Annotated in this window: 62 protein-coding genes (1 of these 62 cut by a window edge); 7 read left to right on the top strand and 55 right to left on the bottom strand. The window is 36.2% G+C overall.

Features of this window, described 5'->3' with window-relative positions; translation table 11 throughout:
- On the top strand, positions 1 to 321 hold the 3' portion of the coding sequence (locus ACQKNZ_RS09885) for a 4-hydroxy-3-methylbut-2-enyl diphosphate reductase (RefSeq protein WP_151109431.1). Its footprint begins 657 nt before the window's first position; 321 of the gene's 978 nt are visible here — the last part of the coding sequence; its start codon lies beyond the left edge, outside the window; it ends in the stop codon at positions 319 to 321.
- A gap of 52 nt (positions 322 to 373) precedes the next feature.
- Here the strand turns inward: ACQKNZ_RS09885 and ACQKNZ_RS09880 are convergent, their stop codons facing one another.
- The 9 genes from ACQKNZ_RS09880 to ACQKNZ_RS09840 all read right to left on the bottom strand — a co-directional run bounded on the left by ACQKNZ_RS09880 (position 374) and on the right by ACQKNZ_RS09840 (position 9,856).
- On the bottom strand, positions 374 to 1,492 hold the full coding sequence (locus ACQKNZ_RS09880) for a Nif3-like dinuclear metal center hexameric protein (RefSeq protein WP_151109429.1): 1,119 nt from the start codon (positions 1,490 to 1,492) through the stop codon (positions 374 to 376).
- A 2-nt stretch (positions 1,493 to 1,494) separates the two neighbouring features.
- Entirely contained in the window at positions 1,495 to 2,187 is a 693-nt protein-coding gene (locus ACQKNZ_RS09875) for a tRNA (adenine(22)-N(1))-methyltransferase (protein WP_427659424.1), read from the bottom strand.
- A 349-nt stretch (positions 2,188 to 2,536) separates the two neighbouring features.
- Complete coding sequence (gene cccA, locus ACQKNZ_RS09870; RefSeq protein WP_144535902.1) at positions 2,537 to 2,920, bottom strand: cytochrome c550; 384 nt, start codon at positions 2,918 to 2,920, stop codon at positions 2,537 to 2,539.
- Positions 2,921 to 3,061: 141 nt separating this feature from the next.
- Positions 3,062 to 4,201, bottom strand: coding sequence for an acyl-CoA dehydrogenase family protein (locus tag ACQKNZ_RS09865; protein ID WP_144535900.1), 1,140 nt, complete (start codon positions 4,199 to 4,201; stop codon positions 3,062 to 3,064).
- Between the two features lie 260 nt (positions 4,202 to 4,461).
- On the bottom strand, positions 4,462 to 5,028 hold the full coding sequence (locus tag ACQKNZ_RS09860) for a hypothetical protein (protein ID WP_144535898.1): 567 nt from the start codon (positions 5,026 to 5,028) through the stop codon (positions 4,462 to 4,464).
- Positions 5,029 to 5,188: 160 nt separating this feature from the next.
- A complete protein-coding gene (rpoD, locus tag ACQKNZ_RS09855) occupies positions 5,189 to 6,316 on the bottom strand; it encodes an RNA polymerase sigma factor RpoD (RefSeq protein ID WP_144535896.1) in 1,128 nt (375 codons plus the stop codon).
- A 32-nt stretch (positions 6,317 to 6,348) separates the two neighbouring features.
- Positions 6,349 to 8,181, bottom strand: coding sequence for a DNA primase (dnaG, locus tag ACQKNZ_RS09850; RefSeq protein WP_151109425.1), 1,833 nt, complete (start codon positions 8,179 to 8,181; stop codon positions 6,349 to 6,351).
- 215 nt (positions 8,182 to 8,396) lie between these two features.
- The gene (locus ACQKNZ_RS09845) at positions 8,397 to 9,206 is read right to left on the bottom strand and encodes a pyruvate, water dikinase regulatory protein (RefSeq protein WP_144535892.1); all 810 of its coding nucleotides are present in this window, start codon (positions 9,204 to 9,206) and stop codon (positions 8,397 to 8,399) included.
- An 11-nt stretch (positions 9,207 to 9,217) separates the two neighbouring features.
- A complete protein-coding gene (locus ACQKNZ_RS09840) occupies positions 9,218 to 9,856 on the bottom strand; it encodes a helix-turn-helix transcriptional regulator (protein WP_151109423.1) in 639 nt (212 codons plus the stop codon).
- A 328-nt stretch (positions 9,857 to 10,184) separates the two neighbouring features.
- Between ACQKNZ_RS09840 and ACQKNZ_RS09835 the strand changes: the two genes are divergently transcribed.
- Positions 10,185 to 11,567, top strand: a complete 1,383-nt coding sequence (locus tag ACQKNZ_RS09835; protein ID WP_144535888.1) for a glycine--tRNA ligase — start codon at positions 10,185 to 10,187, stop codon at positions 11,565 to 11,567.
- 80 nt (positions 11,568 to 11,647) lie between these two features.
- On the opposite strand, the gene recO is transcribed toward ACQKNZ_RS09835, so the two are convergent.
- The 22 genes from recO to hemW all read right to left on the bottom strand — a co-directional run bounded on the left by recO (position 11,648) and on the right by hemW (position 32,864).
- Entirely contained in the window at positions 11,648 to 12,433 is a 786-nt protein-coding gene (gene recO / locus ACQKNZ_RS09830; RefSeq protein ID WP_154310641.1) for a DNA repair protein RecO, read from the bottom strand.
- 42 nt (positions 12,434 to 12,475) lie between these two features.
- Positions 12,476 to 13,396, bottom strand: a complete 921-nt coding sequence (gene era / locus ACQKNZ_RS09825; protein WP_144535884.1) for a GTPase Era — start codon at positions 13,394 to 13,396, stop codon at positions 12,476 to 12,478.
- Complete coding sequence (locus ACQKNZ_RS09820) at positions 13,380 to 13,790, bottom strand: cytidine deaminase (protein ID WP_144535882.1); 411 nt, start codon at positions 13,788 to 13,790, stop codon at positions 13,380 to 13,382. Before ACQKNZ_RS09820 ends, era begins: the two co-directional genes overlap by 17 nt.
- Before the next feature lie 14 nt (positions 13,791 to 13,804).
- Positions 13,805 to 14,170, bottom strand: a complete 366-nt coding sequence (locus ACQKNZ_RS09815) for a diacylglycerol kinase family protein (RefSeq protein ID WP_144535880.1) — start codon at positions 14,168 to 14,170, stop codon at positions 13,805 to 13,807.
- A complete protein-coding gene (gene ybeY, locus ACQKNZ_RS09810) occupies positions 14,157 to 14,642 on the bottom strand; it encodes an rRNA maturation RNase YbeY (protein ID WP_144535878.1) in 486 nt (161 codons plus the stop codon). Before ybeY ends, ACQKNZ_RS09815 begins: the two co-directional genes overlap by 14 nt.
- A 20-nt stretch (positions 14,643 to 14,662) precedes the next feature.
- Entirely contained in the window at positions 14,663 to 16,771 is a 2,109-nt protein-coding gene (locus ACQKNZ_RS09805; RefSeq protein WP_342577112.1) for an HD family phosphohydrolase, read from the bottom strand.
- Positions 16,772 to 16,960: 189 nt separating this feature from the next.
- Complete coding sequence (locus ACQKNZ_RS09800) at positions 16,961 to 17,917, bottom strand: PhoH family protein (RefSeq protein WP_144535874.1); 957 nt, start codon at positions 17,915 to 17,917, stop codon at positions 16,961 to 16,963.
- Positions 17,914 to 19,023 carry a sporulation protein YqfD gene (locus tag ACQKNZ_RS09795; RefSeq protein ID WP_144535872.1) on the bottom strand — a complete coding sequence of 370 codons (1,110 nt, stop codon included), beginning with the start codon at positions 19,021 to 19,023 and terminating at the stop codon, positions 17,914 to 17,916. Before ACQKNZ_RS09795 ends, ACQKNZ_RS09800 begins: the two co-directional genes overlap by 4 nt.
- The gene (locus ACQKNZ_RS09790) at positions 19,023 to 19,229 is read right to left on the bottom strand and encodes a hypothetical protein (protein ID WP_144535871.1); all 207 of its coding nucleotides are present in this window, start codon (positions 19,227 to 19,229) and stop codon (positions 19,023 to 19,025) included. Before ACQKNZ_RS09790 ends, ACQKNZ_RS09795 begins: the two co-directional genes overlap by 1 nt.
- An 83-nt stretch (positions 19,230 to 19,312) precedes the next feature.
- Positions 19,313 to 19,765, bottom strand: a complete 453-nt coding sequence (locus tag ACQKNZ_RS09785) for a hypothetical protein (RefSeq protein ID WP_144535869.1) — start codon at positions 19,763 to 19,765, stop codon at positions 19,313 to 19,315.
- A gap of 27 nt (positions 19,766 to 19,792) precedes the next feature.
- The gene (floA, locus tag ACQKNZ_RS09780) at positions 19,793 to 20,779 is read right to left on the bottom strand and encodes a flotillin-like protein FloA (RefSeq protein ID WP_186318093.1); all 987 of its coding nucleotides are present in this window, start codon (positions 20,777 to 20,779) and stop codon (positions 19,793 to 19,795) included.
- 11 nt (positions 20,780 to 20,790) lie between these two features.
- Positions 20,791 to 22,119 (bottom strand): NfeD family protein, encoded by a 1,329-nt coding sequence (locus ACQKNZ_RS09775; protein ID WP_427659417.1) that lies wholly within the window; start codon positions 22,117 to 22,119, stop codon positions 20,791 to 20,793.
- A gap of 165 nt (positions 22,120 to 22,284) precedes the next feature.
- Positions 22,285 to 22,458 (bottom strand): 30S ribosomal protein S21, encoded by a 174-nt coding sequence (rpsU, locus tag ACQKNZ_RS09770; RefSeq protein ID WP_004227078.1) that lies wholly within the window; start codon positions 22,456 to 22,458, stop codon positions 22,285 to 22,287.
- A 102-nt stretch (positions 22,459 to 22,560) separates the two neighbouring features.
- Complete coding sequence (deoC, locus tag ACQKNZ_RS09765) at positions 22,561 to 23,232, bottom strand: deoxyribose-phosphate aldolase (protein WP_340863278.1); 672 nt, start codon at positions 23,230 to 23,232, stop codon at positions 22,561 to 22,563.
- A 516-nt stretch (positions 23,233 to 23,748) separates the two neighbouring features.
- Positions 23,749 to 25,089 (bottom strand): tRNA (N(6)-L-threonylcarbamoyladenosine(37)-C(2))-methylthiotransferase MtaB, encoded by a 1,341-nt coding sequence (gene mtaB, locus ACQKNZ_RS09760; RefSeq protein WP_144535863.1) that lies wholly within the window; start codon positions 25,087 to 25,089, stop codon positions 23,749 to 23,751.
- Between the two features lie 15 nt (positions 25,090 to 25,104).
- On the bottom strand, positions 25,105 to 25,845 hold the full coding sequence (locus ACQKNZ_RS09755) for a 16S rRNA (uracil(1498)-N(3))-methyltransferase (protein ID WP_154310638.1): 741 nt from the start codon (positions 25,843 to 25,845) through the stop codon (positions 25,105 to 25,107).
- Positions 25,846 to 25,858: 13 nt separating this feature from the next.
- Complete coding sequence (gene prmA, locus ACQKNZ_RS09750; RefSeq protein ID WP_144535859.1) at positions 25,859 to 26,803, bottom strand: 50S ribosomal protein L11 methyltransferase; 945 nt, start codon at positions 26,801 to 26,803, stop codon at positions 25,859 to 25,861.
- 13 nt (positions 26,804 to 26,816) lie between these two features.
- Positions 26,817 to 27,938: a molecular chaperone DnaJ gene (gene dnaJ, locus ACQKNZ_RS09745; RefSeq protein WP_144535857.1), complete on the bottom strand. Its 1,122-nt coding sequence runs from the start codon at positions 27,936 to 27,938 to the stop codon at positions 26,817 to 26,819.
- Positions 27,939 to 28,087: 149 nt separating this feature from the next.
- Positions 28,088 to 29,917: a molecular chaperone DnaK gene (gene dnaK / locus ACQKNZ_RS09740; protein WP_144535855.1), complete on the bottom strand. Its 1,830-nt coding sequence runs from the start codon at positions 29,915 to 29,917 to the stop codon at positions 28,088 to 28,090.
- A 90-nt stretch (positions 29,918 to 30,007) separates the two neighbouring features.
- Entirely contained in the window at positions 30,008 to 30,580 is a 573-nt protein-coding gene (gene grpE / locus ACQKNZ_RS09735; RefSeq protein ID WP_154310635.1) for a nucleotide exchange factor GrpE, read from the bottom strand.
- 17 nt (positions 30,581 to 30,597) lie between these two features.
- A complete protein-coding gene (gene hrcA / locus ACQKNZ_RS09730) occupies positions 30,598 to 31,635 on the bottom strand; it encodes a heat-inducible transcriptional repressor HrcA (RefSeq protein ID WP_144535851.1) in 1,038 nt (345 codons plus the stop codon).
- Between the two features lie 95 nt (positions 31,636 to 31,730).
- The gene (gene hemW, locus ACQKNZ_RS09725) at positions 31,731 to 32,864 is read right to left on the bottom strand and encodes a radical SAM family heme chaperone HemW (RefSeq protein WP_427659412.1); all 1,134 of its coding nucleotides are present in this window, start codon (positions 32,862 to 32,864) and stop codon (positions 31,731 to 31,733) included.
- A 278-nt stretch (positions 32,865 to 33,142) separates the two neighbouring features.
- On the opposite strand from hemW, the gene ACQKNZ_RS09720 reads away from it, so the two are divergent.
- Positions 33,143 to 33,475 carry a DUF3889 domain-containing protein gene (locus ACQKNZ_RS09720; protein ID WP_427659410.1) on the top strand — a complete coding sequence of 111 codons (333 nt, stop codon included), beginning with the start codon at positions 33,143 to 33,145 and terminating at the stop codon, positions 33,473 to 33,475.
- Between the two features lie 52 nt (positions 33,476 to 33,527).
- Here ACQKNZ_RS09720 and lepA read toward each other — a convergent pair whose 3' ends face one another.
- From lepA to gpr, 7 genes are all read right to left on the bottom strand, one after another.
- Positions 33,528 to 35,357: a translation elongation factor 4 gene (gene lepA / locus ACQKNZ_RS09715; RefSeq protein ID WP_144535845.1), complete on the bottom strand. Its 1,830-nt coding sequence runs from the start codon at positions 35,355 to 35,357 to the stop codon at positions 33,528 to 33,530.
- A gap of 562 nt (positions 35,358 to 35,919) precedes the next feature.
- Positions 35,920 to 36,954 (bottom strand): YheC/YheD family protein, encoded by a 1,035-nt coding sequence (locus ACQKNZ_RS09710; protein WP_427659408.1) that lies wholly within the window; start codon positions 36,952 to 36,954, stop codon positions 35,920 to 35,922.
- 66 nt (positions 36,955 to 37,020) lie between these two features.
- Positions 37,021 to 37,461 (bottom strand): hypothetical protein, encoded by a 441-nt coding sequence (locus tag ACQKNZ_RS09705; RefSeq protein ID WP_427659406.1) that lies wholly within the window; start codon positions 37,459 to 37,461, stop codon positions 37,021 to 37,023.
- An 18-nt stretch (positions 37,462 to 37,479) separates the two neighbouring features.
- A complete protein-coding gene (locus ACQKNZ_RS09700; RefSeq protein ID WP_427659404.1) occupies positions 37,480 to 38,697 on the bottom strand; it encodes an ATP-grasp domain-containing protein in 1,218 nt (405 codons plus the stop codon).
- Between the two features lie 723 nt (positions 38,698 to 39,420).
- Positions 39,421 to 40,212, bottom strand: a complete 792-nt coding sequence (locus ACQKNZ_RS09695; RefSeq protein WP_427659402.1) for a M15 family metallopeptidase — start codon at positions 40,210 to 40,212, stop codon at positions 39,421 to 39,423.
- A 365-nt stretch (positions 40,213 to 40,577) separates the two neighbouring features.
- Positions 40,578 to 41,399 (bottom strand): stage II sporulation protein P, encoded by an 822-nt coding sequence (gene spoIIP, locus ACQKNZ_RS09690; protein ID WP_144535841.1) that lies wholly within the window; start codon positions 41,397 to 41,399, stop codon positions 40,578 to 40,580.
- 54 nt (positions 41,400 to 41,453) lie between these two features.
- Complete coding sequence (gpr, locus tag ACQKNZ_RS09685) at positions 41,454 to 42,464, bottom strand: GPR endopeptidase (protein WP_144535839.1); 1,011 nt, start codon at positions 42,462 to 42,464, stop codon at positions 41,454 to 41,456.
- 160 nt (positions 42,465 to 42,624) lie between these two features.
- Here gpr and rpsT point away from each other — a divergent pair, with 160 nt between their 5' ends.
- A complete protein-coding gene (rpsT, locus tag ACQKNZ_RS09680; RefSeq protein WP_144535837.1) occupies positions 42,625 to 42,873 on the top strand; it encodes a 30S ribosomal protein S20 in 249 nt (82 codons plus the stop codon).
- Between the two features lie 187 nt (positions 42,874 to 43,060).
- On the opposite strand, the gene holA is transcribed toward rpsT, so the two are convergent.
- Positions 43,061 to 44,065 carry a DNA polymerase III subunit delta gene (holA, locus tag ACQKNZ_RS09675; protein ID WP_427659400.1) on the bottom strand — a complete coding sequence of 335 codons (1,005 nt, stop codon included), beginning with the start codon at positions 44,063 to 44,065 and terminating at the stop codon, positions 43,061 to 43,063.
- Positions 44,066 to 44,219: 154 nt separating this feature from the next.
- Here holA and ACQKNZ_RS09670 point away from each other — a divergent pair, with 154 nt between their 5' ends.
- Positions 44,220 to 44,354, top strand: a complete 135-nt coding sequence (locus ACQKNZ_RS09670) for a YqzM family protein (RefSeq protein WP_144535833.1) — start codon at positions 44,220 to 44,222, stop codon at positions 44,352 to 44,354.
- Between the two features lie 53 nt (positions 44,355 to 44,407).
- On the opposite strand, the gene ACQKNZ_RS09665 is transcribed toward ACQKNZ_RS09670, so the two are convergent.
- From ACQKNZ_RS09665 to ACQKNZ_RS09610, 12 genes are all read right to left on the bottom strand, one after another.
- A complete protein-coding gene (locus tag ACQKNZ_RS09665) occupies positions 44,408 to 46,660 on the bottom strand; it encodes a DNA internalization-related competence protein ComEC/Rec2 (RefSeq protein WP_427659398.1) in 2,253 nt (750 codons plus the stop codon).
- A gap of 11 nt (positions 46,661 to 46,671) precedes the next feature.
- Positions 46,672 to 47,253: a ComE operon protein 2 gene (locus tag ACQKNZ_RS09660; protein WP_340863360.1), complete on the bottom strand. Its 582-nt coding sequence runs from the start codon at positions 47,251 to 47,253 to the stop codon at positions 46,672 to 46,674.
- A gap of 68 nt (positions 47,254 to 47,321) precedes the next feature.
- Positions 47,322 to 47,939, bottom strand: coding sequence for a helix-hairpin-helix domain-containing protein (locus tag ACQKNZ_RS09655; protein ID WP_427659396.1), 618 nt, complete (start codon positions 47,937 to 47,939; stop codon positions 47,322 to 47,324).
- Between the two features lie 80 nt (positions 47,940 to 48,019).
- Positions 48,020 to 48,757, bottom strand: a complete 738-nt coding sequence (locus ACQKNZ_RS09650) for a class I SAM-dependent DNA methyltransferase (protein ID WP_427659394.1) — start codon at positions 48,755 to 48,757, stop codon at positions 48,020 to 48,022.
- Entirely contained in the window at positions 48,757 to 49,110 is a 354-nt protein-coding gene (gene rsfS / locus ACQKNZ_RS09645) for a ribosome silencing factor (RefSeq protein WP_144535823.1), read from the bottom strand. The genes ACQKNZ_RS09650 and rsfS overlap by 1 nt, the downstream gene beginning before the upstream one ends.
- Positions 49,107 to 49,682 carry a bis(5'-nucleosyl)-tetraphosphatase (symmetrical) YqeK gene (yqeK, locus tag ACQKNZ_RS09640; RefSeq protein ID WP_144535821.1) on the bottom strand — a complete coding sequence of 192 codons (576 nt, stop codon included), beginning with the start codon at positions 49,680 to 49,682 and terminating at the stop codon, positions 49,107 to 49,109. The genes rsfS and yqeK overlap by 4 nt, the downstream gene beginning before the upstream one ends.
- Positions 49,672 to 50,244 carry a nicotinate-nucleotide adenylyltransferase gene (locus ACQKNZ_RS09635; protein ID WP_144535819.1) on the bottom strand — a complete coding sequence of 191 codons (573 nt, stop codon included), beginning with the start codon at positions 50,242 to 50,244 and terminating at the stop codon, positions 49,672 to 49,674. Before ACQKNZ_RS09635 ends, yqeK begins: the two co-directional genes overlap by 11 nt.
- Positions 50,241 to 50,546, bottom strand: a complete 306-nt coding sequence (gene yhbY / locus ACQKNZ_RS09630) for a ribosome assembly RNA-binding protein YhbY (RefSeq protein ID WP_144535817.1) — start codon at positions 50,544 to 50,546, stop codon at positions 50,241 to 50,243. Before yhbY ends, ACQKNZ_RS09635 begins: the two co-directional genes overlap by 4 nt.
- 1 nt (position 50,547) lies before the next feature.
- Positions 50,548 to 51,363: a shikimate dehydrogenase gene (gene aroE, locus ACQKNZ_RS09625; RefSeq protein ID WP_427659391.1), complete on the bottom strand. Its 816-nt coding sequence runs from the start codon at positions 51,361 to 51,363 to the stop codon at positions 50,548 to 50,550.
- 11 nt (positions 51,364 to 51,374) lie between these two features.
- Positions 51,375 to 52,478: a ribosome biogenesis GTPase YqeH gene (yqeH, locus tag ACQKNZ_RS09620; protein ID WP_144535813.1), complete on the bottom strand. Its 1,104-nt coding sequence runs from the start codon at positions 52,476 to 52,478 to the stop codon at positions 51,375 to 51,377.
- Positions 52,475 to 52,996 (bottom strand): YqeG family HAD IIIA-type phosphatase, encoded by a 522-nt coding sequence (locus ACQKNZ_RS09615; RefSeq protein ID WP_144535811.1) that lies wholly within the window; start codon positions 52,994 to 52,996, stop codon positions 52,475 to 52,477. The genes yqeH and ACQKNZ_RS09615 overlap by 4 nt, the downstream gene beginning before the upstream one ends.
- A 37-nt stretch (positions 52,997 to 53,033) precedes the next feature.
- On the bottom strand, positions 53,034 to 53,816 hold the full coding sequence (locus ACQKNZ_RS09610) for a phosphatidylserine decarboxylase (RefSeq protein WP_427659388.1): 783 nt from the start codon (positions 53,814 to 53,816) through the stop codon (positions 53,034 to 53,036).
- An 88-nt stretch (positions 53,817 to 53,904) separates the two neighbouring features.
- Here ACQKNZ_RS09610 and pssA point away from each other — a divergent pair, with 88 nt between their 5' ends.
- Both pssA and sigK read left to right on the top strand, forming a co-directional pair.
- Positions 53,905 to 54,444, top strand: coding sequence for a CDP-diacylglycerol--serine O-phosphatidyltransferase (gene pssA, locus ACQKNZ_RS09605; protein WP_427659386.1), 540 nt, complete (start codon positions 53,905 to 53,907; stop codon positions 54,442 to 54,444).
- Positions 54,445 to 54,557: 113 nt separating this feature from the next.
- Entirely contained in the window at positions 54,558 to 55,286 is a 729-nt protein-coding gene (sigK, locus tag ACQKNZ_RS09600) for an RNA polymerase sporulation sigma factor SigK (protein WP_144537143.1), read from the top strand.
- Positions 55,287 to 55,292: 6 nt separating this feature from the next.
- Here the strand turns inward: sigK and ACQKNZ_RS09595 are convergent, their stop codons facing one another.
- From ACQKNZ_RS09595 to greA, 4 genes are all read right to left on the bottom strand, one after another.
- Positions 55,293 to 55,421 carry a hypothetical protein gene (locus ACQKNZ_RS09595; protein WP_260866568.1) on the bottom strand — a complete coding sequence of 43 codons (129 nt, stop codon included), beginning with the start codon at positions 55,419 to 55,421 and terminating at the stop codon, positions 55,293 to 55,295.
- 63 nt (positions 55,422 to 55,484) lie between these two features.
- Complete coding sequence (mtnN, locus tag ACQKNZ_RS09590) at positions 55,485 to 56,177, bottom strand: 5'-methylthioadenosine/S-adenosylhomocysteine nucleosidase (RefSeq protein ID WP_144535805.1); 693 nt, start codon at positions 56,175 to 56,177, stop codon at positions 55,485 to 55,487.
- 83 nt (positions 56,178 to 56,260) lie between these two features.
- The gene (locus tag ACQKNZ_RS09585) at positions 56,261 to 56,932 is read right to left on the bottom strand and encodes a DUF1510 family protein (RefSeq protein WP_427659384.1); all 672 of its coding nucleotides are present in this window, start codon (positions 56,930 to 56,932) and stop codon (positions 56,261 to 56,263) included.
- 168 nt (positions 56,933 to 57,100) lie between these two features.
- A complete protein-coding gene (gene greA, locus ACQKNZ_RS09580; protein ID WP_144535801.1) occupies positions 57,101 to 57,574 on the bottom strand; it encodes a transcription elongation factor GreA in 474 nt (157 codons plus the stop codon).
- Between the last annotated feature and the right edge of the window lie 97 nt (positions 57,575 to 57,671).

Here is a 57,671-nt window from a genome sequence, read left to right as displayed (position 1 = left end):
GTGGTTGGCGACCCAATGAGCAACAACTCTAACAGACTCACTCAAGTTTCAGAGGAGATTGCAGGAACACCATCGTACCGAATTGGTGATATTTCCGACCTAAAATTGGAATGGCTAGAAAATGTCAATCATGTTGCGGTTACTGCTGGTGCATCCACACCAACTCCGATTGTAAAGGAAGTTATTCAATTTCTAGAAAAGTTTGATCCGAATGATCCATCAACTCATGATACTTCAAAGAAAGTACTTCCTGAAAAAATTCTTCCAAAAATTAAGATTCCTAAACCAGTTATTCGAATTGAACCATATTCTATAAATTAACAAAGCTGCTTCCTTGAGAAGCAGCTTTTGTTTTAGTGTGGACACTTAACCCTTAAATTATTCGAAAGGGCTCAGTAGATAATTGTGATGCAATAAAAATACAGTCCAATTTTTTTTCCTCACATTTAGCATTCATGTAATCTGAGACGCCTTTTTTCATGATCTGCTCTATGTGATGTCCAGGATCAATAATAGCAAGGTCTATTGCCAGTGCATCCTGTGCAATATGGAAATATAAATCACCTGTGACCAATACATCTGCTCCTGCTCTTTTCGCTATTTGTATATATTTGTTGCCATCTCCGCCTAATATTGCAACCTTTTGAACAGGTTTTTCCATTGATCCCACTACCCTAACAAATGGAACATTTAATTGAGATTTAACGGTGTTTGCATAATCCCCCAATGAGACTGAATTTGGTAGTAAACCTATTCTTCCAAGTCCCTTTTCATTGACTTCTATATCAAGTTCCATCAAATTGTATGCTGGTTCTTCATATGGATGAGCATTTAGCAGGGCTTTTAGGACTCTATTTTTCTTTGTAGCCGGGAACACTACCTCGATTTTATCTTCCTCAACTACTGCTAGTTTATTTGCCTCTCCTATATAAGGTTTTGCTTCACTATTTGGCTTAAAACGGCCCTCTCCGGGAGTTGTGAAGCTACAACTATCATAGTCACCTAGTTTACCTGCTCCTGCCTCCCCAATCGCTTTTCTCACGGCTTCAGTCGCTTCTTTAGGCGTAAAGACCTCTAGCTTCATTAGCTTCTCAGAAGTAGTCGGCTCTAAAATGGATACGTTCTCTAACTTCAAGGCATCGGCCAATAAATCATTTACTCCCCCTGTTGCAATATCCAAATTAGTATGAGCTGCGTAGACTGCAATTTCATGCTTTATCAACTTTTCAAATAAACGTCCTTGAGGTAAATCAGTTCTAATATTTTTTAGTTTATTATAGATAGGCGGATGATGAGCAATAATCAGCTGACATCCTTTTTCAATTGCTTCATCCACCACTTCGTTATTGACATCTAATGTTACAAGGACCTTAGTAACTGGCTTATCTAACCTTCCAATTTGAAGACCTACAGAATCTCCTTCTACTGCTAAAGAGCGAGGAGCCCATTCTTCAAAAAAGGAAATAAGATGCTGTCCATTTGTTTGCTTCATACTCACAACAGCTCCTTAACGATTGACATCTTGTTCTCTAGTTCCATTATTTTATGTTCAACTTCAGTGGAATTAGAGATAGTCTTTAATTGTGTCCATATTCTTTCCCATTCCTTCACTTCAACTGACCATTTTTTCTTAAATATATTTGTTCTGACTTGCATTAATATTGGTCCAACTAAGAGCTCCTGCTCAGTAAGAGTCATGCTCCCTTTTTTTAATACGATTACTTCATATATTTTAGAATGCTCCTCTAGAATAGTTTCCTCTTCAATTTTCCAGCCTTCTTTGACTGCCCATTCACGGATTGCCTTTGCGTGGATATTAGGTTGGAGAATTAACGTGTGGACATTCGTAAGCTTATGCTTGCCAGCTTCTAAGATGGAAGCGATTAATGGACCACCCATCCCAGCAATAGTAATCGTGCCTACGTGATCTTCCTCATTAATAACTTGTAATCCGTCTCCAAAACGGACCTCTATTTGATTTTCTAAACCTTCATTTTTAACTTGCTTTAAGGCAGATTCATATGGTCCTTTTACAACTTCACCCGCTATCGCTTTTTTGATAGTGGATTGATGCACTAAATAACATGGTAAATAGGCATGGTCACTTCCAATGTCAGCTAAAATAGTATTTTTTTCTACGTAGGAAGCTACTGTTTTTAGTCTATCTGATAAATTTTTTGCATTCATTCTTTACACCTCTAAAGTTATTATAACAAAAATAAAAAATGCGTTCGAGTACTTGCAGTGATAGTTTTCATTTATATAAAAGTATAACACTGCCCTAGTTTGAGATTTAACATGTCGTTGATTGGATTCTTAATTACAAATGAAATTTTATCGAAGAGCTGTATTGATAGATTATCGCTTTTCCACACTTTTAACAAAAATCATGTCTTACGATTCTTGCTCAAATTTTAATCATTTAATAAAATTCACATGAATATGTAATTTTATATTCTTTCTTGTCATTCATAAAAAGCAATACTAAAAAAAGACCTCGATTCTTAAAAAGAATCCGAGGTCTTTTATCGAAATATTAGTTACCTAAAGATTTGATCCAAGTAGCCATTTCATCTAGGTTTGCTTCTGGTACTAAGCCAGCAGGCATAGCGCCTTTACCGTTTGCTAAAACGTCTTTGATTTCATCTTCAGATAGTGCAGTACCAACTAATGATGGTCCCATTCCACCTTCATATGAGTTACCGTGACAGCTAATACATTTTCCTTGAGCAAGTGCTTCAGGATCGAATTCTCCAGCAGCAGCATCTTCTCCGCCTTCAGCAGATTCTCCACCTTCAGCAGATTCATGTTCTGAAGTGATTTCTTCTTTGTTACCTACGCCATCGATAGATAGGAAGAAAATTAAACCGATACCAAATGCCATAATTAATATAAATGGAATAATTGGATTCTTTTGCATAGTTAACCCTCCTTCTTTGATACATTCTTTTCTAATATAGAATTAGTCAACACTCATATTGTACTCCATTGTGTCGAAAACGAAAAGTGTTATTGAAGAAGTTTTATAGCTTTGTGACAAAATCGACATATTTTTTTAAAATTAACAACCAATATGTCTAGCAATTACCATTCGTTGGACCTCAGATGTACCTTCTCCAATTTCAAGTAGTTTTGCATCTCTCATAAAGCGTTCCACCTCATACTCCTTCATATAACCATATCCTCCGTGCAGTTGAATTGCTTGATCTGCCACTTCCATTGCAATTTCGGACGCATATAATTTACACATAGATGCCTCTTTACCAAAAGCACGTCCTTGATCCTTCAACCAAGCTGCCTTATAAACCATAGTTCTTGCTAATTCTATTTTCATGGCCATATCGGCAAGCTTAAATTGCGTAATTTGAAATTCTGATAAAGTTTTTCCGAATTGCTTACGCTCTTTAGAATATTGTAGAGCTCGATCAAAAGCTGCCTGAGCAATACCAACTGCCATTGCTCCTATACCAATTCGTCCACCGTCTAAGGTAACTAAAAACTGTCTGAACCCATTTCCTCGCTTACCTAACAAATTCTCTTGAGGTACTCTTACATTATCTATTACCAATTCCGTTGTATTAGATGCATTCAAACCCATTTTTTCATAATTGTCGATAACAGTGAACCCTTTAGCATCTGTAGGAACTATAATTGCTGATATTTCCTTTTTACCATCCTTAATATCCGTTATTGCAGTCAAAGCAAGATGCTTTGCATAGCTAGCATTTGTTATAAATGCCTTACTACCATTTATGACAAAATCATCGCCTTCTTCTTTGGCGGTTGTTTGAGTTCCTCCTGCATCAGATCCAGCGTTAGGCTCCGTTAAACCAAACGCACCGAAGGATTCTCCTGTACAAATTGGAACTAAATACTTTTGCTTTTGCTCTTCTGTTCCAAACAAGCTAAGCGGAGCTCCTCCTAGTGAAATATGTGCCGAGTAGGTAATGCCTGTAGAGGCACATGCACGGCTCAATTCCTCTGTTACAATAGCAAAGCTCACTGTATCTGCCCCTGCTCCACCATACTCTTCTGAAAACGGTAAGCCCATCATCCCCATGTCGGCTAACTGTTTAAAGACTTCTTTCGGAAAATGCTTTGTTTTGTCACGCTCAATAGCTCCAGGAGCTACAACTTCGTTAGCAAACTCCTTAATAGTCTTGCGAATCATCTGTTGTTCCTGAGTTAAATCAAAATTCATTTTATTCCATCCCCTTTGTAAATAAAAACGCTTACTTTTTTATTATACAAAAGATTGCGGAAATTAGCATATTAAAAAGCGATTCTATGTAACTAGTAATAATTATTACACAATAAATTGAAAGATTTATTATACGAATTGGTCCAAAGAAATAGGAAGCCAAGCCTTTCCTGCTTATTTACAGGCAAGAAGGTTTGGCTTCCTATTAGAATTAAAATCAAACTCAAAATTACCAGATTTCCAATTAATACATAATTTATCTATACGATATATATATAAGCTATATACACTAGTATGAAGATTATTCCCACTATACCGGAGATAGTGAAGTAAATTAGCTTCAAAAAAACTCCAGAAAGAAGCCATAAAATACAATTAGCTATAATCATGAATAATAATATATTTGGTTCACTTATAAAGTAGGCTTCCCAAATTTTAAAAGTAACCCCTAGCAAAAGCAACGCAGAAAAAACAAATAAGAGTGGGGTTAAAAGAGAGTTATTTTTTGCTAGTTTAATAGCAATGTAGACAAATGATATCACAGCAACTCCAGCAAATACAATCGGTAATATGTTTGAAGTCATAGTTAATAATGCGGTTAAAATCGCTAAAGTAATTAGTCCTATGAGAAAAATAACTCCATTCATTTTTAATGATGTTTTTTTCTTTTCCTTTTGCAAAACTGCTTGATTGTTTACTTCTATTTCTTCTTTCTCCCCTTGTGCATAAAGAGCAGTAAGAAAATCACAGTAATGCTCCGGGAGAAGTTTATTTTGCTTCCAGAAAGCTATTTCATTCAGTATTATTTGCTTTTTTTGAACTGACATACTAATCCTCTTTTCCATTCTCTACCTTATGCCAATTGGATAATCTGTGTTTGAAGACTTTGAGTTTATATCTTTCTATGTATCAGGTTGATTGCAACTTTTGGAAATATTTCGTATTTTATTACTGTAAAAAAGGCATCCTTTTTAGGATGCCTCTTTATTATTCTAAGAAATCTTTTAAGCGTTTGCTTCTAGAAGGATGACGTAACTTTCTTAAAGCCTTCGCTTCAATTTGTCGAATACGTTCACGTGTTACGCCGAACACCTTGCCAACTTCCTCAAGAGTTCTCGTACGCCCATCATCTAATCCAAAGCGTAAACGTAATACATTTTCCTCACGGTCTGTTAAAGTGTCTAACACATCTTCTAATTGCTCTTTAAGAAGTTCGTATGCTGCATGATCAGAAGGTGATTGTGCATCAGCATCTTCAATGAAATCTCCTAAATGAGAATCGTCTTCTTCCCCAATAGGTGTTTCTAAGGAAACTGGTTCTTGTGCTATTTTTAAGATTTCACGTACTTTTTCTGCTGGAAGATCCATCTCTTCTCCGATTTCTTCCGGTGAAGGCTCACGTCCTAAATCTTGTAGTAACTGACGTTGAACTCGAATTAGCTTGTTAATTGTTTCAACCATGTGCACTGGAATACGAATTGTTCGAGCTTGGTCAGCAATTGCACGAGTTATCGCTTGTCGAATCCACCAAGTTGCATAAGTACTAAATTTGAACCCTTTACGGTGGTCAAACTTCTCTACTGCTTTAATAAGACCCATGTTACCTTCTTGAATTAGATCCAAGAATAACATTCCTCGTCCCACATAGCGTTTAGCAATACTAACAACTAAGCGTAGGTTTGCCTCTGCTAGACGTTTTCTAGCTTCTTCATCTCCTTGCTCGATTCTTTCAGCAAGTGCGATTTCTTCCGAAGCCTTCAACAGATCTACTCGGCCAATCTCTTTTAAATACATACGAACAGGGTCATTGATCTTAACGCCAGGTGGAACACTTAAATCATTGAGATCAAAGGTTTCTTCTTCTTTCCCTTTCATCAAACGATCTAAATCCTCTTCATCTCCGTCTTTACGACCAAGTTCAATTCCTTTGCCCTCTAAATGCTCAATGAACTCTTCGATTTGATCTGATTCCAAATCGAAAGAAGCAAGTTTGTCGGCTATATCATGGTAAGTTACCTCACCATTTTTTTTACCTAGTTCGATTAATTGTTTTTTTGCATCTTCTAATGATAATTCGATATCCGTTTCTTTTGTACGTTCAGACTTGTCCGCCATAAGAATTCCTCCTTTTACTACCGGATGATTATTTATTGAAAATCTACTAAAGATTTCTTTAACTGAATGGCCTCTTGTGCCAGCTGGAGAGCTTTAGTTATATCCGACATTTTTTCAGCCTCTTTAGCTTCATGTAGCTTACGTTCTATTTGCTGCTCAATCCGGTATTTTCTAATATGGCGCAAACAGTCCATGACTTCTTCCGTTTCATGCTCTGGATCACGTTCTGAGAGCGCTGCTTCCATAACTATTTTTCTTAGTTCACCATCATTTAAAACTTCTAAAAACCTTTGATAATCACCATCGGGATAATCTTCGTAATAACCCATTAAGCGAACATATGCAGCTTCATATGCATCTCTTATAAAACATGGGCCATCATTGATGTTACTTATTGCAATATCAATTACTTGAGGGTTGTGAAGCATATGTGCCAACAATATTCTTTCCGCTCTTTCATCCGCTGAAATGGTTCGTTTCTTTTTCGGCAGCTCTTGAGGAGACGCAATAGGAAGAGAATGATTGCTTTTAGTTTCTTTTGCTTTTTTCCCCTGTATTTTGCGCAAATGTTGATATATCGCTTCTTCTGATACGTTTGTCTCTTGAGACAGCTGGCGAATATAGAGATCTCGCTCTACAGTAGAGTTTCTATCACTCAGTATTTCCAATATCTCTTGAATATACTGAAGCGTATCATTTTCGTTATTAAAATTCTTGTCCCTCTTTGACACAATCATCATAAATGAAAGATAAGAATGAGGTTTGTCAATAATTTTTTCCCTAAAGGCTACTTCTCCATAATTTTTTATATAGTCATCAGGATCCATTGCATCAGGAATAATTGCAACCTCAGTTTGAATACTTTGGCCTTGAAGAGATGTTGCAGCTTTACGAGCAGCCTCCATTCCAGCTTTATCACCATCGAAGCAAAGAGTGACATTGGTAGTTAATCTCTTGAGCTTGGTTATATGTTGAGACGTTAAAGCGGTTCCCATTGTTGCAACACCGTTTGTTATACCCGCTTTTGATGCTGAAATAACATCTAAAAAGCCTTCAAAAATAATCACATTGCGTTGCTTACGTATATCAAGTCTTGCTTTATCTAAGTTATAGAGAATTTGGCTTTTCTGAAAAATAGGAGACTCTGGACTATTTAGATACTTTGCTTCGTTTTCTTTCTTGTGTAGTATCCTTCCAGAGAACGCCACTACGTGTCCGGTTTCATCGAAAACAGGGAACATAATTCTTCCGCGGAACCGGTCAAAATACTTCAGCTCATTTTCTTTTCTTATAATAAGTCCAGTTTTCTCAATTTCTTGTAAATCCATACCTTTTCTCTCTAATAAGGTAGTAAGAGCATCCCAGCTAGGTAGTGACCAGCCTATTTTATACTTTTCTATAAGCTCGGTAGAAAACCCTCTTTCTTGTAAGTAATGTAATGCATTTTCTCCCTCCTCCGTGTGAAGTAACAGATGATGAAAATATTCGCTAGCAAACTCATGCGCTTTTTTCATAAGAGATACTTCTTTAGAGACTGGTGCTTTTTCCTCTATACTATGAGCTGACTTATGTTCAATCTCCATACCGAGACGACTACCAAGCTTACTAACAGCTTCATGGAATGAGAGATTTTCAATATCCATTAAAAACGTAATTACATTTCCTCCGGCTCCACAGCCAAAACAATGAAAAATTTGCTTTTCGTGTGTGACTGAAAAAGATGGGGTTTGTTCACCATGAAAAGGACAAAGGCCGAAGAAGTTTCTACCTCTCTTCGTAAGTTGAACATACTCACTGATTACATCTACAATATCTGTGTTATTTCTAACTTGTTCGATTACTTCTTCTTCTATACGATTCGTCATTATTTCACCATCTTTACTTGCTACTTAGTATTAATTCGAGAGACTTAAGAAAAATCCTGCAAGAATCGACAAAATAATTACACAAAAATACGAAATAATTCTTTTTTCCACAAAGAATTATTATAAAACATTTCAATATATTAATCTATACTTTATTCGCTTTCGTACATAAAAAAACCTTTTCACATTCGTGAATCGGTCTTTAATATTTCAAATTATTTTTGTTGGATTTGATTTATGACTAGATTAGCAGTTTCTTCTACTGCCCTATTAGTCACATCTATTACCTGACATCCAATTCGATTGACGATACGTTCAAAGTGTTCAATCTCTTCATTTATACGTTCTATCTTCGCATAGCTCGCATCATCCTTCAAACCAATAGCGATAAGTCTTTCTCTTCGAATCGAATTAAGTTTATCCGGAGTAATAACTAATCCAAAGCACTTCAATGGATCTATTTGAAAAAGTTCCTCTGGTGGCTCTACCTCGGGAACAAGTGGTACGTTAGCCACTTTATATCTTTTATTAGCTAAATACTGAGATAATGGAGTTTTAGAAGTTCTTGAGACACCAATCAATACTATATCAGCTTGTAAAAGCCCTCTAGGATCTCTTCCATCATCATACTTGACAGCAAATTCCACTGCTTCTATTTTTTTAAAATAGTCTTCATCTAGTTTGCGAACAAGACCAGGCTCTTCAAATGGCTTTTCATCTAATTTTTTTTCGAGCAGACTGATAACAGGCCCAATTAAATCTACGCATTGCAAATCGTACTTCTTGCAATACGTCACAATTGCCTCTCTCATATCATGCTGAACTAATGTATATAAAATACAAGCGTTCTGTTCTTTAGCCAAAGCAGTTATCTCTTTAATGTGGTCCATGGAGTCAATATGGGTAAATCTTTTTAGCTTTGTATGTTGCAAGCCAGGTCTAAATTGGCTGATTGCAGCCTTTGCAACTAATTCACCCGTTTCTCCTATAGAATCTGAGACGATAAACAGGTTTAACATTTTCATTTTTTCACTCCTCATAAATCATGGTCATCTGCTAAAGATAAGAAAGCTCGTGTAATATTTGTCTTTGTTATTCTCCCGACAATCTCTAAACCATCTTTAGTTTCTTTAACAACTGGTAAAGAATCGATTTGTCGACTCATTAGTTTATTAGCTACTTCTATCAATGTATCTTCTTTTAAACAATACGTCACATTAGGCATTCTTGTCATAATCATATGTACCGGCATTTTGGTTAGATCTTGATTTCCAATACTTGTACGTAAAAAGTCTTTCCTTGAAAGAACTCCCGACAATACAGACTTTTTATCTACCACGAACAACGATCCAACATCCTCTAAAAACATTTGACATATTGCATCGTAAACTGACATACCTTCTTCAACAACAACGGGGATAGATTGAAAATCCTTTACTAGCATCTGTGCAATATTATCTGAAATAGCCTGACTGGTTTTTTTACCAGAATAAAAATATCCAACACGTGGACGAGCATCTAAAAAACCAGCCATCGTTAAAATCGCGAGATCCGGTCTAAGTGTAGACCTTGTTAAACTAAGTCGTTCTGCTATTTGTTCACCTGTAATAGGCCCATTCCCTTTTACAATGTCCAAAATTTCGACCTGCCGTTTGTTGAGTTCGATTGGACTCACCGCCTCAAAATTATACTTATTCTAAATAATTATATACCATTATGCATCACATTGCTAAATAAAGAAGCATATGTTACAATCATCAATAATATTAAAGCGTTGAAGAGCATTATAAGTACTGTTATTTTAGCGAGTGGTGATAGTGTAAGACCACACCTACAGGAAACGGCAGCTCGGAGCTTAAGCTTTTAAAGTGGATTGTACAAACAATCAATCGGGGTGGAACCGCGGGTTATAAACTCGTCCCCGGGCTATTGTAGCCCGGAGACGAGTTTTTTTGTACTCATTTTACTTTAAAAGAATATTTATCAAATAGGAGGTATGTCAAATGGAATTTTCAATGGAAAATGTAGTTAGTTTAGCAAAACAAAGAGGTTTTGTATTCCCAGGCTCTGAAATATATGGAGGTTTGGCAAACACATGGGATTACGGTCCTTTAGGAGTAGAACTAAAAAATAATGTAAAAAAAGCTTGGTGGAAAAAATTCGTTCAAGAATCACCATATAACGTTGGTTTGGATGCAGCAATTCTGATGAATCCAAAAACTTGGGTTGCTTCAGGACATATAGGCAACTTTAATGATCCTATGATTGACTGTAAAAAATGTAAATCACGCCACCGCGTAGACAAAATTATTGAAGATGCATTAGATAAAAAAGGAATAGAAATGGTTGTAGACGGTCTTTCCTTTGAAAAAATGGAAGAGATTATGAAAGAACATGAGATTGTCTGCCCTTCTTGTGGTGCTTATGATTATACAGAGATCCGTCAATTCAACTTAATGTTTAAAACTTTCCAAGGAGTAACAGAATCGTCTACTAATGAAATTTTCTTACGTCCAGAAACTGCGCAAGGTATTTTTGTAAACTACAAAAATGTGCAGCGTTCTATGCGTAAAAAAATGCCATTTGGTATTGCCCAAGTAGGTAAGAGTTTCCGTAATGAAATCACTCCTGGTAACTTCACTTTCCGTACTAGAGAATTTGAACAAATGGAATTAGAATTCTTCTGTAAGCCTGGCGAGGATATGGAATGGTTTGAGTTCTGGCGCAATTATTGCAAAGAATGGCTTTTAAATTTAGGTGTTTCTGAGAATAGCATACGTCTAAGAGACCATTCTGACGAGGAGTTATCACATTACTCCAATGCAACAACAGATATCGAATATAAATTCCCATTTGGATGGGGAGAGCTTTGGGGAATTGCTGACAGAACAGACTTCGACTTGAAGCAGCATATGGAACACTCTGGTGAGGACTTCAATTATATCGATCCAATAACAAATGAAAGATATGTCCCTTATTGTATCGAACCATCTTTAGGAGCTGATCGTGTAACTTTAGCATTCTTATGTGAAGCTTATGATGTAGAGCAACTAGAAGGCGACGATCAACGTACAGTTCTGCGCTTCCACCCTGCTCTTGCTCCTATTAAGGCAGCAATCTTACCTTTATCTAAAAAACTTTCTGAAGGCGCTACTGCTTTGTTCTCTGATCTTAGCAAGCATTTCATGGTGGACTATGATGAGTCACAATCAATTGGTAAACGTTACCGTCGCCAAGATGAAATTGGCACACCATTCTGTATCACATACGACTTCGATTCAGAAACAGATGGCCAAGTTACAGTTCGTCACCGCGATTCTATGGAACAAACTAGAATGCCAATAGCAGATGTAAAAGCTTATATTGAAGAGCAATTACAATTCTAGTTAATGCATAAAAGGAGAGAAAGTGAAAAATTCACTTTCTCTCCTTTTTCTTATTTTTACAAAAAAATGCTCCTTCGAAATTACTCTTCCGAAGAAGAATCCTTTTGAGGATTATTATAGAACTCTGGGGTCTTTTCCATTTGGTCCAAAAACCCTTGAGATTTTAAACGTACTCCTACTTGCTCATTATAAATTGTTCGCACAATTTTTTTTATAAAACCTTTTGTTTCTTTTTTTAAGGAAAGCTTACCAACCTGATCTATCGGGACCGTATAAAATGTTCTGATTAGCTTAACCTGAGCTGGGGTTAACCGAATTAAGTATGGATCAATCGAAAAGCAACGATGACATAAGAAACCTATCTGAGCGAAGGAAAATGCAAATTCTCCATCTGTAGATCCACAATTTGAACATTGATGAAGTACAGGATATATGCCCGCAACAGGTAACATCTTCCATTCTACAAACAAGCTAATTGCCTCTGGGTCATAGCCTTCAGTTATAGCCTCTAACGCTTGCTGTAAAATCGTAAATACATGCGGTTTTGGTGACTCATCATCTATTAACTTATCAACTAACTCCATGATAAAGCTTGCATAGGCGGTGGTAAAAATATCTTCCCGGATTACACGCATCGAGTCAATAATTTCTCCTTGCTGCAGAGATCCCATGCCTCTTCCTTGCTGAATTAAGAAATATGCATAAGTAAATGGCTGAGAAATAGAAGAGAGCCGGCTCGTCGGCTTTTTTGCACCACGAGCCATAGCTGCCCTTTTCCCTAATTCTCGTGAGAAAATAGTTACTATTTTATCTGTTTCTCCGTAAGATGAGGTTCGTAAGACAATCCCTTCTACCTTTTGAAGCAAAAGCCTTCCCTTCCTTCTAAGCTTGCTCTATAAGTCCCATTCTTAATATTCGTCTTCTCTAAAACCATAGTCTCTTAAGTGGGCGGATTTATTGCGCCAATCCTTTTGTACCTTCACCCATAGCTCTAGAAATACTTTGGTTCCTAATAGCATTTCTATGTCATGACGCGCTCTTGTTCCAACCTCTTTAAGAAGAGCACCTTTTTTACCAATTACAATACCTTTTTGGGAATCTCGCTCTACAATAATTGTAGCCATTACACGAATCATATCTTTATCTGTGTCTTCTTCTTTTTTAATTTTATCTATCACTACTGCAATTGAATGTGGAATCTCTTCCCTTGTTAAATGTAATACCTTTTCTCGTATTAACTCAGAAATAATAAATCTCTCTGGATGATCTGTTACTTGGTCAGCTGGATAGTATTGTGGGCCTTCCGGCAAATACGATTGAATCGTCTCTAGCAACCTTTCCACATTATTACCCTGAAGAGCGGAAATTGGAACGATCTCAGCAAAATCATATTTGTCTTTATAAGACTCAATGATTCCTATCAAATCATCTGGATGCACCTGGTCAATTTTGTTAATAACTAAAAATACAGGTGTTTCATTTTTTTCAAGCAAATCTATGATAAACTCATCACCTTTACCTCTTGGCTCTGTAGCATTTACCATAAATAATATTACATCAACCTCGCGTAATGTGTTTTTAGCAACCTTTAACATAAAATCTCCAAGTTTATGCTTTGGTTTATGGATACCGGGCGTATCGATAAAAATCATTTGACTTTCATCTAAAGTAAGAACCCCTTGTACCTTATTTCGAGTGGTTTGAGGCTTATCACTCATAATTGCTATTTTCTGACCGATAACACGGTTTAAAAAAGTAGATTTCCCTACATTTGGACGTCCAATAATTGATATGAAACCTGATTTAAAACCTTCATTGTTTTGCTGCATAATCTAAATCCTCCGTTGTAAAAGCTCCTGGTAATAACTCAGATACCGTTGTTTCTGTTACATTTCCTTTTAAATTTGTTAAAAATACTGGCATATCCGCATCGCAAAATTCAGCTAAAACTTGTCTGCAAGCTCCACAAGGAGAAATTGGCCCCTCGGTGTCACCGGAAACAGCAATAGCAGCAAAGTTCTTTTTGCCTTCAGAAACGGCTTTAAAAATTGCTGTTCTTTCTGCACAGTTTGTTAATCCAAACGACGCATTTTCAATATTGCAACCTAATATGATTTCACCGTCAACAGTTAGTAGAGCTGCACCTACTGGGAATTTTGAATAAGGAACATATGCTTCATTTCTCGCTGCTATAGATGATTCTAATAATTTCTCTTTATCCATGATGAACACACCTTTTAAAATAAGATTACCGACCATTTCGGTATAAATATGATTAAACCTATAATTACTGTGCAGATTGCATAGACTAGACAAGCTCCAGCAGCAATATCCTTTGCCTGCTGAGCTAATAGATGATAGTCAGGTGATACAAGGTCTACAACCCTTTCAATCGCCGTATTAACCAATTCTATCATGAACATCCCAAAAATGAGCATGACAATAATGATCCACTCCCATTTAGAGAGCCCGGTGAATATACCCGCTAACGAAACTATACCTGCTGCCAGTAAATGTAAGCGAAAGTTTTGTTCTGTTTTAACAGCCTGTAATACTCCTTGTGTAGCATAGACGAATGACTTACCAAATTTATGAAAGTTCATGGCCTTCACGCTTTAAACCAAAAGCTTGTAAAATATTTTCCTGTAAACCAAACATTTCCTTTTCCTCTTCTTCTGTTCCATGATCGTACCCTAGCAAATGTAAAAATCCATGAACAGCTAAGAAGGCAAGCTCTCTTTCAAAAGAATGTCCATACGACTCTGCTTGCTCCGTTGTACGTTCTACTGAAATAACTATATCTCCAAGCAATGTAGGAAGGTCTGCATCTTTTATTTCTATTTCTCCTTCACCCATTTCTTCCATTGCAAATGAGATTACATCTGTAGGCATGTCTTTGTTTCGATAGTTTTTATTGATTTCTTGAATTACATCATTAGTTACAAAAGTGACACTAACTTCACTTCCATCTTTTACATGTAATTGATCTGCTGCTGATTGAAGTACTTTCTCAACTAATGCAACTGCTTCTTCGGATAATGTATTTGTTTCGTCCATTAAATCCATTACTAGCATGTTTGTTTACTCCTTACTGATTATTTGGGGTATTCTATTCTGGAATGGAATGTACCATTCATCGTTGAACAGAAACTTTCCTCAATTTTCTTTATTTCCTTGAATGATAAATCGCATTCATCAAATTGTCCATCAATTACCTTATCTTTAATAATTGATTGGATTAGGCGGTGTATTTTTTCTGCATTCGGTTCCTTCATTGAGCGAACAGCAGCTTCTACGCTATCAGCTACAGAAATAATAGCTATTTCCTTTGTTTGTGGCTTTGGACCAGGATACCTAAAAGATCCTTCTGCAATATTCGGATTCATTTCTTTTGCTTTATGATAAAAGAATTTTAATAGGCTTGTGCCATGATGCTGCTCAGCAACATCAATAATTTCTTTAGGAAGCTTATTTTTTTTTAAAATGTCTGCTCCATCTACTGCATGAGAAATAATAATATCCTTGCTTGCCTCCGGCGATAGATTATCGTGCGGATTATAACCATTAACTTGGTTTTCTATAAAAAATCCTGGACGATTAGTTTTACCGATATCGTGGTAATAGCAACCAACTCTAGCAAGTAAGCCATTCGCCCCTATAGCCTCACAGGCCGCTTCTGCTAAGTTTGCCACCATTAGGCTATGATGATACGTACCAGGTGTTTCTGTCAGTATTTTCTTTAACAAGGGATGATTTGGACTGGAAAGTTCAATCAACCTCATAGTGGAAAGTATACCAAAAGCTGACTCAAAAAAAGGCAAAATACCAAGAGTAAGTGCACCTGATAACACTCCAGAAACTAATGCTGCCCCGATATAGAATGCAATATCTGTAAACTCATAAGTGGTTTTGGTCATCAACAAATAAAATAATATAAACGTTAAATTAACTGAGGCCACTATTAAGCTTGAACGCAGAATCTGTGAAGTGTTATACATATGCTGCATAGCAAAAATGCCCGCTATCCCACCAAAAAGTATGTATAACGCCACTTCCATTTGAAAAATATTCGTATATCCCTCTTGAAAAATAATACCAGCATAAGCAGCTACGACAAAATTAGAAATAAAGGCTGCTCGTTCATTGACTAATATATAAACTAACATGGATACCATAGCAGTCGGGAACAAAAATGCAATAATGATATCAAAATTGTACGCTACTGATTGTAGCACTTTCATCATCAACACGGATACAATAACACTAAAAGCCACAACAATCAGATTTTTTGCGTTGTGAAGGTTAGATTCTTTTACACGAATTGTTTGTCCAAAAAGAACCCACATCGTAAGTAAAACAAATAGCGATACACCTATGTATGGCTTATAGGATGATTTGTTTGTCAGCATACCTAATAACTCTAGTTGACGATATACCTCTTTACTAACGATTTCACCTTTTTGTACAAGTATTTGACCTTGTAAAATTCTTGTAGGCTCAACACTGGCCTTAGCTTGTTCGATACGTAGATCGGTTAATTCATCATTTTTTATTTCTGTCGCTATTATGGAGCCACGAGCAATTGATATGAGGACATTCGTTACGTCATCAGGAAAATTAAATGTAGTACGTACTTTTTGAACGACTTTATCTCTTTCTATGGCCAAGTTTTCCGTTCGGATTGGTTCATTTAAAGTCTCTTCTACTAAAACCGGCAGCTTTTCTTTCGCCTCGTTAAGCGTAGCGGGATTTTGCTTTAGTAATATGTTTAAAGCATCATCTGTCAAAGGCACAAAGCTATCATTTTCTGTTAGCACGTTCATCTCTTTTTTTAGTTTTTGTAAACTTTCAACTGCTGATTCAGGTTCATCCGGGGAAATCTCTCCTTTTACATCTAATACACTGTCAAAGATAGATTCGGCAATTGTGGATTGATTTTCTGCCGTTTCTTCTTGAAATTGGTATACAGGAGATACTTCAGCAGCCGCCCTTTCTTTTTCCTCCTCCGTCTTCACAGGATCTTCCATTGTTTTTACGGATCGAATAGTTTCAGGGGCTAAATTCATTAAAGATATATCGTATGTATTTTCTTGTACGCTTCCTTTTATTAATAGGAACATACTGATAGAAGTTAGAAGGATAATAATTATAGGGAGGTATTTATTTTCTCGCCATCTTTTCCATTTCATTATTAACGACTTCATCCATTCATCCCCTTGCTCTACTATTCTCTTTATTATACCTTATATACAAAACAATTGGACAATTAATCTATTAAGAGTGTTATAGCTTTAAAAAAGGTTAGCATGAATGTAAATATATATCTTTAGGAAAACGTATGTGAATCAGTAAACAAAAAACAGCCGTCTATTATTGACAGCTGTTTTAATATATTATTGATTTTCTTCATATGCAGAAATAATTTTAGCTACTAGAGGATGACGTACTACATCCCCTTGCTCTAAATATTGGAAATGGATTCCTGAAACTTTATGAAGAATTTTTTCAGCAACAATTAGGCCTGACTCGGCACCCTTCGGTAAATCGATTTGGGTTTTATCTCCAGTAATCACCATTTTAGATCCGAAGCCTAGGCGGGTTAAAAACATTTTCATTTGAGCTTTTGTTGTATTTTGAGCTTCGTCCAAAATCACAAATGCATCATCTAAGGTTCTCCCACGCATATAAGCAAGAGGAGCAATTTCTATAGTTCCTCGTTCCATTAGGCGATCTGTTTGTTCAGTACCTAACACATCATGCAAAGCATCATATAACGGGCGTAAATAAGGGTCTACCTTCTCTTTTAGATCTCCAGGTAGAAATCCTAGACTTTCACCTGCTTCGACTGCTGGACGTGTTAAAATGATTCTCTTAACGTGTGCATTTTTTAAGGCTTGGGTTGCCATTACTACAGCAAGATAGGTTTTCCCAGTTCCCGCTGGCCCGATTCCAAATGTCAAATCAGAATGTCTAATACCTTGAATATACTCTCTTTGACCAATTGTCTTCGCTCGAATTGCTTTCCCTTTTGTATTCCGAGCAATCTCTTCATCATAGAGGCTTGCGAAATACTCAATAGTTCCATTAATGCTCATTTCAATTGCAGTTGAAACATCACGAAGGTTAATATTAATACCTTTTCTAATTACAAGTAGTAGCTGTATGATTAACTGTCTTGCATCTTCCACATTTTGTTCTTCTCCAGCAATTTGTATCAACTCGCCTCTAGTAATCAACTGCACCTTTAGCTCTTCTTCAATAAGCTTAATATTTTTATCTGAAATACCTAGCAGCATAACTGCTTCGGTTGGGTCTTGCAGATTAATGTCTAGTTGTTTTTGTTGGCTCATGTGTCGTCTCCTTGGGGTATAACTTGTGGTGTTGCAATATTTTCATTTATTAGTAATAATATCTTCCCTTTCACTTTATCATTTTCAATAGACATCTGTAAAACTTTATCTTCTAATATTTGAGTGCCAATAGGTAATTCATTCATGATTTTTTGAAATAATAAAGGACGTACTAGATGTTTAACTGATTCCTCATTTAGATCATACGAAACCACCTCACTACCTTGTACATACCCTGCTTTAAAATAAGGCTGCAAAAACCGTGGCATAGCTATTTCCTTCCAAAAGTCATTCTTATCATCTGTCTTTTTTTGAATGAGCACTTCTCGGGTTGTAGGCTTTATGATAGTGACCTTTCTTGGAAGTTCAAAGTTAAGCTCTATCCAATAGCTTGCGTACACTTTACCCTCAGCACTTGTAATTATCCGTTTGTCACCTTGAGTAACAAATCCATTAACAAGAATATCACCTTTTTTAACTGAAGTATTTTTTTCTACCGCTCGTACCCCTTTTACTAATTCAAAGTCTGTAATTACTCCACTTCTTTTAGCGATAAGATGAGATGGCGGTGCATTTTTTACTTCTCGCTCATTTGTTACCGGGGCAAGCATAGGGGTGACTGTTAAAGTTGAACCAGATTGAGTAAAATGAATCCAAGAAAATTCCTTATGCTTCAGTAGAAGTTTCTGCCTAATTTCTTGTTCAGATGGTAATGAAGAAATAAGCATCCTTTCTTTAATTTTCATTTCCTTTAGCTGTTCCGTTATCATGATGTTACTCTCTGGCGTATATGAATCAATGTTGACCTTCCATATAAATTGTGCAAAGATCAGCGGTATTATGAAAAAAAAGATTACCCCAATAATGGAATAAGAATATATGGAAATGGTGCCGCTTGTTGTTTCGTCCTTTAGCTTTACAGGAAGTTTCATCGTTTTTCGTATTTTCCTAAATTGCTTCAAATCTTTTTTCTGAATGGAGAAGAACAAACTATCCTCCGTGCTATAAACTCGATACACTTCGATATCGTGAGACAATAATTTCTGAAACAAAACAAACTGATCAGTGGTGCTTGCTAATTGGATACGTACTAGTTGTTTTGACATTAGCCGTTGTCCTTCCTAGTAAGTTTAAAGCACTGGAGTTTATCTACCTGAAGATGAAGGCGTTCCATTGACATCGACTTTATAAATAATCGTTCAGCTTGTATTTCTAGTAGATGATGATTGTAGGAACAGACTAACTCCGTATCTGATAATCGAAGAAGCGAAATTTCATAATCTAAAATAATGTCATCAAAATTATCAATCATAATACTCGCGTGGAGTGGAAATAATTGTTTGATAAAAAACACCCCTTTACATGAATTTATGCATGTAAAGGGGTGTTCATGATTTATCTTTTTGATTTTGGAGGAGCTAATATCTCCGATAAAACTATAGCACGCATAAGCTCTTCTTTTGTATCGGGCATAATATTTTGAACAACCGACTTTTTAGTGGCATTTTGTTGGCTGACTTGATGCACGGAAAGACGGCCAGTTGACCTCGGAACACCTTGGTCTCTTCCTATTTCCCTTCCGACCTTTTCTATAACCGGAGGAGCATCTACCCGTATTTCTTTAGGTACAGAAAGAGGTTTTCTTTCCATTTTGGTTTGTTGCTCCTGTTGAAACTCTTTCGCTAATTCCCCTAAGCTTTTAAAAGGATTTTGAGCAACCGGCTTTTGCTGTGGAGCCCTTTGTATATTGGGCTGTGCAGGCTTAGGTGCAGGTTTTTCTTCCTGCTTCTTTCTTCCAAACAATGAAGTAAGAATAATAATTATTAAGGGTAGTATTAAACCTTCCAAGGAGAAGTCCTCCTTTCTGCGCTAATACTAGTCTTTTAACTCATCAGTGGAAGGTTTATCATTTCCAACCTTGCTGATAGAGTCTCTCATACCAGTATCTGCTTTGATGTTGTTATAATTCATATAATCCATAACACCCATATTACCTTCGCGTAAAGCTTCAGCCATTGCACGTGGCACTTCTGCTTCTGCCTCTACGACTTTAGAGCGCATCTCTACAACTTTCGCTTTCATCTCTTGTTCTGAGGCTACTGCCATTGCACGACGTTCTTCTGCTTTAGCTTGAGCAATCTTTTTATCTGCTTCTGCTTGCTCTGTTTGTAATTCAGCACCGATGTTTTTGCCGACATCAACGTCCGCAATATCAATCGATAGAATTTCAAATGCTGTACCAGAATCTAGCCCTTTAGACAGAACTGTTTGTGAAATTAAATCCGGGTTTTCTAATACGCGTTCATGGCTTACACTCGAACCAATTGTACTAACGATACCCTCACCAACACGAGCTACAATTGTTTCTTCACCAGCACCACCGACTAAACGGTCAATATTGGCACGAACTGTAATACGTGCTTTTGCTTTTACTTCGATACCATTCATCGCAACACCTGCAATAAATGGTGTTTCAATTACTTTCGGGTTAACGGACATTTGTACTGCTTCTAGTACATCACGGCCTGCTAAATCAATTGCTGCTGCACGTTCAAATGATAACTCAATATTTGCACGATGTGCAGCGATAAGCGCATTGACAACTCGATCAACGTTACCACCAGCTAAGTAATGGCTTTCTAACTGATTGATAGTTACATTCAATCCAGCCTTATGTGCTTTAATAAGAGGATTTACAATACGAGATGGAATTACTCGACGTAATCTCATACCTACTAGTGTAAAAATACTAATTTTAACTCCTGCTGCAATAGCTGAAATCCATAATGCTATCGGGAAAAATGTTAAAAATACCGATAATAGGATGAAAGCTATGACAATTATTACTATTGTACCTATCATGCTACCACTAATCATTGTGTTGCCTCCCCTTCTCTTGCTTCTCGAACAACTATTCGAGAGCCTTCAACCTTAATAATAACCACTTGCTTATCCTTTCCGATAAAACTTCCGTCGGATACAGCATCGATGCGCTCGTTCTCAATACGTATAGTCCCAGAAGGTCTAAGCGGTGTCATCGTTTCAGCTATTTTTCCAACTAAATCTAAACGATTATGATTGGACACATATCCTTTTTCAGTAGTAGTTGCATCCGTCAAAATCATTTTGTTTAATAACCTAACCTTTTTTCCGAAGAATTTCACAATAATCACCATTCCTATTATAGCTACTGTTATTGCTATTAAAACCGCAACGCTCATATAAAAAAGATTACCACCTGCTAATATTATGCTAAATAATATAGCTACTAAACCTAATATACCAATAATCCCACCAGGAATAAAGAATTCGGCTATTACTAGCAGGATTCCCAGTGCCAGTAAAACAAAGGTTTCATATCCTGCTAATCCTGCTACAAGATGCCCGTAAAAGAATAGACCTAAAGAAAGTAAACCTACCGTTCCAGGTACTCCAAAACCTGGGGAATATAACTCTAGGATTAGCCCTAAGCTTGCAAGAGATAATAAAATCGGCACTACTACTGGGTTAGTAACAATTCTTGCTAGCGTTTCTACAAAAGCTTCCTTTGTTTCAACTACTTTCGCTCCTGTTAAATTGCTTTTTGTAAGCAATTCATCAAAAGTAGCAACCGTTCCCTCTGAATAACCGACTTCTATTGCTTCTCTTGCTGAAAGCGTTAACAATTGTCCTTCTCCCGCTCTGTACTCAGGAAGATCAACAGACTCGTCTGCCATCGCTTGAGCATAAATAGGTTCTTTGCCGGTTCTTTCAGCTGCATTTCTCATTTTAGCCTTCCAGGCACTAGTTGCCTTCATGTCAGCAGCATTTCCGGCGCTATCAATAACTGCTGCTGCTCCCATCGACCCATTAGGTGACATATAAATCTCGTCTGTGTGTAGAGCTAAATAGGCTCCAGCCGATAATGCCTGCGAATTAATATAGGCTATTTTCCTAATAGGTGTTGAATCTAACAAATTCACGATTTTCTCTGCCGAGTCTACGAATCCACCAGGAGTATTTATATCAAAAATTATAGCATCTGCTTCTGCTTCCTCCGCTTCCTTTATAGACCTTTTTAAGAAAGCATATAAGCCGTCTTCTACTTCTTCGTATATAGGAACCTTATAGACAGTCTGAGTGTCTGCTGAAAAAGAGGGTACAACCATTGCAAATGCGGCAAGTAATAAGCAAAAAGAAATAAACAGCCGCGCTAATCTCACACTTAAACCTCCCTTCTTCTATATGTATATTACTGTTTACGGTTGAAAATCAAAAAAGTTTCAATAAATTAAAATAAACCGAGAAAATAAATTTTCTCGGTTTACATAATTGTAAATTTTAATCATACAGTACGTGTTTTGAACGTAGGGATGGTTGGGATTAAATTACCACTTACGTTTACGTGCAGCTTCTGATTTCTTTTTACGTTTCACGCTTGGTTTTTCATAAAACTCGCGCTTTCTAACCTCTTGAATTGTACCACTTTTAGATACAGTACGTTTGAAGCGGCGAAGAGCATCTTCAAGCGATTCGTTTTTGCGAACGACAGTTTTTGACATCTCTCTTTCCCTCCCTCCGAACACACGTCAGTACATAACCAAGTGTTATGTACTAAAAAATTATACCGTATAATAAAGTCTTGGTCAATACTTTGGCATTAATTAATAATCAGATTTACTTTCTAATCCGTTTACAATCTCAACACCAGAACTTGCCCCTATTCGAGTAGCTCCTGCATCTACCATCGCTTCAAGATCTTCAAGGCTTCGAACTCCACCAGAAGCTTTGACACCAAGGTCTGGTCCAACTGTTTCACGCATGATTTTCACTGCGCTGACTGTTGCTCCTCCAGTAGAAAAACCAGTAGAAGTTTTGACAAAATCTGCCCCAGCAGTTTTAGATAACTCACTAGCTTTAATAATTTGTTCATCCGTTAACAAGCAAGTTTCTAAAATTACCTTCACTATTGCCTTGCCTTTTGCAGCATTAACTACTGCTTCTATGTCTTTTTGGACATAATCATAATCTTCATCCTTTAAAGCACCTACATTGATAACCATATCAATTTCTTCAGCACCGTTATCGATAGCATTAGTTGTTTCGAAAGCTTTAACTTCACTAGTAGTAGCTCCTAATGGAAAGCCAATAACTGTACAAACTTTAGCAGGTGAATTTTTTAATAAAGATGCGCTTAATTTTACCCATGAAGGATTTACACAAACAGAAGCAAAGTTATATTGTTTCGCTTCCTCGCAAAGTTTTTCAATTTGTGTTTTTGTTGCGTCTTGTTTTAATAGAGTATGATCTATTAATGCGGCTATGTTTTGTGTCATCATATAAACTCCTTCCAGTTGTACGTACCTCTTAATATTACTGATAAAAACAAAAAAAAGCTAGTGTGAAAGCCATACTAGCTTCAGACTGTAAACAAAACAAATAGTTTTTTTATTTTTACTACATAATATGTAATCGTCGATTTTAGTTTCAGGCGTCTTGCTTTTCACAGGCATGGGCAAATCCGGATGCAACGGATCCGCGAGCTGTCCGCTTAGGATTCTTAGCTCCTTCCACTTCAGTGGCGAGAGTTTGCACATCAATAAGTGTTGAATTTCTAAATCTACTAATACGTTAGGTTTAACGTGTTAAATATCATGAGGACAATAAACCAAATCAATGACCTTGAACACATGCTACCGATTGAGCAGTTTGACCGTCTGACTTTTCGTAGATACTACTAACTCTTAGAGTTCAGGGGAGATATGAACTCAATTATCTTCAAAAATGACAAAGTACCCCGAGAATTGAACTCTCAGGGTACTTTGTCTAAGGTTAGAAGCTTAGTATGAATGTCACACTAGTTCTTTTACTTCTTCTAATATTCGTACAAACTGTCCTTCATTTTGTGGATATCCAGCCCGTGTTATTTTTACGCGCACTAATTTACCTATTAACTCTTCTGTACCTGGAATAATAACTTTTAAGTAATTATCTGTATATCCTTCTACAAATGACTCTCCTGATTCATTGTTTACTACTTCCTCAGGAATAATTTCAAGTACCTCATCTTCGAAACGAGAAGCATAATCTACCGCCAATTGGTCATTCAGTGTTATTAGGCGATGAACACGTTCATTTTTAATCTCTTCATCTACTTGGTCTTCCATTCTAGCTGCTGGTGTACCAGTACGTTTTGAATATGGGAAAACGTGCAATTCAGAGAATCTTTGGTCACGGATAAAGTTATATGTTTCCATAAATTCTTCTTCCGTTTCTCCTGGGAATCCTACAATTACATCTGAAGTGATTGCTAAATCGGGAAGAGCATCTCTTAGGCGATCCAAGCGATTAGCGAAGAATTCCATCGTGTATTTACGACGCATTCTTTTAAGAACAGTATCGGATCCTGATTGTATAGGAATATGCAAATGCCTCACTACAATCTTAGATTCTTTTAATACATCAATCACTTCGTCTGATAGCTGACTTGCTTCGATGGAACTAATTCTTAAACGTTTCAAGCCCTTAACATTCATCTCAATATCTCGTAATAATTGAGCTAAATTATAGTCCTTTAAATCTTCTCCATATCCACCAGTATGAATACCAGTTAACACGATTTCTAAATACCCTGCATCAACCAGTTGCTGGGCTTGTCTTACTACTTCTTGAGGGTCTCTGGATCTCATCAAACCACGAGCCCATGGAATGATACAAAATGTACAGAAATTGTTACAACCTTCTTGGATTTTCAAGGATGCACGAGTACGGTCAGTAAATGAAGGCACATCAAGCTCTTCATATACACGATTTTTCATAATGTTTCCTACTGCATTGATCGGTTTACGCTCCATTTTATATTGTTCAATATAACCAAGCATTTTCGTACGTTCTTGAGTACCGACAACAATGTCTACTCCTGGAATAGCCATAATTTCAGCAGGAGAAGTTTGAGCATAACATCCAGTAACACAAATAACAGCATCAGGATTTTGACGAATAGCACGTCTAATGACCTGTCTGCTTTTTTTGTCTCCTGTATTCGTTACAGTACAAGTATTTATAACATACACATCAGATTTTTTTTCAAAATCCGTACGTTCATAACCATTATCCTTAAACAGTTGCCAAATAGCCTCTGTTTCGTAATGGTTTACTTTACAGCCTAATGTATGGAATGCAACGGATGACATATCCTTACACCTCTTTCATTCATATTCATAGGAAATTGCAGCAAGCGCATATAATGGCGCCGTTTCTGTTCTTAAAATTCTAGGTCCAAGTGCGATAGGTTTAAAATCATTTTCTAATAATTGTCTTACCTCTTGTCTGTCCAATCCACCCTCTGGACCAAAAACAATCAGTATCGATTGTTTATCATACACCTTTTTTAATTGGTCGGCAAACTTTTGTCGTTCTGTTAGTTTAGCATCTTCTTCATCTGCTACAAATTTAACATCATACTGTTTAGCAATTTCTAAAAGTTCCAACATCGTTACAGGATTATGTATCTGTGGAATAAAAGATCTATGCGATTGCTCTGCTGCTTCTTTAGCAATTTTTTGAAGTCTGCCAATCTTTTTATCATTTTTTGCCTTATCCCATTTTACAATAGATCGCTTTGCTTCAAATGGGAAAAGTGAATGCATACCAAGCTCGGTTCCCTTTTGAGTTATAAGTTCCAGTTTGTCTCCTTTAGGTAGCCCACAAACAATTGAAACTTGCAAAGGCATTTCGTTTGTAACTTTCAGCTTTTCAACTACTTCTAGCAATACTTCTTTAGAGGTCCCTTGTACAATCGACATAATATAAGTATCTTTTTCACTTACTATATATACATGGTCACTAGGAGACATGCGCATCACCTGAATCATGTGATGCGCGTCTTCTCCAGTTATAGTAATAGTATTATTTTGGTCTACAGGCTCTTTTGTAAAATAACGTTGCAAGATAATTACCCCTTTACTTTACAGGCTTTCTAGAAATAATTGTAACCCAGTCTTCCATCATCATGACTTCATCCACTTCAAAGCCTGACTGCTGTAAAGATTCTCTTACATCTTCTTTCTTTGTCGCAATAATACCTGAAGTGATAAAAAGTCCACCAGGCTTAACAATAGAATAGGCATCATCTGTGAAGGTCATAATAATTTCAGCTAGTATATTTGCGACAACAATATCTGCTTGTTCAGTTACATTATCAAGTAGGTTCCCATGAGTAACTTGAACGATATCATCCACTCTGTTAATGGCAATATTCTCTTTTGCAGATTTTACTGCTACCTCATCAAGATCCAAAGCATGAATCGAAGAAGCACCTAGCTTTGCTGCTCCTATTGACAGAACTCCTGAGCCAGTTCCAACATCAATTACTGAAGTATTTGGCTGAACTGTTTTCTCGAGCGCTTGCAAGCACATAACAGTCGTTGGATGTGTACCTGTACCAAAGGCCATACCAGGATCCAACTCAATAATTAACTCATCTGAGTTAACTCTTTCATATTCTTCCCATGTTGGGACAATAGTAAATCGATTTGAGATTTTTACAGGATGGTAATATTTTTTCCAAGCCGTTGCCCAATCTTCCTCGTCAACTTCTGTTACAGTGATTATATTATGTCCTAAGTCGATATTGAAATTTAGCAAGTTGTTGATCGCAACCTTAATCTCTTCTACTGTCTCTAATAAAAAGCTTGTTTCGGCTAAATAAGCTTTTATTCGCACACCATCTACCGGAAAATCATCTGGATTTAAGCTATAGATTTCTCCAAAGATATCTTCTCTATCTCTAACCAATTCTTCTGAATCCTCAATAACTACTCCGCTTGCACCAGCCTCATGCAAAATATTGCTTACCGCTTCCACTGCCTCATTAGTAGTGTGAATAGATAGCTCCGACCATTTCACTTGCTCCAACTCCTTATTCGCCTTTTATTGTTCTTTTGATTTTATCAAATAATGAACTACCTTGTTCTTCCGGAATATCTCCACTGATTTCCGCAAATTCACGTAATAATTGTTTTTGTTTTTCTGTAAGCTTTTTAGGTGTAACTACTTTTACGATAACATGTTGATCACCGACACCATAGCCATGTACATTTTTCACGCCTTTTCCTTTAAGACGGAATGTTGTTGAAGACTGTGTACCTGCAGGAATTTTAAGCTTAACTTTTCCTTGAACAGTTGGAATCTCTACTTCGTCTCCTAGTGCTGCTTGAGCAAAGGTTAAAGGTAGCTCGTAATAAATATCGTCGCCATCACGCTCAAAGCGAGGATCGGCTTTTACACGGAATACTACATAAAGGTCACCAGCAGGACCACCGTTTACTCCTGGCTCACCCTGACCACTTACACGTAGTTGTTGCCCATCATCTACACCAGCTGGTACAGTAACTTTAATCTTTTTGCGCTTATTAACCGTTCCTCTACCATGACAGGTTGAACATTTTTCTTTGATGATTTTCCCTGTACCCTCACAGTAGTTACATGCACGCTTCGTTTGAATTCGACCAAAAGGAGTGTCTTGAGTGACATTCACTTGACCATTTCCGTTACAGTGCGAACATTTTTCAGGATGAGTACCTTGTTTAGCTCCAGTACCACTACATGTATCACAAGTTTCTTCCTTAGATATTTCAATTTCTTTTTCCATACCAAAAACTGCTTCTTCAAATTCTATAGTCATAGAGTATTGAAGATCGTTCCCTTTTCTTGGCGCATTTGGGTCTCGACGTCGTGTTCCTCCGCCTCCAAAGAATGAACTGAATATATCTTCAAATCCAAAACCATCTGCACCACTGAAACCACCACCAAATCCTTGGTTTGGTCCCGCATGACCAAATTGATCATATTGTGCACGTTTTTGGTCGTCACTTAAAACTTCATACGCTTCGGAGATTTCCTTGAATTTCTCTTCTGCATTAGCTTCCTTGTTTAAATCTGGGTGATATTGCTTAGACAATTTACGATATGCCTTTTTTATCTCGTCCCCAGATGCACTCTTGGCTACACCAAGTACTTCGTAATAATCACGTTTGCTCATAGTTCACTCTCCTGCTCTGTTAACTTACACATAAAGATAATTGTAACATGGACAATTTCGTAATAGCAAAACAATTAGCGTTTTTCTCCATATTACAGACATTGAAAAAGCCAAAGCCGAAAACGGTCTTTGACTTTTTCTGGTCGACATTACTTGTCTTTATCGTCGTTTACTTCTTCAAACTCTGCATCGACTACGCCGTCATCAGATGGTCCGCCTTCTTGTTGTCCATTAGCAGCTGCTTCAGCTTGTGCTTGTTCATAAAGCTTCATTGTAAGTTGTTGAACGATTTCATTTAACTTGTCTTTTTTAGCTTTAATGTCTTCTAAGTTTCCAGCTTCTAAAGCTGCTTTAAGCTCTTCTTTTGCATCTTCTGCTGATTTTTTCTCATCATCTGAAACTTTACCTTCAAGATCTTTTAGAGTTTTTTCAGTCATAAATACTAGTTGGTCTGCTTCATTTTTAACTTCCGCTTCTTCTTTACGAACTTTATCAGCTTCAGCGTTTGCTTCTGCTTCTTTTACCATACGATCAATTTCTTCGTCAGATAATGAAGTGTTTGATTGGATAGTTATTGTTTGTTCTTTTTGAGTTCCAAGATCCTTAGCTTTAACATTTACGATACCGTTTTTATCGATATCAAATGTAACTTCGATTTGTGGTACTCCACGTGGTGCTGGTGGAATATCAGCAAGTTGGAAGCGGCCAAGAGTTTTGTTGTCCGCTGCCATTGGACGTTCACCTTGTAACACATGAATATCTACAGCTGGTTGGTTATCAGCAGCAGTTGAGAAAGTTTGTGATTTAGATGTCGGAATTGTTGTATTACGATCGATTAACTTCGTGAATACTCCTCCCATTGTTTCAATCCCTAAAGAAAGTGGTGTTACGTCTAAAAGTACTACATCTTTTACGTCACCAGTTAAAACTCCACCTTGTACAGCTGCTCCCATTGCTACTACTTCATCTGGGTTTACACCTTTATGTGGTTCTTTACCTGTTTCTTTCTTAATAGCTTCTTGTACAGCAGGAATACGAGTAGATCCACCAACTAAGATAACTTTATCAATTTGAGATGAAGATAATCCAGCATCTTTTAATGCTTGTCGAGTTGGTACCATTGTACGCTCTACTAATTGAGCAGTAAGATCATCGAATTTTGCACGAGTCATTGTCAATTCTAAGTGAAGTGGACCAGCTTCTCCAGCAGTGATAAACGGTAGTGAGATTTGTGTTGATGTAACGCCAGAAAGATCTTTTTTAGCTTTTTCAGCTGCATCTTTCAAACGTTGTACTGCCATTTTATCTTTAGAAAGATCAATACCATTTTCTTTTTTAAACTCTTGTACTAAGTAATCCATGATTATTTGGTCAAAGTCATCCCCACCAAGACGGTTGTCCCCTGCAGTAGCTAATACTTCAAATACTCCATCACCAAGTTCAAGTATAGAAACGTCGAAAGTACCTCCACCAAGGTCATAAACAAGAATTTTTTCATCATGATCCATTTTATCTAAACCATATGCTAGAGCTGCTGCAGTAGGTTCATTGATAATACGTTCTACTTCTAGTCCTGCAATTCGTCCAGCGTCTTTTGTAGCTTGACGCTCAGCATCGTTAAAGTATGCAGGTACAGTAATTACAGCTTTAGTTACTTTTTCTCCTAGATATTCTTCAGCGAATCCTTTTAAATATTGAAGGATCATAGCAGAAACTTCTTGTGGAGTGTATTCTTTGCCTTCAGCAGAAACCTTTTCACTTGTACCCATTAAACGTTTAACTGAAGAAATTGTATTTGGATTTGTAATAGATTGACGTTTTGCTACTTCCCCAACTTGTTTTTCGCCGTTTTTAAAAGCAACTACAGATGGTGTCGTACGATTTCCTTCTGGATTTGGAATTACTTTTGGTTCTCCACCTTCTAGTACAGATACACATGAGTTTGTTGTTCCTAAGTCAATACCGATAATTTTTGACATACAATTTTCCTCCTAATAAATACTGTTTATATGCAATTTATAATATAATTGGTGACCAAAATGGTACCAATAAAAATCTGTTTGAATTTACTATTCGTTTACTTTAACCATTGATGGTCGTAGTATTCTATCTTTCAATTTATAGCCTTTTTGTAATTCTTGAAGGACAATGCCAGATTCTTTTGTGTCATCCTTCTCTTGCATAACTGCTTGATGTAAATTCGGATCAAAAGGCTCTCCCTCAGCTTTCACTGCTTCTAATCCTTCTTTTTCAACTGCAGTCACTAGAGAGCGGTAAACCATATCTACACCTTTAGCTAAAGAAACTGCTTCTTCTGTTTTTGGTTCCACTGCTAGAGCACGCTCTAGATTATCTAAAACCGGTAAAAGATCATTCAACAATGCTTGGGCACGATATTTATAATCTGCTTCTTTGTCTAATTGAACACGTCGTTTGTAATTTTCAAAGTCTGCACGAATACGAATAACTCGATCCTGCTCTTCTTCCAATTGTTGTTTGAGAAGAGTTAATTCATCTACTTCTTCTACCTCGACAGCTTCATTATTTTCAGTCGACTCTGTCGTTTCGTCTACTACTTCTTGAGTAACAGTCTCTTGTTCTGTTTTTACTTCTTCATTTACATTTTCGTTTTTGTTTTCCATTTAGCAGCAACTCTCCTTTATCCATGTTGACCACGTAATATCCTAGACAACTCTCTAGACAAGTCCCCACTTATCACGTCTAATAACGATACTACACGCCTATAGTCCATTCTTGTGGGGCCTATTATAGCAATAGAGCCACTTTGTTCCTCTCCAATATCATAAGAGGCTGTAATGATACTACAATTGTCCATTCCAAATTGATTGTTTTCAGAACCAATACTGATATTGATGCCTTTTTTGTTCAAATGGAATAGTCCTGGGAACTCATTGACGTGTTCCATCCAGTACATGATACTTTTTGCTTTTTCTACATCATTAAATTCTGGTTGGCTTAAAAGTTGCATTTTACCGCCATAATAAACTTTATCCTCGTGCTCAATAGTCATAGCTTTGTTTAAAGATCCAACTAGAGCGTTTAAACGTCCACTATTTTGACGAAGCACTGATTGAGTCACAATCTCTAGCTTAGATTGTAGTTCGTGTAAATGAACTCCAACTAGATGCTCATTAATGATATTGACCATACGCTCAATATCTGAAGCAGTAAAATTTTCAGGTATAGAAAATACACGATTTTCCACATGTCCACTGTCGGTAACAATAATAGCAACTGCAGAATCATCCGTTAATGGCACAATAGATAACCGTTTGACCCGATGCTTTCTGACATCTAAGCCTAACATAATAGAGGTATAGTTCGTTAGCTCAGACAAAATGTTTGCTGACTTTCGAATTATTTGCTCTGTCTCTACCATTCTTTCTTCAAAAATAGAACGAATTTGTTTGATCTCATCTTTGGAAATAAGCTGTGGAGTTAATAAATTATCCACATAATAACGATAGCCCTTTTCTGAAGGTACGCGGCCAGAAGAAGTATGTGTTTTCTCTAAGAAACCCATATCTTCTAAATCCGCCATATCGTTTCGAATAGTCGCAGGACTAAAAGGTACTTCCTCCTTCTTCGAAAGTTGACGAGATCCAACTGGCTGAGCAGTTTCAATAAAATCATCTACCGTTACTTGCAATATTAACAATTGCCTGTTAGTTAGCATGATCATCACCTCTGTTAGCACTCATCTATAGAGAGTGCTAATACTCATATAAAACTTATCAAATCTAAAGAAAACTGTCAACGATTAAGTATTAATTATTTTAGAAAATATTGAAATACTTCGTTGCCAACAAATCTTCCACGATTAGTTAAAAAAACGTAATCATTTTTTATTTCTAGAAGTTCCTTTTTTAGAAGCTCCTCTATTTCGTTACCGTAAGCCTCGTAAAGACTTTTACCGTACCGTTTGTCAAAGTTGGATAGGGAAACTCCCTGGTTCTTTCTAAGTCCGAGGAACATTTCTTCTTCCATTTTCTCTTCATAAGTCACTTCTTTTTGCATCATTACAGGCTTTTCACCTATCTCTAGCTGCTGCATATATTTTTTTAGGGGGCCATGATTAGAATATCTAATACTGTTCACATATCCATGTGCACCTGCTCCCAAACCAATATATTCATCATTATTCCAATACAGTAAGTTATGTTCTGATGCCTTTCCCTCATATGAGAAGTTGCTAATTTCATACTGTTTGTATCCATTTTTCTTCATTTCATCCATTAAATAGCCATACATTTCAGCCTCTAAATCCTCTCCTGGTAAGGAAAGTTTGCCTTTTGAAAGGAGATTATAAAATATTGTTTTCGGCTCTACGAGTAAGGAATATGCTGAAATATGAGGAATCTTCAAACGAAATGCCTCCTGGAGTGATTCTTTCCACTGCTCCATGGTTTGATTAGGTAAACCATACATCAAGTCAATACTTATAGAAGGAAACTCCGTCTGTTTTGCGTATTGAATAACATCATAAACGTGATTATTAGAATGTGTTCTTCCTAAGATTTTTAACAAGTCCTGATTGAAAGTTTGCACTCCCATACTTAATCTATTCACACCAAATTTTCGCATTAGCTGCATTTTCTCCAGAGTTAGCTCATCTGGATTTGCTTCCGAAGAAAATTCCTTTACGTGTTCAAGCGGAATATATTGATGTATCAGAGTAAGCAAACGTTCTAACTGTTCAAGCGACAAGGCAGTAGGTGTTCCTCCTCCAAGGAAAATTGTCTCTATCTTAGCTTTCGCTAAATCGTCTTGCCAAAGCGCCATTTCTTTTCCTAACGACTCGATATACTCATCGACTGGCTGATTATGAAAATAGAATTTATTAAAGTCACAATAATTACATATTTGATGACAAAAAGGGATATGTATATACACTCCACGGACCATTCTAAGCCTTCTTTCTATGTTCTTTTATAAAATACGAAGAAGGAGGCAAACAGTGCCTCCTTCCCCATGTTATTTATCAAAGCATTAAAATTTGTACGTTTTCAATCTTTGTATACATAAATTATAGCGTATATTCTATGTTCCTTCAAACTATTGAAATTAGCGTACTCGCTAGATGAATTGAGCAAATTATTCTAATTAAGCTATTTGTTTAATTCTTACAGGAAGAATGACTTTAAATAATATGCTCATCTTATATAAAAAGGAGCTGAAGTTTAATGTTTAGAAAAATCTGTTTCATCCTCGGACTACTTATAGCTGGAGTCTCTGTTCCGATTAGTTTATCAACCAATGTAAATGCTCAAGAGGCTGTTCCAGTCTATGCTAAATGGGGGAAGCTTGCAGTAAAGGAGACTCAGTCAAAATATCCAAATGCGTCTATTATTGACTACTTGTACGAAGGAAGGGAAACAAAAGAGAATTCAACAATTGAGAGATTTAAGCTCTGGATAAAGGATGACATCAAAGAGTTTGGTGTTTTTGTAAGTATTGAATATACTACCTCTACGGGAGAATTGATTAAGATAGAGTTCCAGGAAACTCCCCAATAAATATAAAACCATGGAGAGCTGATGCGCCTCTCCATGGTTAGGTTAACAAAAATTATTTATTTGGCTCATCCATTTTTAGAACTGCCATAAACGCCTCTTGCGGTACTTCCACAGATCCTACTTGTTTCATACGCTTTTTACCTTCTTTTTGTTTTTCAAGAAGCTTACGTTTACGAGAAATATCTCCACCGTAACATTTAGCTAAAACATTTTTACCCATAGATTTGATAGTAGAACGAGCTATAATTTTCTGTCCTACTGCTGCTTGAACAGGTACTTCAAACTGCTGTCTTGGGATTAAGGCTTTCAGCTTTTCTACAATAAGCTTTCCACGCTCGTATGCAAAATCCTTATGAACAATAAAGCTTAATGCATCTACTTTTTCGCCGTTCAATAAAATATCCATCTTTTGAAGTTTAGATTCCTTGTAGCCGATAAGCTCATAGTCAAAGGAAGCATATCCTTTAGTGCTAGATTTTAACGAATCAAAGAAATCATACACTATTTCTGAAAGTGGAATTTCATAAATAATATTTACACGTGCAGATGATAGAAAGTCCATTGTAATAAAGTTACCACGTTTACGTTGGCAAAGCTCCATAACTGATCCTACGTAATCTTCTGGAACCATAATAGAAGCTTTTACATAAGGCTCCTCGATCGAGTCAACCTTTTGAACATCTGGCATCATAGAAGGATTATCTACTTTAAGTGTATCACCGCTAGTAAGTTTTACGTTATAGATAACACTTGGCGCTGTAGTAATAAGGTCAATTTTGAACTCTCTTTCAATACGCTCTTGAATAATTTCCATGTGTAATAGTCCTAAGAAACCACAACGATAACCAAATCCTAAAGCTTGAGAGGATTCTGGTTCGAATTCTAATGCAGAGTCATTCAGCTGTAGCTTTTCTAAAGCATCACGAAGGTCATTATACTTTGAATTATCAATTGGGTATAATCCACAGAATACCATCGGGTTCATTTTTCGATAACCAGCTAATGCCTCTGTAGCTGGATTATCCGCTAAAGTAATGGTATCCCCAACACTTGAATCACCGACATCCTTCATAGAAGCTGTTAAGAAGCCAACATCCCCTACTGTCAGTTCATCACGTTGTGTCGTTCTTGGTGTGAATACTCCAGTCTCAACCACATCGAATTCCTTGCCAGATGACATCATTTTAATGCGGTCTCCCGGTTTAACTGTTCCTTGCATGATTCGGATATAGACAATTACACCACGGTAAGGGTCATAAAGAGAATCAAAAATTAGTGCTTGTAGTGGGGCTTCCGGGTCACCTGTTGGTGCAGGAACCTTCTCCACAATTTGCTCTAAAATCTCTTCTATACCAATTCCAGCTTTTGCTGATGCATGCACAGCTTCAGAAGCATCTAAACCAATTACCTCTTCAACTTCCTTTTTCACACGTTCTGGATCAGCAGCTGGCAAATCTATTTTATTGATAACTGGTAAAATTTCTAAATCATTATCAAGAGCTAGATATACGTTTGCCAATGTTTGAGCTTCAATACCTTGTGCAGCATCGACAACCAATATAGCACCCTCACAGGCTGCTAAGCTTCGAGATACCTCATATGTAAAATCGACATGTCCAGGAGTATCAATTAAGTGGAAAATATATTCTTCCCCATCTTGTGCCAAGTATTTAAGCTGTACTGCATTTAATTTGATCGTAATTCCTCGTTCTCTTTCAAGATCCATAGAGTCAAGCAGTTGGTCTTTCATTTCACGAGATGTTAAAGTTTTCGTTTTTTCTAAAATACGGTCCGCAAGTGTCGACTTCCCATGGTCTATATGAGCGATAATCGAGAAATTACGGATTTTTTTCTGTCGTGCCAATCTTTCTTCATTATTCATGCATGTTCACTCCTAATTAAACTATTATGAATTATACTATGAAAAGAATGTATATTACAACAACAACAAGCTTAAAACCCTTATATTTCAATGTTTTGAATGAATGGAGGAATATCATTCTATGGAAAATTACATTCTTTAATAAGCATAATCGAGCTATATTGGGCAACAAAAATATATATAACAGGGGCGAATGTACAGGAATGAGTAAGTATTTTATTAGAAATTATGATAACTAACTTTTTTAATCATTAGGTATTCACTGAAATTTTCGATCATGTGTTGACAACAAAAATAAATGCACTTCGAGATTACATTGTACAAATGTTCTTTTTGGGGTATTCAAAATACAGGTTTAAAATGATTATTTTTTTAAAACTCCTTCTTCAACTAAGCACATTTTAGTTGAAGAGAAGCTTTAATTTTGTTTTTCTTTCAAAATCACTTTCTTAAGCCTAACTGTCTTCTTTTAGCTAGTGTAGTTCTTCAATGTTGTACACAGTCTTACAAGAAATGTGCTTTTTCAAAAAATATAGGCAGCTTGACTTCTCTAAACCTCAATTCAAGAATATTTCTTTTTATTAAGAGCTAAATACTTGGCGTAATGAATCGTATTTCTCGCTACATCTAACTCACTATTAAATATTATTGGAATTCCTGGCCGCCAATTTACTTCAAATAACCATAGTCTTTGGTTTTCATCGATTCCAACATCGATTCCTAATTCATCGAGTGGAGAACCATCGTATAATGCATCAAAATGGTTAGAAAAGCTTAACGAAAAATGCTCAAGTTCTCTTTTAATATTAAACCAGTCATCATTAAACTCTTTTTGCAAAAAGCGATCAAGAAAAGCAGTATAACCGCCACTACCTAAATTTGATGTAATACTTCCTAATGGTCCAATACGGGGGTAAATCGATGTTATGACCCATTTGCCTTCTCCATTTTTTTGAACATGCAAACGTAAGTCGTATACATGACCTGATTTTATCTGGCATGATATAAACCTCTGAACTATATATTCTTGTTCTTGGATTTTATGTGATACTAAGTCTAGCAACTCTTCTTTCGTATATATTGAGATTTTACCCGCGTCATTAATTTTGAATTCATCCTCTTCTTTTTCAATGAAGAGAATGCTCTCGCCTTGGTGTCCAGAAGTTGGTTTCATAATAATCTTTGAATATAAATTAATCATATCCAGAAAATCTTTGACACTTGTTAGTTCGAGTGTAGGAATCAGGTATTGTTTAAATTCCTCACCTTTCGTAACCCTTTTATAGACACTCAATTTACTTCCAATTGAATGACTTGTAAATGGGATGCTTTCAGATAAATAGTCGACTATTCTCTCTGCTTTTTTACTTAAGGGATAACTCGCATTATAAATAACGTCTGGAAAAGGGTATTCCTTTTCAATCCACATACCATTTTCATAATATTTACCCATTATTTTTTTGTTTTTAATATCCACTTTCCCTGGTGTAAAGTAAAAAAACTCCACCCCTTCTGCTTTAGCTACAACCGAATAGGCGTATGCCTTCTTTACTTTCTCTGGTTCCGCTCGATGATGCATCATACCGATTAAAGTCATGATGTCTTTCTCAACTCCTTTTACAAAATATCACTGATAATTATTTATAAAAAATTTATTTTTGTGTCACCATTTATCTCCAATTATTATACTTTGACGATTAATTAAGTTCGGATTGATGCACTGGATACTGCAAAAATCTTGAATGGATACAAACACATTAATTTGCGTTTTTTCTAAACCATAAGGCATGCGCATAGTATCACTATAATTACCTTCTATATCAAATGGATATAATAATGATAAATGGACAATCGAGTGGACTAGGTCTTCAACACGGAAAAAGCAAGTTCTAAATGAGGTTTGACAAGTTGAGGTTATACCGTAAGCAAAATAAGGTTCAGTAGCGACAGAAGAATTAAATACAATTGGAATGGTATCGTGAAGTATACCTTTAAAGATTGGTAATTTTGCCTTGACTTGCATTTCGTAGACCGTTTTCAATATGGATATAATGTTACTGGTTGATTCGCCCTCATTTGAGTTTGTTTCTCCGTTACTAATCATTATTATTCACTCCAAAAGTTATACTGGTTCAATATAAAAACGAATTTCTTTTGCGGCATCTTTCGCAATGCTCATTGCTTCCTCTTTATTGTCTGAAGAAGCCAATACATAACCATATCTATCCCCCATGGATAGAGGTGGATGGAGTATTTTCCCTTTTTTAGGCTTTATAAAAACTTCCTCTACTCCCGGTAGCCTGGAACTGCGATTTTTTCCTGTGACCTTTATTAATTTCCCTGTAGAATGACTCGTTAAATACTGAGCATACACAAACCTGCTGTATTTTTTTTCGAAGTTAGGCTCTTGTCCTAAAAATATTTTTATTGTCTCTTCAACCAAATTAATTCCATATGCTAGTTCAATTATTCTATTCATTGCGCCACCAGAAATACGAGGATTTATTTCAATTAATTTCCATTCATTATTAATTAATCGCATTTCTAAATGACAAGATCCATTTTCCATTTCAAAACGCTCTAAAATCAAACACACAGTTTTATATATATCGTTATAAAAGGCTTTATCCATTTCCCCTAACAAAGAATAACCTGTAATAATAAAACGTTCTAAGAAAGAAATTTCTTGTTCAAGGACTGCAATGATATGAACTTCACCATTGTAAACACAAGCTTCAATCAAATATTGAGGTCCATCTAAATATTCCTCTAATAAGACTTCATTACTTCCTTTTTTAAATAGATTATTAATGGAGAGAACTAATTCTTCTTCATCTTTGACAAATAAAACATCTTTAGAACCAGATGATACGGGTGTTTTTACAATGAGAGGAAATGACTCTTTTTGTCTATCGATAAAGTCTTCTAAAGAGTCATCTTTTACAATCCTTGCAAAATAGGGGGAGACAGGAAGATCTTTTAATAGTTCACGTGTTAAAAGCTTATCCTCCATTTTCGCTAAAGGTTCCGGGGGGACAGCAGTCAATTCAAATTCTTTTGAGAGTTGAGCCGCTACATGGACGTAAGGATCAATAAAACTCAATATAGCTTCTATTCTTTTCCCTTGTGATTGTATTGCTTTTATATTTTCCTTTAACAAATTATAATTAGTCAATTCAACAAAGACCAATTGATGAACATCGGGAAAATCAGGCCTGTTTTTAAATAGCAATTCCCTATCTGTTAACAATATAGTAAAAAAACCTAGCCTCTCAGCAGCTTTTATTGCCTCCCTACTTGAACCCGATTTATTACTACCTATAAAAATAATGGTTTTCATAATTTAGTATTATCAACCTTTCTAGTGACTTTCTTAGTATCTTTAGTCCTTAAGCAGTTTATTCGATAGAAGCTTGATTTGTTTAGGACAACTTAACTACATATTAAGAATAAATAAATGAAATATTTTAAAGTTAATTTTCATAAACAGCAATTATCATTAAAATACGAACTTTTGTCACTTGGTAGATTGTAGTGACATGCGCTGACTCTATGGAAGAAGTGAACAGTTAATACATAATCAAACGCAAGTGATTTTCGTACGACTTACCGTTCCTCATCGGAAATCAACTATGCATTATTATTTTTAGGGATACTTAAGACAAGTTTATTTGAACTGTCTCTTTTACTCTATACTGTTGCATCTAACATAGATCAAAATCTAAATAGAAAATAACAATTATACGACTCTATTAAAAGCCATTTTTAACTCAATACAAGATCACAAAAATTAGTTGGATCCATTTTATCAACTTATTTTTTATAACTCCGTAAAACGCAAATATAAGAGAATAGCGTACCTCTATGGTAGAACTTATTTAAATTTGTTATTAATGCTTTAGGTTGAGATAGACATACTCTCTCGAATTCTTTTCACTATAGCATTCAAAAAAGATTCTCTTCCCAAATAACATAAATACCTTTTCTTCGTGGTTGTTAATGTAAATATAGAATTATGAAACTAATAAGAGGCCCCACCCACGTTAAGTGAGCGAGGCTTTTCTCATTTCCCATTTAGTTGATCAAGAATTGCCTTGGATGGTGTTTCATATTTAATATATCCATCCATTTTTGTTACCCAATGGTTATCCCCAACATTATATTGACCCCCATGTAACTCTCGATAATTATAAACCCGATATTCCTCTCCTGGATTTAAAATTCGTACCTCTACTAGCTTTCCCCCTTTTTCTGTCCACAGATTAATGGGCTTCAAAATTGTGAGCTTACCTATTTGACCTTTTTTAAGCTCAGTTTTACCCCACATGATTTTAGCAGTGTCTGTAACTTCCTTATCATCTGCCTTAATCAAAGGAAAGATTGGCCTTTGCCCGGCCTTCAATTGAGCAATGGATAAACCTTTGTTATATTGCAAATGCGAGTTATCCTTAAAGGTTGTCCAATCTCCTCCCCATTCAAAGCCCATAGATTTTGCGATTTCTGCAACACGTTTCCACTTCTCATTAACTGTCCAAATTGATTTGTTTCCGTCATCAGTAACTAAAAAATAATCAATAGCCAGTCCATAATTGTGAATGGACGTTCCTGGGGCTGCACTGGAGATTATACTACCCTTTGAGCCATATTTTTTGCCATTCCAAATGAAGTTCGGTCTTCCTTGACCATAAATATATGCTTGGTCTTCTTTGGAACGAAATCCAGAGGATATTTGTATATAGATACCTTCACTGTAACAACGTTTTATTAGCTCAATTGTATATTCCTTTAGAGAAGGATGAACAGCTCCCATTCGATTAATGGAGCGTTTTATCAGTTCTTCAAGTGATACCACCATATTTTATTCACCTCAATTCACTTTAAGTTTGTAATCACCTTTTTTTAAAGGATAGATAGGCTTGCAATTTACAACCATCTGTTAATATAGCTAGCGTAAAAGCATCCCTATATTTATTGTATTCAGCAAAATCTATTAAGCTTAAGCTATTAACGCAACATATCGAATAATTAGTTTGCTAGTTCTAAATTGATTACTTCATAATGCAAAAAACTACATCAAAAGAGACACATTTATTTTCCACAAAAAAATACCGAGAACACTTGAGTTCCCGGCATACTTTTATTTATATGTTTTTCTTAAGATCCATTATGGGTTGAATTTCAAACTGGTGCCTCTTTAGCCCTTTAAACAATTCCACTACGCTAAGATACTACTTGTTCATTAAGAATATTTGAAATAGCTTTCGCTAATATAGCAATTGACCTATTTAACTCCACTTCTGTACTGTCAATTCCACCAAGCTCAATGAGCGCAGAGTTTTTATTGAGATCCTGATTATATACTCCATCTACACCATCACCGACTTTAACAGTTACTTTCCTAGCAATTCCCGGAACCAATGTATTTAGCTCTTCTGTTAACTTATTTGCTAGCTGGAGATTCCATTTATAATTTTCATGTTCTCCTCCAACGACAAACATAAGCTTGGCATAGCTCTCTTCTCCAACCTGTAAAGTAGTGGTTGCAGCCTTTGCAGAGTCTCTATGAATATCTAAAATAATATCATAGTTATTTTGGGATAATGCATCTTTCACAAAAGGTCTTACAGAATTATAGTTTTTAGTTTCAGATGGATTTACAAGTGATAGGAATTCTGTTTCTACTTGATGAAAAGCAAATTGAGCCGTAATTTGTTCTTGAAAGTTAGTAATATTCTTTTCTTGATGATATATCTCGATCTTTTCTCCACTGGCAGCTAATATTGGTTTAAATGCTTCTTGCCAATGTGTAAAATAGACGAAAGCTTTTCGAGGTGGCAAAATTTCTGCTACCGTTTGTGTCTGAGTAACAGGGGGTGTTTCAATTTGCGCTGCATATACAACAGGTATTTCCTCTTTTTTCTTTTCAGTTACTTTTTCCGTTGTCGTTTCGGTCATAAGAGGTGTTTGGATTATTGCAATGATGATAGGGGCTAAAAATAAGAGTAATAAAATGCTAGTCAGCTTCTTTAAGGTATTAGTCATAGGTTCCACTCTCCTCACACAATCGTATGAGAAGAGAAGGAATTTTAGAACGACCTATTTACTTGTAATCCATGTTTCAATGCCTGTGGAAAGCATATATGCATACTGTTCTACCCATAAATCAGTTTCTTTTGGTGTAACAAATAAAGAAGGATTTTTTCCAACAAAAACTTCCTCAAATAATTGTCTTTTCTCTTCAGTAGACCAACCAACCCATTCTCCAAAAATAGGCTCAAGCACTTTTTTATCGATGTTAGTCTTATTTGAAACCATTGGAGTAACAGATAGGGCAGAAGAAGGTTTTCCCTTTTCCTCCACGCGTGCTGCCACGTGATGAATGACTTGCTCAACTGCATCTGCATATAACACTGGACCGTCAACAACCATTGGTACTCCAATTGCTGTAACAGGAACACCATAAACTTCCTTTGATATTTCCTTGCGCTGGTTACCTACACCAGAGCCAGGGTGTATACCTGTATTTGTAATTTGTATAGTCTTACAAAGACGTTCGCTATTTCTTGCAGCTAAAGCATCCATCACAAGAATAAGATCAGGCTTAAATGCTTCGCTGATGGCACTGACAAAATCGCTTGTCTCAAATCCGGTTTGACCAGTTACACCTGGAGCATACATAACAACTTTCACTTTTTCATTATTAGTCAAAGAAGAATTTTGTAGGTATTCAATTGCTTTTGGTCCAATGGCATCCGGTGTGACTGTCGCGTTTCCAAGTCCAATTATTAATATTTTGGATTCTTCTGTTAAACTAAATTCCTTATGCATATCTCGAAGATAGTCAATAAAAGTCCTCGCCATGTTTTCAAAACTCTTCTCATCGTGTGGACTAAGGGTCAGATCAGTCAAGGTAATATACTTCCCTTGTTTCTTGCCAATCTGTTTTTCACCCTCTTCGTTCACTTCAATAGAAGTAATAAGTACCGCTCCATTGCGACCCTCATCAAATTTAATACCTTCTGAATTGTCTAATTTAGCTTTCTGACTTTCTGTACGGTGTTTCACCATTTCTTCCGATTCATCGATTAAATCTGTTCTTCCCCACATTATAATCACCTCTAAAATAGTTTGTTCAAAGTGTCAAGTAAATATTCTTTGCATTTATATATTGCAATTTGTTTTTTCGTTTGTTAAAATAATGCTTGTTGTATAAACTGTTACCAACAAAAAAATGTATCATCTCAGACCTTATTAGGAGGTGAAAGGTATGCCAAACATTAAATCTGCAATCAAACGTGTTAAGAAAAACGAGACTTTAAACGCTCAAAATGCAAAAGCAAAATCAGCTATGCGTACTGCTGTAAAAAAAGCTGACACTGCTGCACTTAATAACGATGAAAACGCAAAAGAACTTATTAAGACTGCAATTCAACAAGTTGAAAAAGCAGCTTCTAAAGGTTTAATTCATAAAAACGCAGCTTCTCGTAAGAAAGCTCAATTAATGAAAAAAGCGTAATAAAAAAAGACTGATCCGAATTCAAACTCGGTCAGTCTTTATTTTTTTGCTTTCTTATATTAATAATTCGACAATTAGTTTGATTTCAAAAATCTTTAATCTAGAGAATTAGATGACATATAAATGTAATTGCACTGCTAAAAATTAAGATTAGCGTTTGGAGCAGGCCAAAACCAGACTAATTCTACTACTTCAATAAAAACAATTCTAAAATACGATCTCTATTTGTACTTAAAGTTTTCAACTGAAGATCGACAGTAGCTAAATCATTTAATGTGTGAATCAGCTTCTCCTCTTGATGAAGCAATGGATTATCGAACAATAGCTTCACACGATATGGATGTACCTTCATTTGAGTGGCAATTTGTTGGGCATGATAGCCTTTTTTCTTCAAATGGCTTACTTGTATCATTAATCTCACCTGTGTAGCTATAAGCGCATTTAACTTTAAAGGGTCTTCTTTTCGCTTCAATAAGTCATGATAAATCTCAATTGCTTCACTTTTTCGGCCTGCTAAATAAGCATTCCCCAGTGTAAAAACATCCTCTTCAAGGGTACGAACCAGTAATGACTTAACAGTTTCCTCATCGATTTCTTGTTCCTCGCCAATATAAGTGGCAATTTTAGAGATTTCCGTTTTTAAGTGAACTAAATTTGTTCCTCCATTTTCAATTAAACGGTTTATCGCTTCCTCTGATATACTTTTCCCTTCATTTGAAGCTTCATGTAATACCCAGCTTTTTAAATCATGATTCTGTAAACTCATTGCCTCTATGACATTGGAAGCCTGCTTCATCGCCTTTGTGATTTTCTTCCGTTCATCCAGCTTCTCATACGGTGCTACAAAAACTACTATAGCGGAGGGAGAAGGATTTTTTAGCCAGTTCTCCAGCAATGCCGTATCATGAATGATTTTCTCTTTTCCCTTTTCGGTAGCTTTTAAGAAGAATGTATTTTTCGCGATAATTAACTTTTTATCTGAGAAAAAAGGAAGTGTATCTGCCTCGTATAAAACCTGCTCTACATTGCTTTCCTCTAAATCAAAGTAGATAATCTCTGGCTCTCCCTCATCCTCAAGTTTATATTTCAATTTTTTTATAGTTTCTTCTATGAAATATGCTTCTGTTCCGTATAATAAATATACATTTGAAATATTTCCTTTTGAAATCTCCATCCACTTTTCTGAAATCATGTTGGTGCTCCTTACTACTTTTAGATATATATATTATAGCGTAAATATGGTGAAAACTTTGTGACATTATATAATTAAAAGGAAATAAGAAAGTTTGTATGTAGATTTTTTGAGCACTATCCTTTATAATTATGTGGAAATAGGAGGGTTAACAATGAATGAATTTGAACAAAATGTACAGTCGAAACGTAATGACGCAATCGACTCTGGCGTAGGTTTTGTAGTCTCCTTTGGATTTTTTGCCATTATGTTTATTATTGCAGTAGTTATCGAGTTTGTTTCTCGATAATACACGAGAAGGGTTTTGTCTTTCACAGACAAAACCCTTTTTTCTTTTAAATTTTAATGAGTAGAAATAGTTACTTCTCCCTCTTTTGATATAATTATCTCTATAGCTCCGTCTATACCGGTCTGCAAAAATGGAATTTTTAAAGCATGCAATCGTTCTAAGACTTCAGAATGCGGATGTCCATACCTATTGTTAAAGCCTGCTGAAATAACTGCCAAATGAGGATTAGCCACTTCCAAAAAAGTTTGCGTGCTAGATGTTTTACTACCATGATGTCCTAACTTAAGTACAGTCTGATCCTGGAGGATGTCAGGATAAACAGAACTTAATACTATTTCTCCCTCCCTTTCTAAATCTCCAATAAAAAGCCCTTTAAAATAATCGTTACTCATCAATAAAACTAATGAATCATTATTTCCTTCATATATGTTATCCATCGGATATAAATAAGATAGGTTATAGTAAGAAGATTCAATGCTCTCACCTGTAAATTTTTCTATGACAGGTATTTGCTTTAAGTTTATTTCCTCTCTTAAATCATGCATAACAGCTTTTTCATAGGATCCAGGTGTAATGTGTATTTCTCCAACTTTAACTTCTTGAAGTACCTCCTCGGCGCCCTCCATATGATCTGCATCTGCATGTGATAACACCATTGTATCAATTTTCCTTATCCCTCTTCCCTTTAAAAAGGGAACAACAACTTGTCTTCCAACCTCGTACTTGTTATTAGACTCTTTCCAAGCCTCTTGGTCGAATCTAAGCACACCTCCAGTATCTATCATAATGACTGCTTCTCTATAAGGCATTTCAATAACAATAGAATCTCCTTGTCCTACATTTAAAAAGGTAATTCGAGTCGAAGAATCTAAATATGGCGCTAGTTGCAATACAATGATTGGGGTAAAAAGAATGAGCAAGCCATTCTTTATAGATTTCTTTTTTTCCAATAGAATAAAAAAGGTAATGACACTCACATATACTATTACTACATACCAAACTTTCGGTTGAATAGGATTCCAAACCTGATATGGAAACGATCCTATATAGAGGATAAAATCGTCCAGTAATAAGCGAATTGGTTCGTAGAATAAAAAAACAAGATTACATATAGATGGAGAAAGAAAGGTGATTAAAAGTAAAATAATATTGATAGGAAGTACAATAAATGAAAATAGAGGGACAAACAAAAGATTGGCTATAAAAGAGGATAGAGAAATTTCGTTGAATTGATATATTAAAATAGGATAAACTATAAGCTGACAAACAGCTGTTAAGATAAATGATTGAGTTATATAAGAGCGCCCTAGTTTTAACAGGCTCGCGGAAAATATTAAAGAAAAAGCAGCTAAGTAGGAAAGCTGGAATCCTACTTGATAAATTATCCATGGAGAATAAAGAAGAAAACCAATAAAGCTATAAGAAAATGCGTCAGAAATGACAAGCTTTCTTTTGAAAAGACCGCTTATTAATAGAATTTCTGTGACAGATACCGCCCTCCACACTGAAGGCGCTCCACCAGCAATAAGCCCATAAAGCGGCAAAAGAATGATTAATAACCAATTAGCTGTTTTTCTTCGTACTCCAAGACGTATTAACACTTCATGAAGAAGCAGCACAACTAATGCTACATGGAGGCCTGAGATAGCAAATAAATGAGTTATTCCTAATGTTTGATAGGCATCTTGAAGTTCAAGTGGCATACTTTCTCTACTGCCAATTAGTAGAGCCTCAGCCTCCGCTTGAAGAGAATTAGGAAAGGTCCTTTGAATATGCTGTTTAATCCTATATCGTTGCTCAGCCATATAAACTCGAAAACTATATTTTTTACTTAGCAGCTCGTATTCATCAATATTTAATTGACCAACCGCTCCATGGCTTTTTATATAGGATTCCATGTCAAACGCATATCGATGAGCTAGGGGTTGATCCAACGGTGAGTTAGCCTTGACTTGAAGCTCCCATCCAGTTAGAGAATAGTTTGAGAAAAAAACCTTGTCCTGCTCATCTGATATTTTAAGCTGTACATACCACCTTTGACCGGAATCAGAAGCTGCAAAACCTCTTATAAAGCCACCATTAATACGATAATTATCTGTCCATGTGATAGTGTTTACATCGTTTTTAGCTATATTTTCAGGATTATCTAGTTCTACAAAGAAAAATGTACAAATCCCAATAGCTATTATACTAGCAGATAAAAGTATAGGAATTTGCTTATAAAGAAACCAGCAAAATAGGATTACAAAAAAGAACAATAGCCATGTCGATTCAAAAGCAGCTATAGTGGCCAGTAAAATCGACATTGCAAAATATATTACATTGCCTCGGATTGCTCCAATCCAAATAATTCAGCCACCTTCCTTTCATATGGCAATAATTCTTCTTCACTTGCGCCCTTCTCCTTAAGCTTTACAATTAGCTCCATATAAAGTTTTACCTTTTCATCACTCAAAAAATCAATTTTGCGTTCATCAAAAGGAACATGAATAACATCTACTCCTGCTTTGTTAAGTAATTCAATCGCATAGTCGTTGTTTTTATAGTCTTGTGCATAATATAATCTTGAAATGCCTGCTTGAATAATCGATTTTGTACATGGCAAACATGGAAAATGAGTAACATATAAATCTGCGCCACCTACAGTAATACCATATTTTGCACATTGTAATAATGCATTCATTTCAGCGTGTACTGTTCTTACGCAATGATTGTCCACCACATAACATCCATGATCAATACAATGTTCTCCACCAGAGATTGAACCGTTATAGCCTCCAGCCATAATACGTCTATCTCGAACAATCGTTGCTCCAACTGCTAACCGAGTACATGTACTTCTTAAAGCAAGTAAATGGCTTTGTGCCATGAAAAATTGGTCCCAAGTGATTCGCTCCATATAAATACCTCCCATACTAGTACTTCTTTAAGTTTAGTGCTTTAGTGGCTAAACTTCAATATGGTCATTTAATTCACTTTGATATGGGGTTCTATTTTCTCAAAAGTCTTCTGACCTATTCCTGTCACCTTTAACAAGTCTTCTTTTACCTTAAAGCCCCCACTCTCCTCTCTATAGGTAATAATAGCTGCAGCCTTAGATGGGCCAACTCCTGGGAGAGTAGTTAAACTTTGTACATCTGCTTTGTTAATATTAACTAATTGGTCAGAAGAATTGGATGAGGTGATGTTAAATGAGTCTTCCATTACTTCACCTAACTCAGGAACATAAATAATCATTTCATCCTCCACTTTTTGAGCGTGATTAATCATTTTACTATCACTTTCTGGCTTATAGCCTCCAGCAAGTGAGATAGCTTCTAAAACACGGTCACCAACTTCTAGCTCATAGACTCCAGGCCTTGAAACAGCGCCCTTAATCTCGACAAAAATAGTGGTATTCTCTTCGTATTCAGTTGTTTCTTCTTCAGGGAATTTAGATTTAGTTAATAGGGAAGGTTGAATTTCCTCAGCGGAGGGGTTTGCTGAGTTAAATTGCTTTTGGATTAAAACAAACAGGAGAAAGGTTAAAACTATAATTGGTAGCAGAAATTTCTTAATCTGTATCAATTTAAATTTGGAATTCAATGCAATCATCCTCTTTCGAAAAGAGGTAAATTATATGGAGTTATACAAAATATACCAAATTTACCTCTTTTTGAAAAGTATTATTTTATTGCATGAATAAAATACCGCTCTACTTCATCCTCTGACTGCTCGCCAAAAATAGAGGTTGAAACAGAGACGTTAGAAAACCCACTCTTTTGGAGTAAGTCAAAATATATTTCTAAAGGGTGGCTGCGCTGAAAATGAGATTCCTCAAATCGCTCATAGTAGCCAGTTTCTCCACGTACAAAAAAGGTTATATCATGATAGATAGAATGAGCTTCCTCGCCTTGCTCTGTATGCCAAATATATGCCACTTGATCATCCTCGTAAGTAAAAGGTCCTTCTAGGAATATATTATCCATTTTAAATAATGAGTGGATATCAAAAAACAATTGACCTCCATCATTTAAACAATCATACACTCGAGCAAAGGTCTGTTCTGTCTCTTCTAAGGTCTCTAGATAGTTGATAGAATCTATAGCTATTACTGCTATATCTGCATCGTTTATCCCATCTATTTCAGCCATAGATTGGCACAAAAAAGAAATGTTAACGTTTTCCTCAAGGCTTCTGTTTTGGGCTACAGTCAGCATTGATTCAGATAAATCAATGCCGATAACCTCATAGCCAGCTTTTGCAAACTTTACACTTAGTACTCCTGTGCCGCAGCCTATATCCACTAGTCGTTTATTTTCCGAAACTGGTGCTTTATCCTGCACCCATTCGGCGTACTTGTCATATGGTATATCTGACATCAACGAATCGTAGATAAAGGCAAACTGATCATAAGTTGACATTAAGCATCTTGCCCTACTTCGATCATAGGAGCATCTCCCCATAGGCGCTCTAAGTTGTAATAAGAACGCTCATCCTTATGAAATACGTGAGCTACTACATCGCCCATATCCACTAATACCCAACGTGCTTCATCAAAGCCTTCCATGCGTTTAACGTTGTATCCTTCTTTGCTCGCTTGGTCAAAAAGTTCCTTTGCAATCGCTTGAACTTGACGATCAGAGTTAGCGTGGCAAATAAGAAAATAATCAGCAAGTAATGATACCCCTTGCATATTTAATATAACAATATCCTCTGCTCTTTTATCATCGGCAGCTTTATAAGCAATCTCGACTAATGTTTTGTTTGAAGTCATTCTTTCACTTTTCCTCTCTTTTGTATCAAGTCATTATAACAATGAAATGAATCCGGAAAAACCGGCTGTCTTTTTTTTATTAGAAATGCCATACTATGCTGCACACAACTTAGCATGCCCTCTTCTAGGTCTATATTCGCTATTTTTCGTAAATCCTCTACTCCTGGAAAATTACGACTAGGTTCTATCATATCGGAAATATAAATTATCTTCTCTAAATCAGACATTCCAGCTCTGCCAGTGGTATGAAATTTTATGGCATTTAGTATGTCCTCATCATCGATATTAAATTCTTTTTTCGCAACGTAGCTTCCTACCGGAGCATGCCATAATTCATGGTGAAATTCTAATAATTTTGCATCCATGTTTTCAGATATGATTATACTTTTCAACCACTCTTTTTCGGCATATTTCACACTGTCATGTAAAATCCCGGCAATTTCTGCTTTTTTTGTATCTGCTCCGTATTTATCCGCTAGTTCAATAGCAGTTTCTGCAACACCTCTTGTATGGATATAACGTCGCTCCGGCATACGATTTTTCATTTGCTCTAGAATGTGTTCAAATCTCATAAAGCTTCTCCTTTTCAATGTAATCTCTTACGTTATCCGGGAGAAGAAACCTCGTTGTTTCTCCGTTCTCCAAACGTTTTCGTATGACAGTAGAAGATATATCGATTTGGGGTATATCTATTGTAGTAATAGGATATGCAGTCGCTATAGAGGTGCTTGGTCTTGCAACACCAACAAGTTGAACTATTTTTAATAGCTCGTCTATACGATGCCATTTTGGTAAATATTCTACCTGGTCCCCACCAATGATGAAATAGAAATCAGTATTTGCTTCCCGTTCTGCTAAAATTTTCATAGTGTCAAATGTATAAGAGGTTCCACCTCGAATAAGCTCTATTTCTTCTATAGCCAGATAAGCTATATCAGTAACAGCAATTTCTAGCATTTTTAAGCGTTGTTCAGAAGTAATGCGTATATCTTTTGACTTATGTGGGGGAATTGCATTTGGCATTAGTCTCACTTCATGTAAACCCAGTGCATGAAACACTTCGTTAGCAATGATTAGATGGCCAATATGTGGAGGATTAAATGTTCCTCCCAATATCCCTACTTTTTTTTTCATGCCTTACTCGCTTTAGGAAGCTCAATTCGTTTATTGTTTTTAGAAGGCTTATAAAGAACTACCGTTAAACCAATTAACTGAACAAGCTCTGCTCTAGCACCTTTTGCAAGAGCTTCTGCAACTTCTTGCTTTTCATCCTCACAGTTTTGTAAGATACTGATCTTGATCAATTCACGCACTTCTAAAGCTTCACTTATTTGCTTTGTCATTGCATCATTAACGCCACCCTTACCTACTTGGAATATTGGTGAAAGGTGATGCGCTTGACTACGTAAAAATCTTTTTTGCTTACCTGTTAACATATTATCCTCCTAATTGCTCTGTCAATCGTTGAATCATATCATTGGTATTCGGATAACTTCCGTTCCAATATGAAAAGGCTAGGGCACCTTGATGTACAAGCATACCTAGTCCATTAATTGTTCGAACATTATATTTTTCTGCTTCCTCTAAAAAAGGGGTAACTAAAGGATTATATACAATATCAGCAACAATTGCATTCTCTTTTATCCCCTTTAAATTTATGGGAAGCGTTTTAGTGTTATTTTTCATGCCAAGAGGTGTAGTTTGAATTACAATATCAAATGTTTGCAATTGTTCCTCTGCCTCTTGAAAAGTTATAGCTTGTCCAAATTGGAGCTCATGTACGAGTTTTTCTGCGTTGGTTTTCGTACGGTTCGCAATAGATAGTTTTTGATAGCCCAGCTGCTTAAAGGCATAAACGATACCTCTTGCTGCTCCTCCCGCACCAAGAATTAATATACGATTTGTGTTCTCGGTCTGACCCAAAGAACGTATAAATCCTAAGCCATCGGTATTATAACCTACAAATTGTCCACTCTCTGTTTTTACTACTGTGTTAACTGCACCGATTCCTACGGCTGACTCATCTATTTGATCCAAAAAAGGAATAATTGCCTCCTTATATGGCACTGTAACATTCCAACCACTACAGCTTAGTAGCTTTAAAGATTGTACAGCCTGCTCAAGCTTTCCATCCTCGACTTGTATGGGAATATAGCTAGCATTAATATTTTGTGACGAAAGCCAATAATCATGCATATATGGAGATAACGAATGAGCAATCGGATTTCCTATAACTGCAAACCATTTCTTCATAGTATTTCCCCCTATATAAGAGATGGACGAATGGACACTTCTACTCCTGCAGGTGCATGAGCCGCTACAATTACTCCACCTTTTTGCACAGTAATCCATCCAAGTCCTGAAAACACGATATCTGTTTTGTCTTCTTTAATCTTGAATTCATGGCGAACTAATGGAGGCAGTAAATCTGTAAACTTCTCCGAAGGAGGTGACAATAACTCTCCTCGATGCTCTTTCCATAAGTTTTCAGCGTTATCCAGCTTAGTACGATGAATTGGAATATCATTTGCTATATAACAAGTAAATGCTGAACGATCGCCTTTAATAAAATCGAAACGGGATAATCCACCCAAATAAAGAGTTTGTTCATTATTAAGCTGAAAAACTTTAGGCTTTATTTCTTTTTTAGGCGTGATGAATTTAAGTTCAGTCGGATCTAAGTAATGAGCCATTTGATGATGATTAATAATCCCCGGCGTATCATAAAGTGCTTTTTTGTCATCCAAAGGTATTTCAATCATATCTAAAGTTGTTCCGGGAAAATGTGACGTAGTGATTACTGCATCTTCTCCAGTGGCCTGCTTAATAATTCTGTTAATAAAAGTAGACTTCCCGACGTTAGTACATCCTACAACATAGACATTTTCACCTTTACGATAATGTTCAATTGCGTCCATAGCTTCAGGCATTCCCGTACCTTTATGAGCACTAACAAACAAAACATCAATCGGAGAAAGGCCTAATTTCTTCGCTTCTTGCTTCATCCAATTGATTACTTTGTTTTTCTTAACTGATTTAGGTAATAAATCTGCTTTATTTGCGACTAATAGTATAGGATTGTTCCCGACAAAACGATGTAAGCCTGGTAGCCAGCTTCCGTTAAAATCAAATATATCAACAACTTTAACAATCAAACCTTTTTGCGTGCCTAAGCCATTTAATATTCTTAAAAAGTCATCGTCAGTTAATGATACAGGCTGTAATTCATTGTAATTCTTTAATCGAAAACAACGTTGGCAAATAATATCTTCTTTTTCTAGGGATGAAACAGGAGCGTATCCCGGATCTCCTACAACTTCGGTTTGGATAACTGTTCCACAACCGATACACTTTGGTGCTTCTGTCACGCTTCTTCCTCCCATGTAACTTGTCCTTTTTTGTCCAAGTAACTAAAAATTCTTCTTTCAACCATCCGGTTAAACTTGGTAACAAATCCATCTGATTTTGCAACCGGTATTACTAAAATAGTATGGAGCTTTTGTCTATTTCCTCCGAAAACGTCTGTTAAGAGTTGGTCTCCGATAACTACAACTTCCTCTTTTTTTACAGACATTATACTCAGCGCATGACGAAAAGCCTTTCCTAAAGGCTTTCTCGCTTTATATATAAAAGGAATCCCTAATGGGTCTGCGAACGATTTCACTCGTAATTCATTGTTATTTGAAACAATGGTTACTTGAATTCCAGCTTCTTTCATCGCAGAAAACCATTCAATTAGTTTAGGTGTTGCATCTGGACGATCCCATTCTACTAATGTGTTATCCAAATCTGTAATAATTGCTTTAACACCTTTTTCCTTCAACATTTCAGGTGTTATATGAAATACACTTCTAACGAACTCACTTGGTATAAAATTTGAATACAAAGACGAACACTCCAATTCGACACTTTTTCTTTAACGATTATAGCATATTTGCGACTTTCTCACCCATTTGAACAAACTTTCCTGGACCAATTTCTTTGGAGAACTCGATACTGCCTTCTTGAAACAATAAGACAACTGTCGAGCCAAAGGAAAAATATCCCACTTCCTCTCCTTTTCTCCATTCGGTGCCTTTGTTTGTTAGTTCGATGGAATTCACAAACATAGCCCCCACCTTAACATGGAAGCAGTGCTTTTCATTGGGCATCTGGAGCTCAGTCAACAAACGATAGTTTCCACTAATTGTTTCCTTTCCATATGCTAAGCCCCATTTGTTGACTGGATAAGATTTCTTTCCTAGCAAATATTGCCGAGTAACCTTACCGTCTACCGGGGCATGAATGCGATGATATTCAGCAGGACTAAGATATAAGATCATAAACTTACCATTCTCATATTCTTTACCTATTTTTGTGGAGCCGAGCATATCATAAAGCGTATACGCTTTTCCCTTAACATGAAAAATTCCATCATACGTTATATCACCAAAAGTTTCAATGGTTGCGTCGACAGGGCTTATTATTCCAGACTCACTTTGATCTATCATTCTACTATCTTTTTTTAATGAACGAATAAAAAAATCATGTAATGTCAAAAATTCATGGACATGACATGGTATTTCATCTATATCTATATTAAAATATTTAATGTAAGCGGGTATAACTTTTTTGCTAAGATTAGACTGGGCAAAACCTTTGAGTAAAGATGATGACCATCTACCATTTGTTAATTCAATCATAGATTGGTATAATTTTTCTTTCATTTTGGTCTCCCTATAAAGATTTACTTACAATTTTTGTTTACTCGAAGTATAATGAACAAATATGTTATTTGTAAAGGAGTGATTTGCAATGTATTTACAAAATGCTATGACTCAAACATTAAAAAAACTGAAAACCCAAGCTGCCAATATGATTACGATTGGCAATCTAGCGTTTGGTGGAGCAGCTATTATGGCTACAGTAAATGAATACTACTCTTTTAGCGTATTATTTATATTTATAGCAGGTTTATTAGATCGTTTTGATGGAATGGTAGCTAGGAAATTCAACTTGGAATCCGAGCTAGGCAAACAATTAGATTCTATGAGCGATATTATTTCTTTTGGAATAGCACCCGCACTTTTAATGTACTCATTAGTATTACAAAATTTTAGTGTTGCAGGAATGATTATAACTGTTATATACATCGCGTGTGGAGCTTTTAGATTGGCACGCTTCAATATTTCAGAGTCAAATGGATTTTTTACAGGTCTTCCGATTACCGTAGCCGGAGTTATTCTGACTCTTTCCTATTTTGCAATCGACTTAGTTCCACCTGTTACCTTTATGTTCTTATTTATTATACTTGCACTTTTAATGATTAGCACTTTTACATTGAGAAAAGTTTAATACAATTTCAAGAAATAATATTTTCTAGAAGCGACTGCAAATGCAGTCGTTTTTTTCATATTTTGTCGGATTTGCACATATATTGAATGTATAACTAGATGGAGGTGAAAAAGATTTCTGGTCTTCTAACCGCATTTATAAACATTGTCATCGATTTGCCACTTGTGCTAGGGTATTTGAAAGGGCAGGCGTTCCATCAACCACTCTCCCCGGAAGAAGAACAAGTAATGATTCAACGTTTTCTAGATGGAGACCTTACAGCAAGAGATGAACTAATAGAGCGTAATATGCGTCTTGTAGCGCATGTAGTAAAAAAATTTCACCCTAAACACGAGCTTTTAGACGACTATATATCAATAGGAACAATTGGTCTGATGAAAGCCGTAAATAGCTATACACCTACCAAAAAAACAAAATTAGCTACTTATGCAGCACGCTGTATTGAAAATGAGATTCTAATGTACTTACGTTCATTAAAAAAAGTACAAAAGGATATTTCTTTACATGAGCCAATCGGAATGGATAAGGATGGTCATTCCTTAGAAATAACTGATTTACTGCAAGGGCTAGACAAAAGCTCTGACGAACAGCTTGTTGAAGAGGAGGATACAAATCGATTATATAAACACTTATCCCAGTTAGAAAAACGAGAGCTTGATATCATCGTGCGTCGGTATGGACTATTAGGTCATGAGCCGATGACACAAAAAGAGATTTCCAAACAATTAAAAATATCCAGAAGCTATGTCTCACGAATAGAAAAGCGTGCACTCGTCAAATTATATCAATATTATGTTCATGAAAAAAACTCTCTTGATGCATCAAACACCAAAAGAGCTTAGAGGAACTTAATCTTCACTTGTTTCTGCAATCATTACAAATGCTAAAACAGCTGTAACTAAAACAGACATAGCCATAATAAAAACCATTTGATCTCCCCCTAGACTGATGTGAAAGCGTTTTGATACTTTCATCATAGCATATAATGGAAATGCAAATTATATGTATTCTATGCCTTAGTTTGTCAAAATAATGACAACTTAAATGTTCCCAATTACTTGTAATACTATTTCTGTCGAATGCTTTGCTGCTACAGGTAAAAACTCATCAAAACTGATTGATGATTCTTTACCGGCAATGTCAGATAATGCACGAATTACCACAAAAGGCACTGAAAATTGGTGACAAACCTGTGCAACAGCTGCCGCTTCCATTTCACACGCTTTCATCTTAGGAAAGTAGTTTCGAACAATTTCAACTTTGTCTGGGTTATGCATAAATGTATCACCTGTCGCAATTAAGCCAGTAGCTGCTTGGTGTTCACCAATTTCATTTACAGCATCTTCTGCAAGCTTCATTAAACGCTCATCGGATTTAAATGCAGGTGGTAGCTGAGGTACTTGTCCTATTTCATATCCAAAAGCAGTAACGTCTACGTCGTGATATCTCACTTCATCTGAGATGACTATTGCTCCTACTTCTAGATGAGGGTCATATCCACCCGCTGAACCTGTATTGATCACATAGTCGGGCTTATACTCATTCAAGAGAATAGCTGTAGACATCGCTGCATTTACTTTACCAATTCCACTTTTCAACAATATAATCTCATGATTTTTATATGTACCAGTTGTAAATTCACTATTTGCAATTTCTTTAGTCTCTGAATTCTCAATCGTATTTCTTAATAGTTCCACTTCTTCTTCCATTGCTCCGATTACTGCAATCTTCATATTAATAACCCCTTTCAAAAAGTACTTCTTTTAAAGTAAAGGAGAGCGGCACTTTAGTCAAGTACCGCTCCCAATTTATAATGTTATTTTACAGTTATGAGCTTTTCTTTTTTAGTTGGCTTCCATCCCTGTCCTTCAACCCATTCTAACGATATTCGATAAATTTCAGAACCATCCTTAGATGTAACAGTTCCTATAGACTTTTGAGGGCTACCTCCATTGCCTAGGAATTTAACATGCATACTAGAAGGATCTAAGTTTGCAGCGTAAGCTAGAGCATCGACCTTTTCCTTCCAATCTACCGAATCCTTGTCATAGCTTGAAACATGTTCACCATCTTGTGACGTGCCAATGGGCTCCCAGGACGAGTCTACCATAACAGATTCAACATTGGGATCTCCTGATTCTTCTGTCGTTACAAGAGAGCTATTGGTAGAAGAATCTGGTTCATTAGCTGAATCAGTGTCTTCCGTTGTGGGCTCAGGCTCATTTTGTTCACTATCTTCTTCAATTTCTTCCGTAGTCAATTCTTTATCTTGTTCTGTCACTTCTTCAGTGTCTTTGATATCTGAAACAGATTCAGTATCCTCTTTCTCTGTTGCACTGTTGTTTTTGTCATCATCACTTGTCACTAAATTAACTATAACCACAATAATTAACAGAAGTACTATTCCGATTAACACATTCAAAATTGTATTGTTTTTTTTCTTTCGATTGTTTAAGCGCGAATTAACTCTTTGGTTTTGGTCTGGCATACTCTTCCTCCTTTTAAAGATAGAGAACTATAATTTAATAGACGCGAATAAAAGGTTTAAGTTTCATTTTAATTACCCACTTTTGTCTATCAACTTTAATACTATCAAGACGGCAAAAAAGGGGCAAACATAAATTGTTTACCCCCTCTTGTATAAAATATCTTCCAATTATGAAATAGAGATGATTTCTACGTCCATTTCTCCACCTGGAGTAATGATTTTCACTTTATCTCCAGTGCTCTTTCCTAAAAGGCCTTTAGCAATTGGTGAATCGTTTGAGATAAGTCCTTCTAAAGGATCGGCTTCTGCAGATCCAACGATTGTATAGCTTTCTTCATCACCATCTGGTATTTCAACGAAAGTAACCGTTTTTCCTAAAGAAACGATATCATTATTGCCTTCCTCTTCGATGATAACAGCGTTTCTTATCATGGATTCAATGGTAGAAATTCTTCCTTCTACGAATGCTTGGTCTTCTTTAGCAGAATCATATTCTGAATTCTCGGATAGATCCCCAAAGCTACGAGCAATTTTAATACGTTCTACTACTTCTTTACGTTTTACCGTTTTCAATACTTCTAGTTCTTCTTCTAGTTTAAGCTTACCTGCAACGGTCATCGGAAATTGTTTCTCAGTTGACACTTCCATACACTCCTTTAAATACCCTCTTTATAAACATACATTTCCTATTCATATGCATTAAGTTAATTTGATATGAATTTAATGAAATATTTGTAAA

Source organism: Psychrobacillus sp. NPDC093200, from assembly GCF_050280345.1.
GTDB classification, from domain to species: domain Bacteria; phylum Bacillota; class Bacilli; order Bacillales_A; family Planococcaceae; genus Psychrobacillus; species Psychrobacillus faecigallinarum.
The sequence above is the reverse complement of the archived record's forward strand: the minus strand, read 5'-3'. Positions and strand labels throughout refer to the sequence as shown.

Bases quoted from the DNA above. Each gene is read 5' to 3' on its own strand.
- ACQKNZ_RS09880 (WP_151109429.1), bottom strand. From the start codon at position 1,492: ATGAAGCAAACAAATGGACAGCATCTTATTTCCTTTTTTGAAGAATGG.
- ACQKNZ_RS09875 (WP_427659424.1), bottom strand. From the start codon at position 2,187: ATGAATGCAAAAAATTTATCAGATAGACTAAAAACAGTAGCTTCCTAC.
- cccA (WP_144535902.1), bottom strand. From the start codon at position 2,920: ATGCAAAAGAATCCAATTATTCCATTTATATTAATTATGGCATTTGGT.
- ACQKNZ_RS09865 (WP_144535900.1), bottom strand. From the start codon at position 4,201: ATGAATTTTGATTTAACTCAGGAACAACAGATGATTCGCAAGACTATT.
- ACQKNZ_RS09860 (WP_144535898.1), bottom strand. From the start codon at position 5,028: ATGTCAGTTCAAAAAAAGCAAATAATACTGAATGAAATAGCTTTCTGG.
- rpoD (WP_144535896.1), bottom strand. From the start codon at position 6,316: ATGGCGGACAAGTCTGAACGTACAAAAGAAACGGATATCGAATTATCA.
- dnaG (WP_151109425.1), bottom strand. From the start codon at position 8,181: ATGACGAATCGTATAGAAGAAGAAGTAATCGAACAAGTTAGAAATAAC.
- ACQKNZ_RS09845 (WP_144535892.1), bottom strand. From the start codon at position 9,206: ATGAAAATGTTAAACCTGTTTATCGTCTCAGATTCTATAGGAGAAACG.
- ACQKNZ_RS09835 (WP_144535888.1), top strand. From the start codon at position 10,185: ATGGAATTTTCAATGGAAAATGTAGTTAGTTTAGCAAAACAAAGAGGT.
- era (WP_144535884.1), bottom strand. From the start codon at position 13,396: ATGCAGCAAAACAATGAAGGTTTTAAATCAGGTTTCATATCAATTATT.
- ACQKNZ_RS09820 (WP_144535882.1), bottom strand. From the start codon at position 13,790: ATGGATAAAGAGAAATTATTAGAATCATCTATAGCAGCGAGAAATGAA.
- ACQKNZ_RS09815 (WP_144535880.1), bottom strand. From the start codon at position 14,170: ATGAACTTTCATAAATTTGGTAAGTCATTCGTCTATGCTACACAAGGA.
- ybeY (WP_144535878.1), bottom strand. From the start codon at position 14,642: ATGCTAGTAATGGATTTAATGGACGAAACAAATACATTATCCGAAGAA.
- ACQKNZ_RS09805 (WP_342577112.1), bottom strand. From the start codon at position 16,771: ATGAAGTCGTTAATAATGAAATGGAAAAGATGGCGAGAAAATAAATAC.
- ACQKNZ_RS09800 (WP_144535874.1), bottom strand. From the start codon at position 17,917: ATGAGCCAACAAAAACAACTAGACATTAATCTGCAAGACCCAACCGAA.
- ACQKNZ_RS09795 (WP_144535872.1), bottom strand. From the start codon at position 19,023: ATGTCAAAACAACTAGTACGTATCCAATTAGCAAGCACCACTGATCAG.
- ACQKNZ_RS09790 (WP_144535871.1), bottom strand. From the start codon at position 19,229: ATGATTGATAATTTTGATGACATTATTTTAGATTATGAAATTTCGCTT.
- floA (WP_186318093.1), bottom strand. From the start codon at position 20,779: ATGATAGGTACAATAGTAATAATTGTCATAGCTTTCATCCTATTATCG.
- rpsU (WP_004227078.1), bottom strand. From the start codon at position 22,458: ATGTCAAAAACTGTCGTTCGCAAAAACGAATCGCTTGAAGATGCTCTT.
- deoC (WP_340863278.1), bottom strand. From the start codon at position 23,232: ATGACACAAAACATAGCCGCATTAATAGATCATACTCTATTAAAACAA.
- mtaB (WP_144535863.1), bottom strand. From the start codon at position 25,089: ATGTCATCCGTTGCATTCCATACATTAGGCTGTAAAGTAAACCATTAC.
- dnaJ (WP_144535857.1), bottom strand. From the start codon at position 27,938: ATGAGCAAACGTGATTATTACGAAGTACTTGGTGTAGCCAAGAGTGCA.
- dnaK (WP_144535855.1), bottom strand. From the start codon at position 29,917: ATGTCAAAAATTATCGGTATTGACTTAGGAACAACAAACTCATGTGTA.
- grpE (WP_154310635.1), bottom strand. From the start codon at position 30,580: ATGGAAAACAAAAACGAAAATGTAAATGAAGAAGTAAAAACAGAACAA.
- hrcA (WP_144535851.1), bottom strand. From the start codon at position 31,635: ATGCTAACTAACAGGCAATTGTTAATATTGCAAGTAACGGTAGATGAT.
- hemW (WP_427659412.1), bottom strand. From the start codon at position 32,864: ATGGTCCGTGGAGTGTATATACATATCCCTTTTTGTCATCAAATATGT.
- ACQKNZ_RS09720 (WP_427659410.1), top strand. From the start codon at position 33,143: ATGTTTAGAAAAATCTGTTTCATCCTCGGACTACTTATAGCTGGAGTC.
- lepA (WP_144535845.1), bottom strand. From the start codon at position 35,357: ATGAATAATGAAGAAAGATTGGCACGACAGAAAAAAATCCGTAATTTC.
- ACQKNZ_RS09710 (WP_427659408.1), bottom strand. From the start codon at position 36,954: ATGACTTTAATCGGTATGATGCATCATCGAGCGGAACCAGAGAAAGTA.
- ACQKNZ_RS09705 (WP_427659406.1), bottom strand. From the start codon at position 37,461: ATGATTAGTAACGGAGAAACAAACTCAAATGAGGGCGAATCAACCAGT.
- ACQKNZ_RS09700 (WP_427659404.1), bottom strand. From the start codon at position 38,697: ATGAAAACCATTATTTTTATAGGTAGTAATAAATCGGGTTCAAGTAGG.
- ACQKNZ_RS09695 (WP_427659402.1), bottom strand. From the start codon at position 40,212: ATGGTGGTATCACTTGAAGAACTGATAAAACGCTCCATTAATCGAATG.
- spoIIP (WP_144535841.1), bottom strand. From the start codon at position 41,399: ATGACTAATACCTTAAAGAAGCTGACTAGCATTTTATTACTCTTATTT.
- gpr (WP_144535839.1), bottom strand. From the start codon at position 42,464: ATGTGGGGAAGAACAGATTTAATCGATGAATCGGAAGAAATGGTGAAA.
- rpsT (WP_144535837.1), top strand. From the start codon at position 42,625: ATGCCAAACATTAAATCTGCAATCAAACGTGTTAAGAAAAACGAGACT.
- holA (WP_427659400.1), bottom strand. From the start codon at position 44,065: ATGATTTCAGAAAAGTGGATGGAGATTTCAAAAGGAAATATTTCAAAT.
- ACQKNZ_RS09670 (WP_144535833.1), top strand. From the start codon at position 44,220: ATGAATGAATTTGAACAAAATGTACAGTCGAAACGTAATGACGCAATC.
- ACQKNZ_RS09665 (WP_427659398.1), bottom strand. From the start codon at position 46,660: ATGTCGATTTTACTGGCCACTATAGCTGCTTTTGAATCGACATGGCTA.
- ACQKNZ_RS09660 (WP_340863360.1), bottom strand. From the start codon at position 47,253: ATGGAGCGAATCACTTGGGACCAATTTTTCATGGCACAAAGCCATTTA.
- ACQKNZ_RS09650 (WP_427659394.1), bottom strand. From the start codon at position 48,757: ATGTCAACTTATGATCAGTTTGCCTTTATCTACGATTCGTTGATGTCA.
- rsfS (WP_144535823.1), bottom strand. From the start codon at position 49,110: ATGACTTCAAACAAAACATTAGTCGAGATTGCTTATAAAGCTGCCGAT.
- yqeK (WP_144535821.1), bottom strand. From the start codon at position 49,682: ATGAGATTTGAACACATTCTAGAGCAAATGAAAAATCGTATGCCGGAG.
- ACQKNZ_RS09635 (WP_144535819.1), bottom strand. From the start codon at position 50,244: ATGAAAAAAAAAGTAGGGATATTGGGAGGAACATTTAATCCTCCACAT.
- yhbY (WP_144535817.1), bottom strand. From the start codon at position 50,546: ATGTTAACAGGTAAGCAAAAAAGATTTTTACGTAGTCAAGCGCATCAC.
- aroE (WP_427659391.1), bottom strand. From the start codon at position 51,363: ATGAAGAAATGGTTTGCAGTTATAGGAAATCCGATTGCTCATTCGTTA.
- ACQKNZ_RS09610 (WP_427659388.1), bottom strand. From the start codon at position 53,816: ATGAAAGAAAAATTATACCAATCTATGATTGAATTAACAAATGGTAGA.
- pssA (WP_427659386.1), top strand. From the start codon at position 53,905: ATGTATTTACAAAATGCTATGACTCAAACATTAAAAAAACTGAAAACC.
- ACQKNZ_RS09595 (WP_260866568.1), bottom strand. From the start codon at position 55,421: ATGATGAAAGTATCAAAACGCTTTCACATCAGTCTAGGGGGAGATCAA.
- mtnN (WP_144535805.1), bottom strand. From the start codon at position 56,177: ATGAAGATTGCAGTAATCGGAGCAATGGAAGAAGAAGTGGAACTATTA.
- ACQKNZ_RS09585 (WP_427659384.1), bottom strand. From the start codon at position 56,932: ATGCCAGACCAAAACCAAAGAGTTAATTCGCGCTTAAACAATCGAAAG.